Consider the following 57671-nt stretch of genomic DNA (forward strand, 5'->3'; position numbering starts at 1 on the left):
ATAGTTATAAACTTCGTTAATGAAACTGCGTTTGTTGATATCATGATATCTGATTTTTGTTTAACAGAATTATTATCAATTATTAGCAATTAAACGCCTCGATGCCCTAACTGTAAGCCTTCAATCCCAACCAATGGATTGGAGCAACTCAAGAGTTAAGGGCATCTTCTATATTTAGAATGAGACGTTAACGCTTCATCTTTTTAACAAATATGACCAAATCCGGTCGCTCTTCTGATTCCACCGGTGGAATTCCCAGTGAACATGACCTTGGCCATTCCCCCTCCACAACAGGTCTCCCCTAACGACCGGAGACTTTAATATTTGGTACAACCGAAAATACTCTTTCCGGCTCTCTTGAATATGTTTGTGGTACTTCAAGCCCGGCCTCATCAGCGATACATCCTACTCTATTCCACTACTTCAATTAAAGCAACGTACGCCTCGTTGCCAGGTGTTTTTAAGGTGATTGTACCACGGTGCCCCCAGTTTGACCGGTCGCCTTCCCATTGTACCTCTACAATTTCCGGTTCCGACCAGGATAGCTCTTCAATATGCAACCAGCGCACCCTGGCTTTTTCGACATACTCCCACGGGTCAAGATCGATCATGAAACGTCCACGTGGGAAATAGACGGCATACTCATTGCCAATATCGGCCGTAACATAGGCTTCAACCGCGCTCCGGGCCGCTGCCACTCTGTGCCTCAGAAGATCGTTATGAGGTGAGGCTGAAAAAATGTCAAATTCCTCCAGCAGCATATCCATCGCCTTCAGGTTGGTCTGAACGCGCTCTTTCAGACCAGAACCCCACACGCGCGGCAGGGCGGGACGGTGAAAGCGGCTTGATGCAGTGCCGGCAAAAATATTACGCCAAAACCGGTTGATCGCTTCTGTTTCGCTTCCCGCTGAATAATTGGATCCCTCCCCACCGCCATATACTTTCACGTTGTTCATCGGCATGGGGTTGGAGAGCAGTTTCTGTCTCCAATTCATAATATTATCCCAGTGCCCCTGTCCTCGTGCCCCTCGTGAGTCCTGGTTGTTCTGGGAGATCTCCACATAACTGTAGATATCGCGGTATGTCATGGCAGCCCGTACAGAGTTGGTGGGGTCAAACTGCATGGTCGTCACATAGGCTTCGCGGTTCCTATCTGCGGCTGCCTGGTTGATATGCCGGGCCCAATAGTTTTCCCACATCGACCCCTCACTGCTTTCGTTATTGATGTTGTATAACACATGATCATACCTCAGGGCGATGGAAAGCAGCTTGTCAATGTACTTTTTTTGATAGTTGAGTCCCTCAGTATTATCTGTCTCGACCGTGTTATGAAAATCATCATCACCGCTTATTAAATCATTGGAATAATTCACATTATTTTCCCCAGTCCATGGATCGTTTGGGCCTCCCAGATCAAACACATCCCATAAGGTCAGTTGTACAATAATCCCGCGCTTGGCCGTCTCATCCAGGAAAAACCTCAGCCGGTCCCAGTACTCCGGGTTCCACTGATTCAAATCATAGAGATCATCACTATTTCGCTGGAAGGCAGAAACATTACCCTCATCGCGGTTGGACATGGTATTGCGAACATAATTGCCACCTACAGAGACCAGGAGATCGAGATGGTTGGTCAGCTTATCGCCCGTCCACTGGAACAGGTTATCGTCATCGCTGCCACCGCGCAGAAGGATCGGCTCCCCATGATATTCCCAGTACCAAGGGTTTTCACTATATGGCTGTATGGGCGTTGCAGACTGAATTGCATTTTCTGTTTTGTTACCAGGAGGAGAGGCTGAGTCAGAAGAAGAATCAATTCCGACAGGAAATAAAATAATGAGTACAACCAGCCATTTCGTAATCAAAATATTCAAATACATAGTTTATTTGTTAGTTATTTAGCTTCTATAATTCCTATGAAAGCGTCTCCATTGCCGTAACCATCTTCAGGGCCTCCAACCCCACTACCCGGGGAAATAACCAGAACCCTGTCAGGCCCTACCCACGGCACCTCTTTCCAGTCTAACGCAATAGTCTCTTCTTTTTCCCATTCACCACTTGTCAGATTTAGCCATTTAACAGTTACCTCCTCCATATAGACCCACGGATCTACCGCAACCGTAGATCTCCCATCGGGAAAGTACACGGCATATTCTTTACCCACATTAGCCAGGCAATAATCGGCCCTAATGGAATTACCAATCGTCTCGCAGCCTTCATATGGTTTTGCGTTGAACACATCGAATTCATCCAAAAACATCGAAGCGGCCGTTATGGTACGTTGCGCTTTTTCAGTGAGACCCAGCCCCCACCGTCCACCTCCCGGCCTGTGAAATCTTGCAGAAGCCGAACCGGCAAATATATTTCTCCAAAACCGTTCTATCGCCTCCTGTTCTGTACCGGCGGCCGTATTTTCCCCTACACCCACCCCATATACTTTTACATTATTCATCGGCATAGGCCCTTCTTGCTGAGCGTTGATCATATTCCGCCAATGCAGCAGGTTCTCATAATGTTTGTACCCAACGGTGCCGGCGGCATTCTGATTATTTTGAGAGACTTCAACAAAGGAATACAGATCCCTGTTCGTCATCACATGCCGGACCGAATTGCCAGGTAGTAACTGCATGCTGGTAATATGAATATTCCGGTCCTGTGAGCTGGCAGCATCGTTCAGGTATTTAGCCCAATAATTTTCCCATTCAGCCCCGATGGTGCTTTCATTATTGATGTTATACAGGATATGATCGTAATCCAGCGTGATCGACAGTAGCTTATCGATAAACCGGCGCTGATACTCCAGCACGGCTTTTTTGTTCTCATAGATGGAGCCGCCATAAAAATCCTCACGGTCCTCGATCGTGCCCTCCGGCCAGTTGATGTTGTTTTCGGGGTTGTACGGGTGATCTGATAAGCCTGAAAGGTCAAACCAGTCCCACAGCGTCAGCTGCACAATGATTCCCCGCTTCTGCGTTTCTTCCAGGAAGAATTCCAGCCTGTCCCAATACTCCTCATTCCACTGGTTCAGGTCATACATACCGTCTTCAATCTCTTTGGGAGCATAGACGCTGCCCTCATCCCGGTCCGACATGGTATTTCGTACGTAGTTACCACCAACCGACTCCAGGGAATCCAGGTGGTTGATCAGGCGATCGCCCGTCCACTGAAACAGGTTATCGTCATCGCTGCCACCGCGCAGAAGGATCGGCTCCCCATGATATTCCCAGTACCAAGGGTTTTCGTGATATGGCTGGATAGCGTCACTATTACTTAAATTAGAATCTTGAGCAGATATCTGCTCAGTCCTGAACGGGATAAGTCCAACCAAGACTACTATAAAAACAAGTATTTTTTCGTTATTCATAATTAACCTTTACATATTTCGGATGTATGGATTGTGCACAAAAGCGATAAATTTTCCATTTATACAAAACCTTTCGTGCCACGCAACCGGTCAACGGCATGATGTTCTTGCAGAGGATTTAAACAGGATTATCCAGCATCTTTATCCAGAAACCCGAAGTCGGTACCGGTGAGGGCGTGCTCATCCTCATCACGGCCATAGCTAAAGATTACCATGTTATCCGGCTGTGCCCAGCCTTCATCGCCACCTTCGGTGTGCCCTTTGGCACCCACGTACAGTATCTGGCCAGCTTCCTCATCGGTAAAATAGAAGAAGGGGGAAGGGAAATCATTGCCAAATTCCGGGTTCAGATATCCCAGGCCCCGGGCGTCCTCCAATCCATACTTCACCCCGTCTTCCAGCACATAATGCTGCTGGTCGATATTCATCTGGCCGGCAATCGGCCCTTCAAACAGGAAGGCGTATGGTTGGTTGGCCTCCAGCACTTCTATGGCACCGTACTCGGGGAAAAAGTGATAGCGTACCCGGTAATGGTCGTTCCATGATTCGAGAATCAGGTGATCCCCCACCAGGCGATCATCAAACTCAATCGGATTGCCATTGTCATCAACCCACTGGGAGGTTCCGCCCCCGCCCCGGCAGGGATGGCCAAAGCCATCGGGGCCAAAGTTGGGCCAGCCGCGCCACTCGCGGTTATCCACGCAGTTGTTGGAAATCCAGTCGTTGCCTTCGCTGTCGATCGCCGAGTTGAACCCGGTGGATGTTCCTCCGGTATCGGCGTGTTCGATCTCGAAATGCCACGTGCCATTAGCCGCTTCAATCTTCCATGTTAAAAAGTCGAAACGTTGTTCCTTGGTAACCACCACGGAATCGGCTTCAGCGTCAGATTGCTCCTCACCGGCACAGGCTGACATAAACAGTAGTATCACAAATACAGAAAGAGCTGGATTCTTCATGTTATTGGTCATCTATTGTTGGATTTATTATTTCAAGGGGACTTTGCCCTCCCGTCCGGTCGCTGGTTTTGCGATCGGACGGGTTGAAATGCTCTCAACAGATCCGTCGGACGGCAAAACCAGCCGCCCGACGGGCACTTCAAGGCCCTTCAATTATTTCGGCAGCATCCAGTCGGCACGGCGTGCAAAATCTTCCTGGTAGTCCTCCCGCCATTTGGAGACGCTCTCCGGACCAGGCCCGTCAAACCAGTGGTTTGTGGAGGTATCGCGCTGGGCGTACTGCCCGCCCCAGCTTTCCTGGCTTGGATCCTCGGGGTTATTTATTCCATATACCGCGCTGACCAAGTACAGGAAGGAAGGGGTATCGCCCTCCTGCACGCCGGGGCTGTCCGGGTGGAACCCGGTCTCCGGATAGATATTACCCAGTAGCCCATGGCCGTTCCGAATATGGGTATTAATCCATTGCAGGTTGCCCAGCTCCGTATCGAGGGCGAACATGCCGCCGTAGGTGTCTTGGGAGGAGATCACAAACAGGTTTGGGAAGTTGTCGAGCATCCACTGCCCGGAGCCGTCCTGCCCCGGATCATCGCCCAGCCCGATCTGGAAGATCCGCAGCTTGCTGATAAACTCCTGGACTTCCTCCGGGCTGCGGTTGTTCTGTACTTTCCAGATCGCCTGCGCTACCTCACGCGGGCCGCCCCACACGCAGACCCATACCGGGCGGGGATCCGGATGATCAACAGCTTCAATAATTGCCTCGGAGGCTTCACTGTCCATGCCTTCGCCCAGTATTTCGTCAGCGGGCTCGCCCCAGGTTCCATCACGGCCCTCGAAGGTCACCGACCGCAGGTAATCGGCTTTGGGGAACTGCGGATCGTGGGCGCGCAGGTTCTCATCCACCTTATCATAGTGCCACAGGGCGTCCAGAATGGGTTGCTTATCGGCTATGTTCGCAAAAGAGGCTGCCGAGGCGATCAGCCCCTCCACATCGAACTCGTTGGTGTACAACAGAAACCGAACCATTGACTGGATATCATCAGGGTCGCTGCACTTATAGTTGGGGCCGTGGCAGTCGCCACCCGGGATCACATCCAGCGGGGGGAAATCCGTGGAAATGATGACACGAGGTTTATATTGATCTTCCTTGGCATTGGTGTTTTGGCAATATCCATCGACAGTTATTGCCAGTATTATGATTGGTATGAGCAGGGAGAGACGTTTCATAAGATTATTCAGTAAAAAATTTAGGTTGCGTATTTTGATTCATTCCTGAGTTCATTCTTCTGCCGTAATAATAATTCGCCGGTAACTGGTGAGAGCAGGATCCCCATCATCAGTCACTTCCAGAACCACATGAATATTCTTGCCTGAAGCATCCGACGGTACAGCCACTTCAGTGGAAGCGGAGCTGCTGTTCTGAACAGACAACGATCCGTCATAGGTGCTTGGCTCTTCATAGAAAAACCAGTTGTAGCTCAGGGCGTCCCCATCCGGATCATTGGAACCTTTCGCATTGAGTTTCACGGCTGAACCTGCATCGGCCGTCATATGCAGGATTTGTTTGGTCTCGTCGCCGTTTACAACTGCCACCGGGTGGTGGTTAGCTTCCGAATAAGTGCTCGTTACAGTCCAGTCCATCCGGGCCTCAAAATCGTTATCGTAAGCCGGTTTCCAGCGACTTATGGCCTTGGCGCCTGCATCGGTATTTCCATACATATAGTAGGGATCGTATTCGGCATCCTCGCCCTCCATGCATGACATGCCCCTGATTCCGGCTTTTTTGTCGCGCTCAAAACGGCCTCCCCAGCCCCCGTGCCATTGTTTGTTCGGGTTGTTTAGTCCATTGGGGAGTACGTGTAAGAACGCTGGAGTGTCGCCTTCAGTGGCATATTTTCTGTCCGGATATTCGTCACCTAACGGACCGTGGTTTTGTATGTGCGTAGCCAACCACTCATCGCTGGGCTGCCATCCATAGACGCCTGTTGCCCGTATGTAGGGTATTTCGGGGAAATTTTTGGCGATCCAGGTGCCGGCATTATCCTGACCGAGCACATCATAAACACGGATCTTGCTTATGAACTCCTGGAATTCAGCATCTGACCGGGTTTCCCGTACTTTCCATATTGCTTGAGCCAGGGTATTGCCCCCGCCCCAAAACGTGACCCATACCGGCCGGGGATCGTCCTCATCAACGGCTGATATGATCAGTTCGGAGCCTTCGCTGTCTTTTCCGTCACCTACTGCTGCCATCCCGTACCCGGTTTGACCCAAGACGGACACCGAACGCAGGTATTCAAGGGAAGGAAATTCCGAGCTGTGTACTCGCAGGTTGGGCAGTACTTCTCCATAGGCATCGACTATTTCGTCAAGCATGGCCGTGTTCGACTGGCTCTTCTTCCAGCACCCGGTTTGTACAACCAGCCCTTCGACATCGAATTCGTTGCTCTGCACAAGGAAGCGAACCATCGATTGCCTGTCATCAGGGTCAGCCCCGAGGTCCGTCAAATGGATTATTCGCGGCTTCTCACTAGAATTTATGGTATCTGTATCTTGTGCAGAAAGAGGTAGATAAAGGAGTACAAAAACCAAAAGGATTGAAATAGAACTTATTCTCATAATCATATTAGGATTGAGTATTGAAGATGTACAGATTTTAAATTTAACGTTCAGTGAGACAATCTTGACAATCATCTTTTAGCTCATTCCGAAGAGGGATTATGTTTGACACTCCATTGGGGATACTCCTCTTCCAGAAGTTCCTCGGCCCAGTCGCCGTACCAGTCATAACCGCCTCGGCGTTCCTGTGGTACCTTTGAGTACTCATAGAAAATATCTGAATCCCGGTTCATGAAAATAGGTCGATTGGTCCCTATCTCGTAAAAACGGGCCCACAATGGTCCCGTGTCGGGATCCTCCACGAGCCGCTTGTCTTCCCGTCCTTCTTCATCGATAAACTCCTCGTATCGATAGCCGTGGATCGCTGTGTCCCTGTACCATTCAAGGGCATCTTCAACAGCGGCGATGATCTCCGGGGTGGGCTCTTCAACTGCCATCAGGAAACGTACGATACCAACACTTGCAGCACCCGCAAAGGACGGCGGCTCGTAGGAACGCGCCCAGGCCGGCTCAAGCGTTTCCGGATCGTGCTGCGCGCACCAGGCGGTGCGTTGCCCATCCTGCATGATCTGCATATCCAGGATAGCTTCTATCCCCTTCTCAATCGCTACGGAAGCACGCTGCCGCCGGTCCGAATCAACAAACGAATAGAGATCCTCCCCTTCCGCTACATCGCGCAGCATGCGCATCGCCCCGATCATCGCTCCATCGTTAAAGGTGACCATTTCATAATATCCCTCCCTGATGGGATAGTACTGCGGCCAGCCACCGGTATCGTACTGGGCCTCCACCAGGTAGTCCACCCCACGCTCAAAGCTCTCCCTGAAGCGGTCGTGGCCGGTGGCATTGTACACGCGAGCCAGGTAGCGCATCTGTGTGTAGGTGGCACCGTTGTCGATGGTGATGTTGCTGAGCGTTGTTCCTCCTTCGGCCTGTTCTTTACGAATGCTGTCTTTGTCCGCCTCGCTGAGCACCTGGGCCATATCGAGGTTTTTCGGCCAGCCACCGCTCTCGTGCTGGTAAAGCAATACATTGTCTGCTATGCGAACAGCTTCTGAACCCTGGTACCATTCCGCTTCCTGCTCAAGTGCGTCATCCCAGTCAATTGGATCTACTGCAACTGCTCCCCCTGATTGCCCCTTTTCATCACACGAGATAAAAGATATAATCAAAAGCAGATGTATGCACAGTAGTTTTAATACGCTACCCAGATCCATTTTCACCTTCCACAGCTTGGGATTTGGATTTATACCATCATATTGAAATGCGAAATTCGATCTTTCGGGTTGCTCGTTATTCATATTACTCCATTTCCCATATAGTCTTACTATTCTATTAAAGCTATAAGCAACTGAGGATTGAAGACCTATCAAAAAATATTCGACCAACAGTCGATAAGGCACTACGAACTGCTCTTTAAGTCAAATGTTATGTTTGTATTTATTTTTTGGGCTTTCAACTGCGAAAGTTACTGCTCATACCCTACTAACTTATCTTGGGTTACTACAAACTGAATTTTTAATATTACTACATACATAGAGGCCTTTGCAAAACCGGGCAGTCATCCTGAACGTAGTGAAGGATCTCTATTTAACGGCATCAATCGGATTCAGGAAATTCTTCGACGGGCTCAGAATGACGAAGTCGTAGGTTTTTGCAAATTCTCTACATACATAGTTATAGAAGAGTCCTCCCCAAAACAGCAATCGGTATCACTTCAAATAAACCCAGTTGTTTTTAAAAAAACTTCCAACCCAATCAAGGGTTGGGAGTTAATAAGGTATATGGGAATTGTATATTCGACTTAAGTGGACAAATTGTATCAGGCGGTGAGAAGATGCTATAGAATCCATTTACCGCACTTCCTCTGCTTACTGCACCTTTTCCAAAATCAAGCTGTTCCATCGCCCCCGGGCGTAGGCAAATCCGCCATTCTCGGGTATCAATCCATTTGAATGGGTGCTGGATGCCACTCGAACCGTATCTCCTGTATTTATTTGAATTTGATTCCATGTATGGCGAGAATTTCCAAATGCCTGATCGGTCTCCGGATTTACATAGCTGCCTTTGAGATCCCCGTTAACAAATAGCTGGTAGGTTGATTCGCCATCCTCTTCCGGCATTGTTTCGATGGTCACATTATACTGCCCGGACATCCCCTGCCATATTGTTTCAGCAGCCCCAAATTGGTCTGGATATGTTACTGAATTCACAGCAATTGCATTCCTGGAACTATCTTTATAGGCCGGGACATAGCCATCAATGTTCAAACGGTCAAAGTCACTGATGGCTGAAAGTGTGTCAGTTTTAGGGGCCTCAATGGTGGCTTCTCCTTTTCCATCCTGCTGTTGACCACAACCCACTACAAAACAACCAATTAAAAATATTAAGTAGAGACAGATATTATTATTCATCATTGCATTCATAAGATTGGGTCAGATTGATAATGAAGCCTCACTTACTCACTGGTTTAAGTGTGGCTTGAAGAATCCCCAGCGGGCATTCAAGCACCGCTGAGGCAGGGAAATAAGAAGTTAAGAGGATTAAAGCCCGGCTTATTTCTTGCGAACAAGTATTACCCAGTCCTGTCTCTCTTCTGATTCTACTGGTGGAATACCAAGTGAAACATGACCAGGGCCATTCACCTCAACCACGCGTCCATCTCTTACAACAGGGGTCTTAATATTTGGTACGGCTGAAAGCACACTTTCCGGTTCTCGCGAATACGTTTGTGGAACTTCCAAAACTCTACCCTGCTGTAATTCTCCACCTTCACGTGGGTTAAACCACTCTACCGAGTAAGTTCCGGAATTATTTTCAAGATCAAGGGTAGAAGCGCCGCCGTCCGGAAGATAGATCACATATACCTCTCCGGGATCTGAAAAGACAAAATCTTTTTCACTTCTTGTTAGATCGTTTGCGTTCTCCATTTCCCAAAAAGGAATGTCGTTATCCCTATAGAATTCCATGGCATAGCGGGTGTAATCCCATAAAGCGTCTCGGCTTCGCCAGTCTTCAGCAACAAGATCGTTGTGTTCCTCGCTGTAGCCAAAGTACCATTCGATCCCAGCTCCGCCTGCCGCTATGGTTCCCCAGTAAATAGCTCGCGCATCATCCTGATTATAATTGTCGTCCCAGTCATCGGTTGTTACACCCAGACCTCCACTGCCTGGTTCATCAAGAGAAACGACCCATTGCCTGCCGGATTCACTTGCATTCTCAACCAAATCGTGGATTCTTTCGAAATTCTCCCAAGGCCGCATATTATCAGATTGCACTGAAGCACCCTCCATATATTCAAATCCCACCAATGGACCATAAATTTCACTATAAAGTCCGGGATAAGTATGGATGACTACTGGATGATCATACGGGTCCACCGCATGCAGGTACTTAGCGTCTGATTTAGCCAGCTCCATCTCCGCATCGCCCAACTCATTGACCAGGTCATGCTCTTCCCCGAGGTTCCAGTTCAGAGCGTGATGATGTCCAAAACGTGCCACCAGTTCACGATAATACAACTTACGGGCGGACCCAAGGAAACCGCCATTCAACAACTGGTCATTTTCTGTTTCATGGGTTTTGAAATGGATGAAGAGGCCTTTACGGTCGGCATGTGAAAAAACCATCTCCCACTGCGCCAGCTTGGACACATCATAACGGGTATGTTCTTTATGATTGATCCAAGGCCATACGTTTTTTCCATCTCCCCCTGCAGTCAACGCCAGGAACGAGAATGCATTCATCCCCTCTTCTGCCAAGTAGTTTAACCCACCGATTAGCCCCTTACCCTTGTCGCCCTGCCATACCGGATCTCCGGAGTTCCAGTCCTGAATATGAGCTTCATATGATTTGAGCTCGAAAGAACCGCGGCTATCCCGATGCTGCGTGCTTCCCCACAAAAGTTCATCGTCATAGGAGTGAGATGTGGCACCGGTTTGCAGATAGGTTCCATCAAAGTCTTCGTAGGCAAAGAGCGTTTCTGGCGCGTCTGCCCCTCCCTTCATAAACCATTCCCCGTTATCGAACCGAAGGAAATTTTCACCGACGTATCGGAGCATCCCCTTCCCTCGGTGATCCGGCCCTTCTTTGTCGGTTTCCGCGATATTGATTGAGCCACTCACACCGTCGAATGCTACGGATTCACCTGCGGTTGAACTCAGGTTCACAGCAATATCTTCACCCCTGCGGAAGGAAACCGTGTAGGTCCACTGCCCGGTTCTGTCCGGAGTGAAATGTACACGCCACTTATTGCCTGAAGTTGCGCTTGTTTCAGCTGCATTTCCATCCGCTGCATAGTAGCCAGGTACTACATATGCCGATTCTCCACTTTCATGACGGAAAGTGACATTAAGCCTGTAACCAAGAAAAGGATTATAGGCATCGGTTTCACTCACTTCGGGTCCGTCATACGTAATGGTAACAGGGTGCCACTTTTTTAATTCTCCATCAATCGAACCATTAGACTGAGCTAATAAAATATCTGTTCTTGTTAGAAGTGCTAATATCAAAATTATTAAAAATGTTAATTTCTTCATGGTTTTAATCTATTGAATTGCAATGGTTTATGTTTACTTTAAGCTTTTACTTTATTGCCTCACCTATTTTTTGAAGGAATTGGCTATTAATTTTATCGGTGATTTCTTTATCACTTTGATCCATACCTAATCTAACTAAAACCATATTCCATTCAGGTATAATAAAGAGATTGTTATTGTTGTGGCCCCAAGCTGAAAATGTCTCATTTGGTGCATGGGGCCATTTTCTCTCTCCATTTGGCTTGATCCCATTTACCCACCAGTTAAATCCGTAAACACCACTACCTTCTAATCCACTTTCGGAATGTCCCAATGGGAGTGAGGATGGAACTTGTACGGCACTGGCTTTCTGTACCCAATCCTCTGGAATAAGCTGTTTACCGTCCCAGTTACCATGGTTTAAGAATAAATGGCCGACACGGGCAATTTCTCTTGCTGAAATAAAAATATGATTACCGTGATTACCTGCACCTCCATTAATTTTATACCCTCCGAATTTCCCAAAATCACCCCATCGCCACTGATCAGGATTCACACCGATAGGATCGAATACTCGACGTTTCAGAAAATCTTCTAGTGGCTCTCCTGCAATTCTGGTTAAAATATTTGCAAATTGATTCATAGCTGAATCCCAATATGCATACTTTGAACCAGGAGGTATAAACAAGGGATTGCCAGGAATAAACGGTGTCGCACTTGGTCCATGTGTATAATCACCACGTGGCTCATCTCCTTGAGCCCTGTACCCGGATGTCATGGTTGTGAAGTGTCTAAGTTCCAGATTGGGATAATTATCATTCATTTCAGGTATGATATCCTTTGCATGGGTATTAAGATTGGCCTTACCGTCACCTATCAACAAGCCTAAAACAGTACTGGTAAATGATTTGGTCACTGACCAAACACCATGCACTTTGTCCACTTCTTCACCTTCCCAAATCAAATAGCCATTCCGCACAACCATTAATTCTTTTACCCCGTCAAATCCAGAATTTTCTTCTAAAAAGCGAATTGCCTCTTTTAACTTTGTAGAATCAATTCCCTGTAATTCCGGTGCAGATTTTACCCATTTATCTCCCGGGAATATTATTTCTTCTTTTTGTCTTAATGTATCTGGAGCTATGACATTATTACTCTTATTGAAATATAAATTGATATTTTCGTAAAAATTAAGACTACTAATAAGAAAAAAAACACATACAAATAGACACTTAATAATCGAAGTTAAAATCGAAGTAATATTTACTACACTACATTTCATCATGCCATAATCACAAGTGGATATTCTACATAAAAACTAAATCAAATTTTTATTCAACAGATTTAAATGGGTTTTCGAGACGAGCATTGATAAAATCACTAATTTGTTCGTGTCCCATTTCCTTATCCAGGAAACCAAATACCGCCACTCCATCAGTACCCGTCAGGGCATGCTCATCCTCATCCCGGCCATAGCTAAAGATGACCATGTTATCCGGCTGCGCCCAGCCTTCATCGCCGCCCTCGGTGTGGCCTTTGGCGCCCACATAAAGAATTTGGCTGGCTTCTTCATCGGTAAAGTAGAAGAACGGCGAGGGGAAATCATTTCCAAATTCCGGGTTCAGGTAGCCAAGGCCCCTAGCATTTTCCAATCCATAATTCACCCCATCTTCCAGCACATAATGCTGCTGGTCAATATCCATCTGGCCGGCAATCGGACCTTCAAACAGGAAGGCGTAAGGCTGCCTTGCCTCCAAAACTTCAATAGCAGCATGGCTGGGGAAAAAATGGTAGAGCACCCTGTAATTGTCATTCCAGGATTCCAGTATCAGATGTTCACCTTCAAGACGGTCTTCAAATTCAACGGGATTACCGTTTTCATCAACCCACTGAGAAGTCCCCCCGCCTCCACGGCATGGATGACCAAACCCGTCAGGGCCAAAGTTGGGCCATCCTCTCCACTCACGATTATCAACACAGTTATTTCCTATCCAGTCATTTCCCTCTCTATCGATAGCAGAAGAAAACCCCGTACTTGTATATCCTGAATCAGCATGCTCAATTTCAAAATGCCATGCCCCGTTTGCTGTTTCAATCTTCCACGTTAAATAGTCAAAATTTTGTTCCTTTGTCACTACTACGGTATCATCCTCATTAGCAGACTCTCTTGCCTTTTGGTCTTCTTGGCAGCCATACATTAATAATAAAAGTGGCAAACTGAGATAGGCCATTAATGACTTCATATGATATATTTTTGTGATCATAGCTCTATATTCGATTCTATTTTAATAGTCTCTATAATCGAGGCTATTCCTCAAATCCTTCGGCTGGAACTCTATGGATTGTTTTATGAATCATGTGACTTAAATCCATCCCATCAGCGGTAGTTATCTGGTAATTTATTGACATTACCAAGCCTAATGAGGCCTCAATCATATCTGGCAATTCCTCCAGGGTGCCAAGTGAGGTGCGCACCATACCGGGTTTTAGGGTCGGAATTTCCAGGAATACCGCCTTCCCATCATTGGACAACCGAACTGATTTAACCTGTACAGGATCAGGTTGAGTCTCTCCGGGATTTTCTACGGAATACTGCTTTCCGCGGGTACCGTACTGGCTGGTCCATGGATACGTCCACTTTTGCAGTTCATAATTTTCCAGATCGGTAGCTACCTCGGGATCCAGCTTTTGGCTAAATCGTAGTTCAAGTCCCCCGACCTTCGTATTGAGGGATACCGGCATGTTCAGGGGCTGCCCGGTATATCGTACCCGGTGGAATGAACCCCAGTCCTGGCCTATCGATTGCCAGCTCGTCATCCCTGCAATATACAGGTGGCCGTCCTCATGAAACCGACCACGTTCAAGACCCGATTTGAACATGAGTGGCAGCGTCATATGAGCACCCTGCCAAACTCCGTCGACCTCTTCCTTTAAGATCAGGGAAAGATTAGCCCTGCCATAAGAAGCCAGCAACAGATCGTCGTGAAGTTCCTCCGGCCATTGGTCGCTTGTGATAAACATCGGCTTAGCGGGAGAATTGTCCATATAATGGGGAGCCCAGATAAGCGGCGGCACAAAGGATTCGGGTTTCTCAGGCTGATGTGCAGAAGGGATAAAGCCGTGAAACTTCCCCTTCTTTATTCTATGGACTTTACTTGTGGGCACCCAGTTACCCTCATTATCAGCATATACCATCTCCCCGTCTGGACCGATTGACAATCCATTGGGATTTCGCAGACCTCTGGCAATTATTTCAAGCTTTTCGCCATTTGGTGATAACTTGAAAAGCACTCCGTGATGCGGGGTTACCTCTGCATCTCTGGGCGGACCCTCTCCCCTGACATAGGGCGGCCAGGGAGTCGATTTTGCAAAGTAGAAATTTCCCAGTGAGTCCGTTTCCAGGTTCATCGTAAATGCGTGAAAATTGGTGGAGGCCATCAGATCGTTATTAAAATTTTCATAAAAATCTGCATAACCGTCATTGTTTAAATCATGCAACCGTGTAATCTGATCGCGCCCCGTAATGTAGATTTTGTCATCAACTACCTTGACACCATTGGGTTGAAACAGACCGGTTGCATATCGATGCCATCGGAGTGTTCCCAGATCTTCTTTGATACCTTCAACCAACCATACATCTCCACTCAGAGAGGCAACTACAGCACGACCATCAGACAAAAAATCTACATCTGTTAATCGAATGAAAGAATCCCATGGATTTGGTTCAGGCACTGTGAGCTCATCCACCGTATACGGTCCCTCTTCTTTCCCCATTACCGCTTCTGTTTCCAGGGTTTGCCACTGGTCCGGTCCCGGTTTCTTCAATTCAGAAAGATCGGATACCCTTGCAGCTTGGTCCAGGTAGCTTTCCATATAGCCTGCTTCTTCGCCGAGTAAAATCGGGCCGACAGCTATTTTGAATTGAATCGGCTGCATGAGGCTGGGAAGATCAAGTATGAGATGGCGGTTATGAATTCTCCATTCCGCTTTATCAGGGATATCCTGTGCTCCAACAATACGGGTGTTGTTTCCGACCTGTATTTTTATATACTCCTTTGAATCAGAAACAGACTGTATTTCTGTTTCTGCACTATCCGGTACTTGCAGCACGCGTAAAGACAGCGTCTCCTCCGTGGAGCTTACATTAAACGTTCGCGTAAAAATGGGATTGGAATCGACATGCTCAAAACCGGGCGACTCAAGCACCTCACTGTCACCAACGGTATATGAAAACAGGACCTTTTCTCCATGGACATACAGGCCCTTGTAATGAGCTTGTTCTTTTGGTATTGGTCCATAGGGCCATCTTCTGGGATCATCAAATTCTCCATCGAGCGACCACCCGGGCGTTTGACTCGTTTCAAAATGGGTAATACCACCGGGGGTGGGCCAATCCTCTAGCCCGTCCCGTTCCAGGTACCACTGGAGAAATCCATCGGTCCAGGCACCGGCAATGCGTAAAAGATCCGTATCAAAAGTTATTACGGCCTGTGGATCCTCTCCCACCTTAACAGCAATCCCTTTATGCACGAATATACTGCTGGTACTAACCGGATCATGGGTAATAGTAGAGGTAACAAATGGCCCATGCTCCATTGGATTCATATTGTCAGAAGGCTGAAACTGAGCCTGAACCGGCAAGATTAAACCAAAAGCAAAGACTAATACAAGTAATAATCGTTTAAATATCTTCATCCTATAAACTGACGTAATGTTCATTGTTCAACTGCTTTGAATAATCTTAACTGAGAATACCTTTTACTTCTTACTTTACAGCCAGAGGCCTAAAACCTTTGCTGTCATCGAGTGGCTGGTTATGCCACCCGATGTATCCAGCGCGCGCTGTTATCTAGTAAATGTATTCTGCCTGCAGATTAATCCAGTATAGATTTGTTTTCCAGGAATATCACAAAGGCTTTCCCACCCAACGCATTATTGTCTGAAGGGCTCCAGGGCTTTCCAACTATATCAAGCTTACCATCGCCTGTGACGTCTCCAAATACAATCTCATGCCCTCCAAGATTTTCATCAGAAATTATATGCTCTTTCCACTCAACGGTTGGGTTGTTGGACCAGGAAGGACCGACTCCAAGGTTTTCCCATAAATAATACCGCGGATTTAACTCACCGTTCTTTCCGGGACGAGCTCGCTGCCAGTCCTGTTCAGCCGTAATAACATCAAGTTTGCCATCTCCGGTAAAATCTGCTACGCCCAGTGAATGCAAACCTCCCATTACACGAGCCCATCCTGAAATTTCATGCCGGTGCCACTGAACAGTGCCATCAGAATCAGCACCAAGATTCTCCATCCACCAGATTCTTCCTCCTCTCATCTCTTCAACGGTCTGGACTACATCGGGTCGTCCGTCTTCATTTATATCGGCCACCCATGATCTTGCGGCGTTGGCCGCCCAGCTTGGTTCACCTTCTGGCAGCGGCATAAAAGGGCCCAGATCATGTTCTTCCCATTCGGTTCCTTCTCCATCTACATTTTCAAACCAGACATTTGTACGAACTACATCGGTGTCGCCGTCGCCATCGAGATCTCCGTATCCTTTGGGAGCAACACCGCCATGGACAGCCTCTCCAATGTCGTGGCGTATCCACGAATCTGTGGGATCACTGGGAATATCATACCACCGGAAATTATTGTTATCCGACATTGTGATCATATCCATGTTGCCATCGCCATTAATATCAGCTACCACCTGGTCGTGAATAGAGCCATCCATGATGTCTTCATCGAATACTATTTGCTCGTAAGGCTCATTGAGGTCTCCTGAATTCCGATACCAGGCCCCACCTGCCAGGTAGTCTGGCAGTCCATCTCCGTCAACGTCAAGTACCGTACCCCCGGCATCGGTGGGTGGATTTTCGCCTACGATATATTTGGACCAATGCCCCGGTTCATGATACTTGTATACATATATTTTATCCGTATCTCGTGAGCTCATAACGAACTCAAGCGTTCCGTCTCCATCCATATCGGCCATGGCGGTATTGGAAAACGCACCCCCGATCAGAGAATCGTCAATGATATGCGTACGGAATTTAATTTTGGGATCACTATCAGAACTTTGGGCCATCGTGTTCACGGCTATCCCCCAAGTGAACATCAGTAGAAAGGCCAATGAAAGCGTTTGCAACTTTGGGCTGGTATATATCCGTTTATTCCTAATCATGATTAAGCAATTGAATTTATTGTTGAATTGTAAATTTATTATCTCGTGAATTTCATCAGATATAGTCTCAAGGCATTATTCTGTTGAAATTAACCGTCCCTGCATCTGTGTCCAGTGAGCAGAGTATGTACAGATGTATGGATATGTACCCGGTGGCGGCACCTCAAAAACGAGTTCAACTGTATCGCCTGAATAAGCCAATTCACTATATGCAAGAATACGGTCCATTTCATTTTCCGGAATCCAATCATTACCTACAGCCTGGAGAGCGGCTACTCCCACCGGTCGTATATCATCTTCACCTTTTACTAATACAATGTTGTGAGTCATATCACTATCATTGCTATATACAACCTTTAAAATACTACCAGCTTTGGCACGTATCTCCGTCACAGAATAACTCAGCTCAATCCCTTCTGACCTGATCTCTACAACAGTTGTATCACCATACTCGGTATGACCTCCATTAGTTTTAAATGATCTGTTTTCTATGATAGCATCATCCAGGTTATTTATTTCTATCATATGGTTATGTGTTGTGATAAGAAAAAATGGTATGAGTAATAAGGCGATACACGATAAAAAAAGATTTTGCATGAAAATATATCTGCTATGTATTCAAATAATTATTAATAACTAATAGTTACTGTCGCTGATCAATTTTGTTGGCAATTTCATTTCCCGTTTGTAACCGATCCTTTTGTACATCTTCCCACATGTTTAGGAGCTCCTGTCTCATTTCTTTATACAAATCAGGTTTAAAAGAAGACATTTCCACCTTTTCCAAAGGGTCCTTCTCTACGTTATATAATTGAAAAACTGTCGGCTTTTTGAACCGTTCCTCTTTTCCCTCGGTATACCCTCTCATCACATACGCCCCCCTTGATATGACCACCTTCGGAACCGGCAAATCAATTGGGTTTGGCCCAACATACCTTTGATCATAGCCAGTGCCTGCTATTTCCCACTCCTGGCCGGTAAGTTCATTCTGCCAGTATAAAGGCTTCTCTCTTTCTATTTTTTCATTACGTAATAACAAAGGTACAAGACTTTCACCATCCAAATCCAGATTCTCCGGTGTTTCTGCTCCTGTTAAATCAACCAGGGTAGGCAGTACGTCTATATGGGAGTTGGGCTCGTTAGTAATTCCGGGTGTTATTTTGCCCGGCCATCGAACTATTCCGGGGACTCGAATACCTCCTTCATATATTTGTCGCTTTTGTCCGAACAACGGATAGGAAGTCCCATAGGAACGATGAGCACCCCAATATACATCGCGAACTTCCGGCCCATTGTCACTTGAAAAAAAGATTACGGTATTTTCGAGTATTGTATCTTCAACTTCCCACTGCTGATCAAGAAAATCCAGAACCCTACCTATGTAATGATCCAGATAGGTTACATTTGCATAGTACTTATTTTTCGGAACGTTTCCCGTATTGTACAAAGCATTAAAAGCCGGCGGATTTTGTACTTTTTCATGAACGGCATCGTATGAGAGGTATAAGAAAAAAGGTTCATCAGGATTCCTTTTATGTTGAAGCCACTCAATTGCTTTGTCTGTTATAATTTGAGTTGAATAGCCCTCGATTACACCCAGGTATTTACCAGTCACCTCATCATTAGCCAAATAAAAATCGCCTGGGTTGCGCATCGCATTCGTCTGTAATCTGGCAGTTCTATGTGGATTTTCCTTGGAGACAAACGCGTAATCAAATCCCTGTTGATTAGGAAAAGAACCTGTCCACCCTGTCCAGTTTTCGGGTTCTGTCCAGTCCGCGCCGTTTAAATGCCACTTACCAAAAATGGCCGTTTGATAACCATTTTGTTTTAATAATTCCGCAATAGTTACCTCTTTTCCGCTTAAAAAATATTGGTCATCTTCCTCCAAATCGTTTATCCACCGATTGATGTTATGTCTTGTCGGAGTCCTTCCCGTCAATAAACCAGCCCGGGAGGGCGAACAGGTTGGGTCCGCGGCATAATGCCTGGTAAATACCAAAGATTCTTTGGCAAATCTCGATAGATTTGGAGTTTTTATATATGGATTACTGAATTGGTCAACTCCCTCCAAGTCAAGGTTAACATCCCCATATCCAAAATCATCAACCAAAATATAGATTACATTCACCCCCGCCCCCACTTCTGAGTCTTCTATAGCAATAGCTTCTATTGCGAAAAAGAAGAGAACCAGAAGCAGATTACAAGAGCATACAATTTTTCTCATAAAGCGGTATTGATGTTGGATATTATTTTTATGACGTATCGGCTTTAATCTGAACGCTAATATTCCATTCGGCAAGTTCCCCGAGCTCTTGCTACTATCAAATTTCCGCACCCCAATTGACTGGTAGTTATGTGTCAAAAGACTTGAGGGGTCGGAGGGCATCATTCTTAATGGAATGCACTATATATAGAGAGAAAAAAAACTTTTACAGTTTTGTTCTCTCTATATAATTGGAAAATTAGGGGGCCTCGACAACAATTGGGACGCTATAATTCCAGTCAGATGTCTGGTCAGATCGGGCCGCAACACGAACATGTAAATTCCCTCCGCCCCGCTCTTCCGCCATACTCAACAGGTCATCATCAAGCGTAATGGTTGCTGTTCCTGAATTGCTGGAGACCGTCTCTGCCCGGGTTTGCCATCTGGCACCACTACCGGTATTCACACCTACTTTGGCGACCGTACTGACCAGCACTATTCTTTCTTCTGCTGCATGCCCTTGACTGGGATTTATGTCATACGTGACTTGAAGATCGCCACCGGAAATGGAAGCTGAGGGCTCAGAAATTGCCAGAAAGGGAGTAACCGTAATGTTGTGTTCAACACGATCACCGGTGAGATCTACAGTCTGTCTGCCGGGAGCATCTACAGGCCCATCAATCCAAACTTCATAAGATTGTGGATACAATTGCAGATTGGCATACGAACCATCCCCATTAACTCTCAATTCCAGAGGTACCCGGTCCTCTTCGCCCAACACGAATACAGTTAATGCCGCATTAGAAACATCTCCGGATACCGGATTTCCATTTTGATCCAGGATCATGCCACTGATCTGACCATCATACCCAAAGTCGGTAACCGTCTCACTGCAGCCTGCCAACACGGTTACACAGATTGCCATAAATACTAGAATCGGAACTTTAGTTGTTTTAGCATTCATCGTCTTCATATTTAAATTTCAAATTGTTTTTTTGGATGACACTTGAGAATAATCCATTACTTTAATAGCCGGGATTCTCAACCAAGTCACCATTTTCTTCTATTCTGCCATTCGTGATCGGATTGTAGTAATGCTCAGGCCTAAACTGACGCTGTGTCGGTTCAGCATAATTATGTGGAATGAAGTAAAATTGTCCTGTCTCATGGTGTAAAATAGTCCGAACCCCCTGTACTATCTGGCCATTCAATCTATCCTGGGCAATTCTCCATCTTCGCAGATCATCCCATCGATGACCTTCAAATACCAACTCACTCGTTCTTTCTCTTCTCACAAGTTCACGAGTTATTGTTGAAGCATCGAGTGGAATTAAACCTACCCTTTCGCGCGTGTAGTTGAGAAATTCAGCCGCATCAGCCAGGTTATCCAATTCAAATTCACTCTCTGCTGCAATTAAATACATCTCGGCCAATCGTAACTCTTTCCAATTGTTATCTTCTCTATCATCCGGTATCAGTATATCTTCATCGGGTATATATTTATAGAGCAAGAATCCCGTTGATGGACGGAAATGATTTGCCTGATTTGAACTGGCACTTCCGACGGTAGGCGTTCCTTCATGACTTACACCAACTTCTGAAATTATATTGTCCGGATTGGTCTCCCCCTGTGTTGGATCCAGACCTTCATATGACTGTACAACGTTACCTGCATATAAATCACCCTGAAACAGGACTTGGGCATGAACTCTGGGATCTTTATTGGCCCAGGGCGCAGCACCATCTTCATATAAATTGTCAGGCCCCAAATCCGGATTGGTGAACGTACCATCCAAATTTTCAAAACTCATTACGTGTCCCAATGTGGGATTCAATTCCGATCCCTGCCCTTCTGAAAATGGAGTCGGTTGATTTTGATGAGAGAAGGGATGGTTAATTTCAACACCGTTATATATTCTCTCAAATATAATTTCCGGATTTGAGTCTTCAATGAACACATTCCAATAGGCTTGGGCCGGATCGCCACCCTGAAGCAATGAATAAGCACCAGAATTGATGACTTGCTGGGCTGCATTACTTGCTTTTTGGTAAAATTCGTCAGCCCTGGATGATGGAATGCCTGTTAGCCCGTTATCAGCCAACGTTCCAAAATTTGCGATTGAAGCAGACCAAAGATTCGCACGTGCTTTATAGGCATAGGCAGTCCATTGATTAACGCGGCCTTTTTCTTCGGGATTTCCCAATCCCGCTAACATACCGGCCGCTGTCTCCAATTCAGTGTCGATAAAGTCGGCAATCGCTTCTTCCGTACTTCTTACTCGATATTCCTCCGCGACCTCCTCAAACGGATCGAGTACAACATCCACCAGGGGCACGCCCCCGTACCGTGTTTGCATTTTGAAATAGACGGCCGCCCTCAACACCCTGGCTTCACCTTCAAGCCGTGACTTGAAGTCTTCAGATAATTCAGATTCCCGGATATCTTGTATAAAGGAATTCAGATCCCTTATATACTCATAATCCCATAATCCATCGCAATCTGAGTCAGCATCCATGCCGCCATGGGTTTTGCAACCCTCAAATTCAAAGCTTCTCTCGGTGCCAAAATCATGATGTCCAAGCATCCCGTCAAAACGCAAACCGGGACTATTAAAACCGTTAAAAGGGAATCCTGCATACAAGTCCGCTGCTAATGCCTCTGCAAAAGCCTCATCCTGAAATACCTGCTCAGCACTTACCCGGTCCCTCGGGTCCTCATTGAGGTCCAAAACGCCCTCGCAGGAAACCAAAACCAGAAGTAGAATGATGAGCGGTGCTATCGGTTTATACAATTGTTTTGTGTTTTTCATAATTCTATTGGTTTTCATAATGAAATTATTTTCACTACTTATTTAAATTTCGTTTCAGAAATCAATTTCAACCCCAAAATTGTACACACGGGTCTGTGGATGGTAATTTCCAAAAAACTGGGCGGGATTTTCATCAATCTCAGGATCTAAAAAATCAAGGTCTGAAAACGTCAATAAATTGGTTCCTCCCGTATACAATTTCACTCTTCTTAATCCGAGTCCGCTAACAAGTTCTGTGGGAACGGTATAGCTTAATTGTACCTGTTTGAGTCGCAAGTAGGATCCATCAATCAAAAACAGATCAGCCTCATCATCGAATCTTCCCGATGCTCGCGGCCATCTTGCATCTGCTGCACTTACCGTGGGGAGACCAAACTCATTTTCCGGTATATATGCGTCCTTTATGTCTTTCTGCAGAGCAACTCCATTAGATGGGAACGGTTCCTCAAACTCACTCCAGTCAAGATTCCAGCCGAAAAGAGCAGCTCCCTGCCAGAAAGTGACAAGTTCAAACCCTTTCCAACCGACACGTGTATCAAACCCAAATGTGAATCTTGGCTGTGTACCAGAGCTTGCGATATACTTGTCAGCATCAGTGATCCTTCCATCGCCGTTTCTATCCACGATTCTTGCATCACCCACCTGAATGGAGCGATTTCCATCACCGTCAATATCCGCCCAGTTATCTATCTCTTCCTGAGATGCGAAAAGGCCGTCGGTTTCATAGTACCATATCTGCCCAAACGGGCCTGAGACAGCTCGGCGGCCAATTTGTTTTTCGCGTCGCTCAACTTCTTTGTTGATGAAATCAGGCTCATCTGTGTGCCTTACTATTTCCTCGTGGATCCCAAAATTACCACCTATGGTATAATTCCAATCATTATTGATTCGATTGTTGTGACGCAGGCTGAATTCCAGTCCCCTGTTTTCAAATTCCTGGAAATTTTGTTGAGGCAACTCTGCTCCCACAACAGGTGGAACTTCTAATATGCGTTGACCCAGCACATCGAAACGATCCCGTTTAAAGATATCAAAGGTCGCTTCTAACTGCCCTTCCCAGAAGGTAGCGTCTATACCGACGTTTAAAATGTCCATTTTTTCCCATGTAATACTGGGATTGGGAAGCCCATCACTACTAATCGTGCGTCGAAGGGTATTATCCTGGAAGATCACAAAATCGTCAAAAGAGTATGTTGACAGGAACTGGAAGTCTCCGGCTGCATCATATCCAAGTCGCCCCCAGGAACCTCGAAGTTTTAAATTCGACAGGAAATCAAACGCTTCATTGTCCTGCAGAAATGGTTCTTCAGTAACAGTCCATGCCCCAGAAAAGGATGGGAAAAACCCCCATCGATCACTTTCCGGGAACCGTATAGAGCCATCATACCTTGCACTTACCTCCAGAGAATATTTATCGGCATAATTATAATTAAGTCTGCCTATATGACCCATTCTTTTATTTCTACTTATCACATCATCATTAAACATTTGGCTGGGCGGCCCTGCGTTCAATTGTGCAATCGGGAACTGGTAGGCGATACGACTTGCATTAAACCTTTCAAAATCCTCCTGGATAAATTCAAACACGTACATACCCGTTAACTCGTGATTCTCCCCGAATGAATGATTCCCATTTAAAAAGTATTGGAAATTTATATTTTCGGTTTGACTATTTCTTCGTACGACCCTTGTATCGGCATTTAGAGCACGAACACGCTCATGCTGTTCCGCTTCTGCATTATAGCGATATTCCGGGCCTTCCTTTTGAAACATCTTGTCCTGCAGATTTGTCGTCTGGTAATTTATAATAGCCCGTGTACTTAATCCCGGAAGAAGTTGATACTCACCACTCAGCTTCACATCAATCAACTGTCTCTGAAACTCCTGGGAACCCCCAATATGAACGCTCGCTAAATTCAGAGGGTTTACGGTTTGTCCGCCAGGTGCGCCCCTTGGAAACTCACGATGCCCGCCAGGTAGTTCTACAATGGAATGAAATGGTCGCCACCGTCCACTACGGGCAAAGATCCCCTGGCCTTGCGACCAGTCTGTACCCTCAAACTGGTTTCTCGGACCGTAAAAATCTTGCAGGTTATAACTCATATCAAGGCCAAAGTTAAACTGCTCACTAATATCTACATCCAAATTTCCACGAACCGTGTACCTGTTAAATTCAGTATCTGTGTTACCCAAAACATTGGTTTCCAGTCCTTCTTGATTAAACAAGCTACCGGACACAAAATAACGCACACTTTCACTTCCTCCCGAAACAGATAAATTATGGGTCATCATCGGGGCCGCTTTACGAGGGATCAATTCAAACATATCCACACTTGGATAGTTTTCGGGATCAGACCCATCATTATGCTGCCTGAATTCCTGGACGGTCTCCGGTGACCATCGATAAGATTGTCCCTCATCCCGGTTTTCAATGTTATACAAGGCCATGTATTCCCAGGAATCAATTGCGTCTGGGACCATTGTTAAACCCTGAAGTCCCATGTCTCCTTTGTATGAAAACTGAATATCACCAGCAGTTCCTCGTTTGGTTTCAACCAAGACGACACCATTTCCGGCTCTTGCTCCATAAACAGCCGCGGATGCGGCGTCTTTCAATACATTAATTTCTGCTATGTCATTGGGATTCAAGTCCTGAAAAACTTCCTTGTCAACGGGCATACCATCCACAATAAACAGGGGATCGCCAAATCCACGTATATTGATAGAAGTCTTATTATCACCAGGTTGGCCATTCTGATTTTTGATAAAAACGCCCGGGACCCGACCTTGCAAGGCCTGACCAACTGTTGTAGTTGTAACCCTGTTCATATCCTCGGGATCAGCTCTTCCAATACTTCCCGTTACCTGGGCTTCTCTTTGCGTGCCGTAACCTACTACGAGCAACTCTTCACCGGCAACCGTCTCAATTTGTAGATCTACATTAATTTCTGTCCTCCCATTTATCGGGACTTCCTGTCTTTGGTACCCTACAAATGAAAATACTAACGTGTCCTGCAGTGATGGTACGTTTAACTGGTATTCTCCTTCACTATCAGTAGAGGTACCGGTGGTCGTACCCATTACAACAACATTAACCCCTGGAAGCGGATCACCGGATTCAGCATCAGTTACAGAACCTGTTACCTGCTCAATTACAGCCCTAGAACGGTTAAAATGATCTAAAAAAGCCTGCTTTTTCCCTCTTAGCATAATATTTCGGCCAGCTGTAAAAGCCTCTAGTCCAGTATCTTTTAGAACCTTCTCTAATGCCTCGTTAAGAGGTGTTTTATTGAGCTCGACGCTCACTTTCTTTGCTGGTAAAAGCTTGGAATTAAAATACAAACCGGCACCAGATTTCTTGGCAATGGCCTCCAAAGCCTCGTACAATGAAACGTTGTGTAACTCCAGGTCTATTGAAGGGTTTGATGCACTCATTACATCATTACTTTCTGAATATGAAAGCTGTGTCCCCTCTTGCACATTTGACTGTGCAAATGATGTCCCGACAAAAAGAAACGCCGCTGCCATAAACAGCAATGGTCTTAGATTTAGTATTGATTTTCTCATAATCCCATGTTTTGGTTAATTATTCCCGTTTTTATTTATCCTTTTTCAAAAATCACATCCCTTTCTGTTACTGCTTTAGGGACACAGTAACAGTTTTTGCAATTCCAAAAGATGGCGACGCTAACAGAATCTTTATCCCAGATCTGCCAGCTAACATTCTTAATTATTACTCCAAACTATTTTATTCCCTGATCTTTCATATTCGATGTCAAGAGAAATTGCTATTGTATTTAGCACGTCATTTAAGTGAAGATTCTCAGTGTAAACAGTTAACTGAAATTCGTGTAGAGATTTATCCTGAAGTTGGCAGCTTATCTCATATATCCTTTCCAACTGAGAGCAAACTTGATTGAAAGGCATCTCTTGAAATGCGAGCTTACCATCCATCCAACTAAAATAATTCTGTATACTAGTTTTCTCATCTTCCACTCTTATCGTACTATTTCTTACATCTAACAAACCCATTTGTCCTGCCGAGAGCTTAACCTCTTTTCGTTGCTGAACGCTTTTATTAGAAAATGAAACCAGGCCTTCTCTTACTGCCACCATAGTTTTTCTATTGTTTTCCATCTCTTTAATACTGAAAGCGGTACCCAAAACCTCTACAACCCCATTTTCTAAATATATTTTGAAAGGCCTTTTTTTATCCTCCTCAACTTTAAAAAATGCCTCTCCATGCAATGTTATATCCCGGGACTCATTGGAAAAACCCTCTGGAAACTCGATTTCTGAATTCTTATTAAGACGAACTGTTGAACCATCCGGCAGATTTATTATTCGTTGCTCCATGCCTGACGTGGAATAACTTACTTTTGGAGATTCCCAGAATTGAATTGTTACAAAAACAGCCAAGGAGACAACCAGCAAAAGAACGGAAGCCGCTACTTTCCAGGCATTACTCTTCGATTTATTTTTCAGTGGTATAGCAAATTGATTAATCTCTGATTTTTCACTTTCTGAAATTTTAGCTCTTAATTTTCTCAGACCTCTCTCAAAATCGAATAAGTGTGAATTATCACGGAACTCTTCATCGTAAACCTCTTTGAGCTTATGATAAAATGAGCGGTTCTCCGAATCTTTGGCAAGCCATTCCTCAAACATCTGCTGCTCCTGCCTTGTGGCTTCCTTACTGAGGATCCGTGTTAATAGGATCCAAATTTCTTCTTTGTATTGTTTCATTTCTGTTTTTCACTTCCGTTACCAAATTCACTTGTTACACAGTAAAACCCGAGGGTATCTACTACTCATTTTTGATTAGAAATACTTAATGTTTGTAAAATATATTAAATACCTGCCCCCTTGTGGTTCTGGAATTAAAGGATAGGTGTACATGTCTTAAAGAAAGGTGTTAATTAAACTCTCTATTATTTTATGCAGCTGGCAATTTTTTTAATTGCCTCTACCATCTGGTTTTGTACCGTGCGGACTGATATGGACATCACATCTGCAATTTCTTTATAAGAAAACCCTTCAAGACGACTTAATTTAAAAATTAGCTTTCTACGGGGTGGCAGAGTGCTAATTAAAAATTCTAATCGGTTTTCCAATTCTTTGTAGATAAAATTCTCATCTGGTTGGTACTTTTTAGAAACTAATCCCTCTGCATTATCATCCAATGATTCATTGTCACTCTTTTCCTTTTCTATATAGTTTAATGCCTGGTTTCTGGTTGCCGTATAAAGATACTTCTTAAAGTTGGGATCCAGACTCAATTTATGACGGCGCTGCCACACCTTTAAAAATACATCTGAGACGACTTCTTCTGATAGATCCACACTTCCAACATATTGGAACGCAAAATCACAGAGTTGAGAATAATACTTTTTATACAGCTCTTCCAATCCTGTTTGGTTATCAGCTTTGATAAGCGTTAATAATTCTCTGTCTGATCTCACATTCATCCGTACTTCCTGGTTTCATTATGCATTCAACTATGCATACACTTAATTCTTCCTCTCACAACTCCCTGTTTTAAAACCAATTATTGATCACCAGATTACTTTATCTTAACAATTAATAAATAATATTCATTTATGAATATTTATTCATCTAGTAAAAGAACTACCCTAAGTATGAAATTACTCAACAGTATTGCGTATTCTACATTCTGATAACTGAATTTTTTTCAGCGGATTTATAAATAGCTTCCTGTACCTTTAAACTGCGCAGATAATTAGAGCCATTTGTTTCAAAAGGTTCATTTTTCATTAATCCATTCAGGAAGTGCTGTTGAGTATAAAAGACACTATCTCCGGCAAATCCTCTTTTCTCATGATTATAATCGACTCTTTGAATAGATTTCCCCAGTTTCTGAATTGACAAGTTACCATCACCGTCTAGTCTCATAGTGCCACCGCTCCCCTCCACTGTGAATTCTCCGAAGGTATATCTATCATCTTCATAGCGACTCTCATTGTACCTGTTGCCGTCATATAGTCCCATCGCTCCTGAAGTAAAGTTTAGATGCACGATACCCGCGTCTTCACCTTTAATCTCTTTGTTGAACTTTTTCAACCGGGCGTACACCGAACTGACCTCACCGGCTAAATACCTGTAAGTGTCGATAAAATGAATTCCCGTCTCGTAAATCAGCAACCGGGGCATATTCCTGAAATAAGGTTGCCGGTCCATGTAGGCATCCGCTGTCCATCCATCACCAGTACGCATCCTGAAGTTCAGAAAATGAAGCTGATCACCGATCTCACCCAGATCAACCATAGCTTTAATTTTCCTGTACCATGGCTGAAATCTCCAATTTTCGTGAACCATAAACCGAACTTCTCGTTTGCGAGTATATTCAACTATTGATAAAGCCTCCTCATAAGTGGGGGCCAATGGTTTTTGACAAATAATGGCACTATCCAGATCGGCAGCTAGCTTGATCAATTCGAAATGGTTGGATGGAGGTGTGATGATATCAACAAAATCAGGTTTTTCCTTTTCCAGCATCTCCCTCGCATCTTCATACACGTTAGGGATATCCCATTCCTCTGCTACACATTCGGCTTTATCCTTATCCAAATCACAGATTGCTTCTATCTTCACATTGTCGATTCGATCCCACGCCTCGTAATGGTACTGGCTAAAATACCCTGCCCCTATACCTACACCTTTCAGATCAGACATAATTCATATCACCTATACAGTTTTAATTGGTTTATCTGGCTTCATAAATGACCAAGCTATAATTGATAAAAGGGCAAAGAAGGCTGCGAGATAGAAAAAGGTATCTGTTGTGCCGGTCATCGATGTCAGGTAGGGAAATGCCAGGGAAGCAAGGAATGAGCCGAAGAAATTCCCGGCCATATTCATTGTTCCTGATACCGTACCTGAAAACTTTTTGCCGATATCCACGCAGAATGACCATGAAGGACTGAGTGTCATATCAGCACCAAAGATTGCAATCGAAAGAAATAGTACGGCTCCGCCTGGGGTATCCATCTGCATACTTGCCAATACACCCACCGCCACAAGTATAAATCCCATTATCGCCGGAAGGCGACGGGAAAGTTTCCACTTCCCCTTTCGGTAAATGTAGTCCACCAAAAAGCCTGAAAAGAAGTTACCCGCGGCCCCTGCCAAAAACGGAGCAGAAGCGTAGAAACCCGTTTCCACCATGGTCAGATCATACGTCTGTTTGAGGTAGGGAAATAACCACGAAAGACAAAAAAAGAATATAAAATTACTGCCAAAGTATTGGAACATCGCTAGTATTACGTTCCCGGATTTCAGAACATTCCAGTACGAAAGCTTCCCCTTGGCCTCCTTTTCGGTAAGCTTCTGTCTCGTATCGAGGATATATTCCTTTTCCTCATCGCTGATGCCAGGATGATCCTCCGGCTCATCTCTAAACCACCAATACCAAAACAGCGCCCAAAAGAAGCCAATAATGCCAAAAATGTAAAAACTCATACGCCAGCCTACTGTGCTTATCAGCCAAGCTACGGCGGGCAAAGCTACTGCAGCTCCTATTCGAGAGCCCGAAAAATTTATTCCCGTTACGATACCCCTTTCCTTTAATGGAATCCATGAATACACTGCTCGCGACATACCGGGAAACGCGCCAGCTTCTCCAGCTCCAAACAGGAAACGGGCTATCAACATGGATATAAAATTAAACGCGGCACCAGTAGCTATTGTAAACGTTGACCAAGCCGTGACAATCCCCGTCAACAATTTTCTCGGTCCATACTTATCTGCCACATAACCGGTTGGTACCTGAGCAAGTGAATATCCAAGAGCAAAAATGGCGAAAACCCAACCCATTTGAGTATCAGTGAATCCTAATGTTAGGGAAATCGATTCTTCTGCAGCTGAAATCATAGCCCTGTCGATATAAAGCAACAATGAGAGGGAGAAGGTGCCTATGACGAAAAGGAATCTTTTTTTCATGACATTGTAATTATCAGATTAGATTATTTCAGTTTCATCTACTTAGTTAATTTCCCTTTTATGCGTCTAATTGCCGTTAATAATGCCTCATCTCCACCCACATTTCCCGGGAATATTATATAAGGCATACCGGGATATTTGCTCTCTTTTCCCAACTTCCACACAGGTATTCCGGGTATTATTTGGCCCATCACCTGGGCCTTTTTTACATTTAATGACTTTGTAGCGATATCACTGGATGTTATTCCACCTTTAGCAATTAAGAAGGAAGGGGTCACAGTGAGTGTACCTACTAAATCCGAAATAAACGTTGAAATTTTGTTTCCTATGTCCAGGTTCTCTTTAGCATTATCTGCTATTATCACTTCTCTACTGGTGTAAACCAGCAGATCCTGATTGTTTTGAATCTCTGTTTGAATGGAATCAACCCACTCTATCAAAAATGTTTGCGGATCATGATGTTGTAGTAAACGCTTAACATCAATGACCATCGGTTTGACATCTCCTTGTTCAATTACCTTGTTGATTTGTCGTGTGGTTTTATCCACATACGATCCTGCAATAATCAATCCTCCGTTCCCTGATTTGTACGCAAGCTCCGCATGTGTTAAAAGACTTCTTTGTTCAATACCACCTATCGATGCCACAAAAGAGGCTGCAGTTCTGGCTACAAACGATCGGTTACTTTTAAGCAAGGCCAGGGCAAATTTGTCGATATCGTGATAGCTCACGGCGTCTGCAATCAAGTAATTTCCCTTATCTGCATCTATAATCTTCAGAACCAGGTCCTGAATACTGTTATTACGAATCACATTTATAGGAAAACAGGTAACCCGAGTATCAGTTACATCTCCCCCTGTTTTTTCATTAAGCCATTCTACCAAGTGTGAAGATTTATAACCAAATGTGGCATCTTGAGCATATTCAGTCTCGCTACATGGAATAAATTGTCCATCTTCTTTGGCATAGTGTGTTGAATTGAATGTGAGCCTGCCCCCTTCAATAAAAGCAGGGTGCAAAACCTTTAGGTCGGGTACTTTTTCGATCACATCCAAAATGGCATCCATTTCTTCAGGATGATGCCCACGAAGGGTTGAATCGCTACGTAGTACTACGTTATAGTCTCTACCAGTCTCAACGGAAGCGGTCCTCAAATTGTGAGCTATTGTAGTTATAAGCTTAGCAGCATCTTCTCCGTCCAAACTTCTTGAGTTTGTCAATACGTAAAATAGAGGGTACTTTTCACGGAAAAGCTCGGTTAGCTGTTCAACGTCCCCAGAGGTGATGACAGGCAAATCATGGACCGTTTGGGTACCTGTAGGATCGTCGTCAAGGACTACCAAAGAGCGGTTAAGTTTTTTATTTGCCTCCCTAATATCACTTGACAAGCGATACCCAGGGCTCTCGTTAATCCAATTTTCAATTTCCTGTTGTATACTCATATTTCCTTCCCTTCTAGCGCAATTACGCGTGCTGGGGAACCATCTCCACCTTTAATTTTTAATGGAAAAGCGAATACTGTACATATGTCCTTCTGCAGTTGATCAATATTTGTCAGCCCCTCAATAATTGTCACGTCTCCCGCCATCAAAATCCGGTGAATACGGGTTACCTCATCTAGATTATTAACATCAGCAATGGAAGGAGGTTCAACACCTAACATCTTAATTTTGTGATTCACTAAACACTGGGCCACTTCTTCTGAAATTCTTGGCAATCCATCGCGGTATCTTTGTTTATAAAGGTGTTCAGACCAACCACTCCCGATCAACAGGCTATCTCCGGGCTTGAATTTATTGATGACAGGGTCCAGGTCAGATACTGAAATCAGATATGAATCCCTCTTTATTGATAATCTCAGAATATGAGCCTTCCCAATGAAATCAGAAGGTTGATACTCATTTATTGTTTTATCACTTACACCAAAATGGTGAGGAGCGTCCATGTGGGTACCAGAATGGGCATATATTTTTATCGTCTTTGCATTCCAACCATCACGATTCAGTATTTTTGTGTCTTCGAACGACACCCCTTCCATGCGATCGTCATAGGTTATGGTTAAGTCTACAAAACGACCTTCTGGTATCATGAGTCTATATTTTTTATGATTTGATCGGTAACCTGGTCTGTCTTGGCATCTCCACCCAGATCTTTTGTTTTAAGACCTGAGGCTGTTGTTTTTTTAATTCCATCTACAATAGCATTTGCTGCTTCAACTTCTCCAAGATGCTCCAGCATTAGGGCCCCCGACCATATAGTACCGATTGGATTCGCAAGATTTTTGCCTGCAATATCTGGAGCTGAACCATGGATTGGTTCAAACATTGAGGGATAATCTTTTTCAGGATTTATATTCCCACTGGGACCCAGACCGAGACTGCCCATAATGGAACCTCCCAGATCACTCAGAATGTCTCCTATCATATTTGTAGTTAATACCACATCAAACACTTCAGGCCTCAATACAAAACTTGCTGAAGCGTTATCTACGTACATTTGGTTGTACTCAACATCACTGTATTGCTCAGCCACCTCTCCGATCACTTTATCCCAATACGCCAAAGTATTTATGAGCGTGTTGGACTTAGTAACATTGGTTACACGTTTCTTTCTTTTTCTTGCAAGCTTAAATGCATAGTGGGCTACTTGCTCTATCCCCTTCCGTGTAAAAACGCTGGTATCCGTAGCTAGACCATGGGGTTCATCTGGATGGATAATCTTGCCATTCTGAACAAACTCTCCCTCATTATTCTCCCGGATGATCACGAAATCAATATCATCCATACCCTTGTTGCACAACGGACTATCAATACCGGGAAGCAGTTTTACAGGGCGCAAATTGATGTACTGTTTGAAATGGACTCTTACCTTAAATGTATACATCATCGCCGGTAGCGTATCATCCACATCAGGCAAGCCGACTGCTCCAAAGTATATGGCATCATATCTACTCAAAATATCCAGCCCATCTTCTGGCATGAAATCTCCATGCTTTTTGTAATAGCCCGCCCCCCAATCAAACTCTTTTACTTCTAGCCCAAAATTGAACTTCTTAGCTACCTGATTTAATACCCTGAGCCCAGGAGGGATAATTTCACTACCGATTCCGTCACCGTGAACTGCTGCAATCTTATATTCTTTCATTTATAGAATTTGTTTTTAGGACTAAACTGATTTAATAACTGTGATCCCACCGCCAGACCCCTCTTTTACCCATAGAGTACTGCTGGCAATCTATTAATGAATATAGTATATTGAATTTTGAATACAAAATTCAATATACTATTTGTTTTGGTTTGTTAAGTTGGGCTACAGAAATGATATCACATTAAATCTAATTCATTACACAGAACTCTGATCTTGAACTTACCCTTAAATAATTAACATAATGATATTTCCACCTGGAGTACTTACTGGAAACTCGGTAACTAACCTTTTTGAATATGCCAAGGAGCAGGGATTCGCTATTCCTGCGGTCAATGTAACTGGTACCAACAGCATAAACGCGACACTCGAAGCGGCAAATGCTGTTAAATCACCCGTAATCATCCAACTATCAAATGCTGGCGCCCACTTTTTTGCTGGGAAACATCTAAGTAATACAAACCAAGAGGCTTCTATTACAGGAGCGGTTTCAGCGGCTCAGCATGTCCATGAAGTGGCTGAACATTACGGCGTAAGTGTGTTACTGCATACTGACCACGCCAATCGGAAACTCCTTCCATGGGTGGATGGACTACTAAAGAAAAATCGCATCCATCTTGATAAAACGGGCAAACCACTCTTTAGCTCTCACATGATTGATCTGTCTACAGAATCTATCGAAAAAAACCTCGCAACTTGTCGTAAATACCTCAAGACAACGAGCAAGCTGGACATTACTCTGGAAATAGAACTTGGTGTAACTGGCGGTATAGAAGACGGGTTCGATCATTCCGATGTAGAACAAAGTAGTATGTACACCAAGCCCATGGAAATACTTCGTGCGTATGAAGAGCTCTCGAAAATTAGTAAAAAGTTTACTGTAGCAGCCTCTTTCGGCAATGTTCACGGTGTATATAATCCAGGTAATGTTGAACTGAAACCCGAAATACTTAAACATGCACAGGAGTTAATTAAAACAGAGTGTGGGACTACTGACAATCCGGCTACTTTCGTTTTCCATGGCGGATCGGGTTGCAGCAGAGGGCAGATCAGGGAGGCAATATCTTACGGTACCGTAAAAATGAATATCAATACTGATCTGCAATGGGCCTTCTGGCAAAGAATACGAGACTACTATCAACAGAACGAAGCGTACCTGCAGTCGCAAACCGGAAATCCTGAAGGCGCAGACAAACCTAATAAACCATATTACAATCCCCAGGTGTGGCTCCGGGAAGGAGAAATAGGAATTGTTAATCGGTTGCTTAAAACCTTTGAAGACCTTAATTGTATAAACCAGAACAGTTGAAATTCAGCAATTAATTTCTGAATAAATATTTTCATAATGGACATGCTGAATCCCTGAAAATCGTTAGCTAATTTTCATTTATAATCGTTACTCTGGTGCTAAATTAAGAATCGTAGTATAATTACTATTAATATTTTTATGTAGGAAGATTCAAAATTCAGTGTCAGGGTAGTATAACATCATAAATATGGCTAGAGCACCAGAGCATATAGATTTAACCTCCTGGATACATGAGGAATTGAAATCACAGATCTTGGAACACAAACTAAAACCAGGACAAAAAATAATACAGGAAGAAGTAGCGGAAGATCTTGGAGTAAGCCGCACACCTTTGCTCAAAGTATTACAAATCTTAGAGGCTGAATTCCTCGTGGAAAGCAAACCGCGCAGAGGATATTATGTCAGAGAAATCAGCAATAAAGAGATGATTGATGTATTTGATTGTCGAGAAGTACTCGAAGGACTGGCAGCTCGTCTCGTTGCAGAAAGAGCTAACGACTCTGAGATAGAAACTATTAAAAACTGCTTTTCCCAATTTATAGAATCCGACGGACCTATCAATGAAGAGGAATATGAAAAAGCAGACCAACGATTTCATAGCCTAATCAGTAAAGTATGTAATAATAAAATGTTAGCCCGACTGGAAATGATTGGGAATGTACACATATTAGCCTATCAAAAAGGCTTACTAAGACCACCGGAAGAAACATTATCAGAGCATAAAAAAATTATAACAGCACTACTCAATAGAAATGGAGAAGAGGCTGAAAGAGCTATGAGAATTCATATAAAACGTAGCCGAGAGTCCTTGAAAGAAAAAATAGATTAACTAGAAAGGTACTTATTGTAATTAATTAGACCCTAACCCCATTCAAGGAAAGGGCTTATAAGAGAGTAGTTGGATAATATTAGAACTCACGACTTCCTGATCCCTAATCAATGTAACATTCTAACAATCTATTTTTGAATTTTCTTTCTCAATCCTCCTCTGCTTTTGAAGTAAATTATTGTCCCTTCAAATGCGTATAACCTTCCACCAAACCCGGAACTGTTTAAAGTAAAAATGTCGGGTAGCCGGCTTTATACCAGGCTTAAAGATGACGTTTTCAAAATGCTGTTGCCTAACCATTAATGGAGAGAGGTCAGCTATACCGTTTAGATCTATAAAATGCTCAATTGCCTGCTCATAAGCTCCACAGCTGTCCATTGTCCGATTTTTCGCATTCTTCACGGTAGAATTAGAAAGGTGAGACTTTTTCATATAAAAATAATCGGCGGCCTCTCTTACGGTGTAAAGATTAATCGAATGATCTTTACCGTCCAGGGAATCCAGAATAACGACCGGATCAAAATTTTTAGCAAAAGGATCTATTGCTCCGCTTTCTTCAAGCTCTTCTAATTTCTCTAATGCTTCTTCGGCCTGATCTTTATATCGGAGCTTTAAGCTTTTGGTGATCCTATCTCTTTTACCATTGATTGTCCTGGAAAATCTGATATAGTAGTATCTTCCTCTTTTCTTTAATGAAGCCATAATTTAGGGTATTTCAAATTGTACCCCATTGTACCCCAAATTGTACCCCTTTGTGGGGAAAGTAGAGGAAGAAACCGTTCCTTTTTGTTCCTTTCTGTTCCCTTTATTTCCTTCGATGTGCGCGAAAAAGGAACAAAAAAAGGCCTTTAAAACGTTTAAAAGTACGTTTTAAAGGCCTTGAGAGGTTTAAGTAATAACTGTCGGGAAGACAGGATTTGAACCTGCGACCCCACGACCCCCAGTCGTGTGCGCTACCGGACTGCGCCACTTCCCGAAATAAAAGCTAATGTACAACAGAAGTTCTTCTGTAACAGCGATGTCAAAGGTAAGAGTGTCCCAATCAAAACTCAACTTTTGCTTTGACAAAGTTCAACCAGTACGCCATGGTTATCTTTGGGGTGGACAAAAGCCACAAGTTTATTGTCGGCCCCTTCAGAAGGCTCTTCACCGAGTAGCCGGAAGCCTTTTTCTTTAAGCCGTTCAAGCTCTCGGTGAATATCCTCCACCTCAAACGCCACGTGGTGTATCCCTTCGCCGTGCTTAGATATATACTTTTGTATGACCGACTCGTGATCGGTAGCTCCCAAAAGCTCTACTTTCGATTCGCCCGTGTTAAAAAAAGCAGTCTCTACTTTTTGCCCCTCAATCACTTCCCGCTTATAGCATTCGGAATCCAGCAACGATTCGTAGGTTTTGATCGCAGCTTCTAGATCACTGACCGCTATCCCGATATGATCAATATGCATGAAAGTGAAATTAATAAAACGCTGTACCAGTTATGATACCGATACAGCGTCCAAATGAATTTATTTATGACAGGCTGATATATCGCAGACCGCCAACACCGTCGAGGCCAACGATAGGCTTCAGCTCATCATCCGTCAACTGCTTGTCGACAGCTACAGCAGTGATCGCTTGTGAGCCTTTTTGTGTGCGTCCCAGGCTCAGTGAAGCGATATTGATATCCTGCTTCGCAAGCGCGCCGCTAACTGCTGCCAGCATACCGGGCTTGTCGATGTTGGTGTACATCAGGATGTCGCCTTCCAGGCGCAGCTCAATACCAAACCCATCGATTTTGACGATACGATAATCTCCGTCACCAAATACAGTGGCCGAAATTTCCTTGTACTCAGCATCGCCGTCAAACTTAACGGTAATCAGCTCAGTAAAAGTCTTTGTCTCAGCACCGGTGGTTTCCTTGATCTTGAAGCCGCGTTCTTCGGCGTAATGACGGGCGTTAATCAGGTTGATCGCCTCACTGACATGCTCCGCAAGCATTCCTTTGAGCATAGAATCAGTGAGTACATCGGCATACTTGGCACATTCGCCGGAATATTCAAACGAGAAGCTACTGGTGTGCTCCGGGGCCACCTGGATCGCCATTTTGCCCAGCTTTTCTGCCAGTTCAAGATATGGCTGCACCTCTCTGTTGGTGATCAGCGAAATCGATTTACCGTTCAGGCTGCCCTTGAAACTTTTCTCCTCAAGTGCATCCGCCATCTGGTAAGCGATCTGCTCGGCCACTTTTTCCTGGGCTTCTTCAGTAGAAGCACCGAGGTGCGGCGTGCTGATAATTTTTGGATGCTTCAAAATTTCATAGAGGTCATCTGATGGCGGCTCCTGGGAGTAAACATCAAGTGCCACACCGGCCAGAACTCCACTGTCCAGCAACTCGGGCAAATCCTCTTCCTTGTAGATACCGCCGCGTGCACAGTTCACCAGGAACATGCCTTTCTTCATGATGTCGGCTTTCCCCTTGGAAACAAGGCCTTTGGTTTTTTCAGTCAGCGGCGTGTGAACCGTCAGGAAGTCTGCTTCACCCAGCAGTTCATCAAGCTCCAGCAGTTCAACGCCAATACTCTGTGCTTTTTCATGTGAAGCGAATGGATCGTAAGCCTTGACCGTCATACCGAACTCCTGCATCCGTTTGGCTACTTCGCCACCAATTTTTCCGAGCCCTACAATACCCAGCACTTTGCTGTGGACCTCGGTACCCATGTATTTTTTTCGGTCCCAGCCGCCGTTTTTCACCTTATCAACCGATTGCGGGATATTTCGTGCAATTGCCAAAATCATACCGCATGTGTGCTCAGCGGTAGAGATGGTATTCCCGTCAGGGGTATTCATTACCAACACGCCACGTTTCGTTGCCGCAGGGATATCAATATTATCTACCCCAACGCCGGCACGACCGATGACCTTCAGGTTATTGGCATGTTTCAACAATTCAGGGGTGATTTTCGTCGAGCTTCGAACTACAATACCGTGGTAGTCGCCAATCTCTTCATAAAGCTCTTCATCAGTCAAACTCGTCTTCCGGACGGCTTCTATACCACGATCGGAAAACACTTTTTCACAACGTTCATCTACGTTATCAGCTAGTAATATTTTATAAGACATGGTTTTTATTGTTGTTGATTTATGCTTCTGAAAATTCTGAAATCAGGTTCCCTATTTCTTTAATCCCGGTATTATCTTTGGATGAGCTAATAATCATTGGGACTTCGATATTCATCTCATCCAGTATTCCCTTTAGCCGGAACTTCGACTGGTTTTGCTGATTGCGAGACAATTTATCGCTCTTTGTCAGCACCACACAAAACGGCAGCTGGTTGGAACCCAGCCAGTAGAAAAAATCTTCATCTAATTTTGAGGGTTTGTGCCGTATATCGACCAGGTGAATCACCAAGCGCAGCGTGGGCCGCTTCAAAAGATAATCACGGATATCGCGCCCCCAGCGTTCACGCTCCTTTTTCGGCACCTTAGCATAGCCAAAACCCGGCAAATCTACAAAATAAGTGCTATCATTTACCAGGTAGTAATTCATCTGCTGCGTTTTTCCGGGGGTATTGCTGGTCCTGGCCAGCCCTTTGTGGTCGAGCAATGAATTTATAAGTGATGATTTCCCCACATTTGACCGCCCGGCAAAACAGACTTCCGGGTGTCTTGGATCTGGGCATTCACTCAGAGAAGGAGCGCTGGTTACAAAGCTGGCTTTCTTAAAATTCATTAAACGATTTCGTTTTCCTCTTTCTCCACGCCAAAGTTTACCGGAACCGGGTAGTTTTCGGTAAAGCAGGCGGTGCAGTATCCCTTCTCTGAATCATTAGCTTCTTTTACAGCATTGACCAGCCCCTCCGGGGAAAGATAGCGCAGGCTGTCCACGCCGATCTCTTTGGCCATCCTGTCGATATCACGATCAAAACGGTTCGCAATCAGCTCATCCGGACTCGGAAAATCCATGCCGTAATAGCATGGGCTGATGATCGGCGGCGAACTTACCAAGAAGTGAATTTCACGGGGATTGGCCTCGCGAATCATATCTACCAGGTAGCGGGATGTAGTGCCCCGAACAATTGAGTCGTCCACGATGATGACAGAACGTCCTTCAATGACGCCTCTCACCTTATTAAACTTGGTTCGAACTTTTTGATCGCGTGATTTCTGGCCGGGAGAGATAAATGTCCGCCCCACGTAGTGATTACGAATCAGGCCGATCTCAAACTTACACTCATGGCCAATTTTTTGATTCTCATGCACATAGCCCAGCGCCGCGGTATTGCTCGAGTCGGGCACCGAAATAACCACCGGCTTCTTGTCGGGTGGCACCTTTTTACAGACCTCCGTAATGGGATGCTCCTTGGCAAGATATTTCCCCAGGTTTCGGCGAACCTTATCAACATTTTCTTCAAAAATCCTGCTGTCCGGACGAGAGAAATAAACGTATTCAAAAATGCACTGGCTGGTTTCCGTGCCATATTCCGGCTCCAAATAGTAAGATGTCGGCTTATCGGTCTCCAGCGTATTCCGATCAATAACCAACACTTCTCCCGGCTCCACATCCCGGATGTACTCGGCACCGATAATATCAAAAGCGCACGTCTCACTGGCCACACAATACGATCCATCGACTTTGCCAAGGGCCAGGGGGCGAAATCCATTGGGATCGCGTACCGCAATCAATCGATTATCGGTGAGCATCATCAGGCTGTATGCACCTTCAATCTGATCGAGGGCATCCAGGATCTGATCGATCTGCTTCTCTTTTTTGCTGTGTGAAATCAGGTGAAGAATCAACTCCGTGTCAGACGTACTTTGGAAGATGACGCCTTTATCCCTGAGTCGTTGCCGAATCTGCTTGGCGTTGGCAAGGTTGCCGTTATGTCCAACAGCTACATTACCATCGCGGTAGTGCACACGAAACGGCTGAATATTTGCAGGGTTTCTGGCAGAACCTGTCGTGGAGTAGCGATTGTGGCCGATCGCCGCTTTTCCTTTGAGCTCCTTCTTTAAAATCTTGTGATCGTCAAAGACATTGAGCACCAGGCCAAAGTCTTTGTGCATCGGCATAACCCAGCGCTCTTTTGCACTGTCATAGTGGGAGGTAACAATTCCGGCCGATTCCTGCCCCCTGTGCTGTAGGGCATGCAGTCCGTAGTAGGTGAGCAAGGCGGCTTCGGGATGGTTGTAGATCCCAAAAATACCGCAATAATCGCGTGGTTTATCGGTCATGAAACTGATTCACATTGCTATTATTTTTAAGGCACGTAAGTTAAGAAAATCACAAGCTAATTGATAGAGTATATTATATAGAAAAATCTACTCTTCCTGATATGGGCTAATTGCATTCCATTGGCATACCTTGAGCCTGCAGGATAGCGTTCCACACTTTAGCGGCATCCTTTAGTTACTCTCTTCCTCGGAATTTGATTGCTGCCGTAGATTAACATTGAGCTCCCGCATTTCAAGAGAGCTGGTAACCTCAGAACTAAATTTATAACCATGCTCAATCAAGGTAGTCCTACAAATCTCCATCAGCCGCGATTTAATCATTGACAGGTAGATCTCCTGCTTACTTGTGGCAACTTCAATCCAGAAATAGACTGCCAGTTCCACAAACTGCGGATTAAAACCATCGATTCTCACTGTTGGTTCAGGATCTGGAATGACCTTCGGATCCTCTTTAATAGCCTCAAGGAGGAGTCTGCAGGCTTGTTCTGCGTCATTGCTATAATCAATTCCAATTACAAAAGAACCGCGGCGGAGACCATCCCGGGTATAGTTATAAAGAGGCTTGGATATGAGTTGGGCGCTTGGAATAAAGACATCGCAGCCATTGCCTGTGCGAATGTGAGTGTGCCGAAGTTCAATATTTTGCACGCGCCCGGTCAATCCTTCCGACTCTATTAAATCACCAGTTTGGAACGGGCGGCTGAAGGCCATAATAAAACCAGCCAGGAAATTTTCTCCAATATCTTTAAAAGCGAACCCTAGAATTACAGCCGTAATTCCGCCACTCGCCAAAATACTGGTAGCGAGTCCATAGAAACCTAAAATATTCAGAGATAGTAAAATCCCAAGAAATATTACGATCCCATATAACAGCTTTCCAAAAAAATTAAGATGTGCTGCAGAAATATCACCTTTGTGTAACACCCTGTTATAAATTTTCCGCACTACCCTGCCGATGAAATGTGCAGCCACCAACACTAAAAATGCCAGTATTATTTCGGGTGCCATTTCAAGCACCTGGGTAAAGAAAAACTCAAAGCTATCCGTTAATGTATCCACCTGCCTGAGAATTAGGTTTCGGTTAATCCTTTAAAGTTTTTGACTATTTTCAGGAGCACTGTTACCGGCGACCGCTTTTTTCTTCAACAGCTGAAGCGAAAAATACAGTTTATTATCGGTCCAAACCTGTTCTACAGTGAACCAAGTGGCAACCAGGTCCTCAAACTCCTCAAGAGAATACTTATAAGAATTTTCGGTGTGAATCGACTCTCCCTCCTCGAACCTATATTGTTGGCCATCAACGCTTACTACCTGGTCTATTTCTGATACCAGGTGCATTTCAATGCGTCCCTCCTCCTCATTATAAAATGCGCTGTGGTGAAAATTATCCACGTTGAAATTTGTGCCAAGTTTTCGATTCAGATGCTTAAGCATATTTTTATTAAACTCGGCCGTCACACCTTGTTCATCATTGTAGGCAGCCTCCAAAACCGAACGTTCTTTCTTCAGATCGACCCCGATCAGCAACAACGCATTATCATCGGTTACATGTGCCAAATTTTCCAGAAACTCTCCTGCCTGCGCTGGCCTAAAATTCCCAATAGTAGACCCCGGGAAAAAGATCACCTGCTTGCCATAGGATTGTTCAATATCAGGAAGTTCAAAGAAAGAAGTGTAGTCGGCACATAACGGTGTTATCATGAGGTCCGGGTAATCCTGTTTAAGCTGTGTGGTGACCTTCTGCAGGTACTCCTCTGAAATATCGACCGGCAGGTAACAGGCCAGCGAATTCAGCCGATCCAGCAGCAGGCGAACCTTTCGACTGCTTCCACTTCCCAGCTCCACAAGCATCGCCTCCGGCCCGATTTGCTCTGCTATGTCGTCAATATTCTGCTCAATGATCGATATTTCAGTGCGGGTGGGATAATATTCCTCCAACTGTGTAATCTCTTCAAAAAGTTTGGAACCCCGTTCATCATAAAAAAACTTGCTCGGAAGACTTTTTTTCGGCTTTTGCAGCCCTGCTTTTACTTCTTCCAGCATGGTCTGCTGTTTAACTGCTATTTGATTTTCCATATCTCCCAATTTTTAAAGCAATTATGAACGGTTCAAGATTGAATAGTAACGCCTATCTGTGTTCCGGGTTGGGATGATCAAACCGGCAACCGGCCTCCCAGGTCGACCGCTGATTTCCGTGCGCCGGAATACCTTCCGCCTCTTTCAACATCCGAGCCATATGTAACAGGTTCCATGTCATAAACGTTGTGTTTCGCTGCGTAAAATCGTTTTCCGGACCGCCGGAGTTTTCATCCCGATACGATGGACCAGGTCCCGCCTCTCCTATCCAACCGCAGTCAGCTTGTGGCGGAATAACATATCCCAGGTGCTGCAACCCATAAAGAATGCTCATTGAGCAGTGTTTGATTCCATCCTCATTGCCTGTAATAATACATCCTCCCGTGCGACCATAGTAAGCATACTGGCCGTGCTCATTCAGGTTCCCCGAGTAGCCGTAAAGCCGTTCAATAACCAGTGAACAGACCGATGATTTTTCTCCCAGCCATATCGGGGAGCCTATCACCAGGATGTCCGCATCCATCACCTTTTGCTGAATTTTCGGCCATTCGTCCGTTTTAAATTCATGCTCTGTCATATCCGGGTAAACGCCGGGGGCAATGTCGTAATCTACCGGGCGAAGCAGCTCTGTTTTCACCCCGTTTGCTTCCATGATCAATTTGGAAACCTCAATAAGTCCTTCTGTATGGGACATTTTGGGTGCAGGTTTCAGTGTACAGTTCAAGTAGAGGGCCCTAAGGTTTGAAAAATCCCACCTGCTGTCAGTGCAAAGTTGTTTTTGCTTTTCGGATAGTGCCATGGCATCCTTTTTTAAAAAAATTATTAATCTTTCACTGCTACTATTTCTTATCCTGAGACGTTTTAAATGAAACTATTATAATCTTTAAAAATTAGTAGATCCAAAATCTACTGATGATAAGAGAATCTTATTTCTTACAAGCGTACATTATGAATGTAAGAACAACTATCATCAAGGCATCAAGAGGAGGCAGTGTTGATAATTGAGCCTGGCGGTAGTTTCTGTCTTAGAACTATAACAGTTACAACTATGGAAATACAAGTAATACATGAATGGGTCATGAGTTTATCTGCCAATTACAACGTCAATCCCTACATTTTTGCCGCAATCTATCTGGGGGCAATTCCATTCTTTACCGCCTCAGTCGCCTGGCTTATTCGCAATAAGCGGAAAAATCGCCCGCTGACTCTGCCTATCCTTTCAACGGGATTCTGGCTCACTTCGGCTTACCTTTACCTTATTATAGCAGGTGACAATGTGCCATTTTGGGTATATATGGTAATTTTTGGCTTATTGGGATTGGGAACCTATTCAACAATGAAAAAAATAAATGGCAAACGAAAAGACATTACTTTATGAGGTATGATTATGATCTGGTGGTCATCGGCGGGGGTGCAGCAGGACTCACGGCTTCCGGCATAGGGGCAAATTTCGGGGCCAAAACCATGATGATAGAAGCTGAGAAGCTGGGAGGAGACTGCACGTGGTATGGCTGTATCCCCAGCAAGACCCTGCTCCATGCCTCCAAAATGGCACACACCATCAGCGAAGCCGAGAAGTTCGGGCATGAGACAGGAAAACATATGAATTTCAGTTCTGTGATGGAGAACCTCCGGGAAAAGCGGCAGGAGGTCTATGAGGAAGCCGATGATCCAGATATTTACCGTGAGATGGGCATCGATATTGAATTTGGCAAGGCCTGCTTCCTGGACGATCACACGATTTCTATTGAAGGGGGAAATGGGGTGAAAAAGGTTTCTTCTCGCTACTTCATCATTGCCACCGGCAGTAAGGCAGTAGTCCCACCTATCCCGGGACTAAAGGATACCTCCTACTACACCAATGAAACACTATTCGAAATCAGCGAACAACCGCAAAGCCTGGCAATTATCGGGGCCGGACCAATAGGTATTGAGATGGCGCAGGCGTTTCAGCGGTTGGGCACGCAGGTGACCGTATTTGACCAGCTTCCGCGTCTTCTTTCAAATGACGACGAAGAATTGGCCGATATGCTGCAAAAAAGGTTGCAGGATGAAGGGGTCACATTCAAGCTTTCCTCTTCGATTGAGCAGGTTTCAGAAAATGAGGAGGGAGAGATCATGATATCGGGAAAACGTGAAGGGGCAAAACTGACATGGAAAAGCGATGCTCTCCTTGTCGCCACCGGGAGAGCGGCTAATCATAACGCACTCAACCTGGATACCGCAGGGGTCAACTACACAAAAAAGGGAATCACCGTCAGTGATCGGTGCCGAACCAATGTAAAACATATCTATGCTGCCGGGGATGTAACGGGGCGGTACCAGTTCACCCACATGTCGGAACATATGGCCAAAGTGGCGGCCACCAATGCACTGCTCAAAGTACCGATTAAGATCGACAAAAAGCATGTCCCGTGGAGTACCTACACCGATCCGGAACTTGCCCATGTCGGGGCTACTAAGAAGCAGTTGAAAGAAGAGGGAACTTCGTATGAAGTGTATCGCTTCCCTTATGAAAAAGTGGACCGAGCCCTGACGGATGATGCTACGGACGGGCTGATAAAAATATTCGCCAAAAAGTGGAATGGAAAAATACTGGGTGCTACCATTTACGGGCATCAGGCGGGCGACCTGATCAGTGAATACGCCCTTGCAATGCGGCACGGTGTTACCCTGCGAAATATCGCCGATACCATTCATCCCTATCCTAGCTATGGACTCGGCGTCCGACGCGCTGCGGACCAGTGGTATGTTAAAAATCAATCAGAATGGCTGACGAAACTTATTAAATGGGTCTTTAGGTATCGAGGAGAGATTCCTGACTTAAGTGATAAGGACAGGATTGTATAGAGAATCTGGTTTCGTCGCTAAATCCCTTGCAATGACAGTTATTATCGACCTGACGCTATTTATCAAATTGCAGCAAATTTAATTAAGGTTTTTCATTGCTTCCAAGAGGGCTTCATATTCCTCCCGGCAGGTTCCACACCGGTCCAGGTGGTCTTTGACCAGTGGCATGGCATCTTCGGCTGATTTTCCCGCCAGCTCCAGTTCAGCGAATGCGTGCAGATCATCAAAACACTCATCACAGCCGATCTCATCCGGCCGGGTCATTTTGATCATCTGGATCAGCTTTTTCAGTAATTCAGGGCTTAGTTTCATAGTTGGAGTCAAAAATTCTTAATTAATCAAATAGTTTGATGAGTTTAGATTACGTTTTCTTACAACTGGTTTAACATATCATCAGGATCGATGCCATCTATCTCAAACCGATTTTTTATTTTGAGGCGGGCATCATGCAGCAGTTTATACAAGGCATTACGGTTGGTGCCCATCTGATCGGCTACAATCTGAACCGGTAATCCCTGGATCATCAGGGCCTGGATCGCACGCTTCTGTTTATCAGTGAGCTCTTCGTTAATAATCCTCATAAGCTTTTCCATGAGCTGAGCCTCATGCGCCGAACGGTCAGGCCCCACCTCACCGTCGGCCATGGTTAATGAGAAAATCTCATCACTGTCGTCCGGCTTCAGATCTTCAATCGAAATGTCATCGTACCTTTTCCTTCTCAACTCTGTGAGCCCTTCGCGAACGGCAATCTTCATCGCCCAGGTCGTAAATTTACTCTCCCCGCGAAAGGTATGAATATTATCCAGAATCTTTAGGAGGCTGTCTTGGGCTATATCCTCAACAAACTGATCCAATTCACGATCAACATATTTGGATAATGCAGGCTTAAGTCCCCGTACCAGGACATCCCGCAGTTCCTGAACTGCCTTCTCATCGGGCGGATTTTCGAGGCCTGAAATCCAATCGTCATTCGATCGGTAAGATCTGTCCTTCCTTTTGCGTCTTTTAAGCCAGTCAAACATATTTCCCTAATTTTGTTTTATGATCATAAATACTGAACCCAATGGTTTCGTTCAAGTACTTGGCAATTATAATATTTAGTCTGTCATTTTTTGCATCATGCGGAAGGGTAACAGCCCAAAATTTACAGCAGTGGAATACGAATACGGAGAAGACATTAATCGATCTCAGTGAACTGCAGTATGGGGGACCTGGCAAAGATGGAATACCGTCAATTGACAACCCAGAATTTGTTTCAAACTCCCAGGCCGGGAAATGGCTGTCAGATAAAGAACCGGTTATATCTTTAGTTTCCGGCGGTGAGGCACGTGCTTATCCCCTGCAGATTTTAATTTGGCATGAAATCGTCAATGACCGCATCAGCGGTGAACCTGTGCTTGTCACTTTTTGTCCACTTTGTTATTCAGCGATTGTCTTTGAGCGGACGGTAGATGGTGAAGTCCTGGAATTTGGCGTGTCTGGACTGCTTAGAAATGCTGATCTCGTAATGTATGACCGAAAAACTGAAACATTCTGGCAACAGTTTACCGGCCGGGCCATCGTTGGTGATTACGTGCCTAGTCGACTTAAACAAATTCCCAGCCAAATCATCTCGTTTAAGCAGTTTCGGGATAGCTACCCCGATGGCAAGGTCCTTTACCGTGAAACCGGATTCGATAAAAATTATGGTTCAAATCCCTATGCCGGGTATGATGATGTAGACAACCCACCCGCTTTTTTGGAAGGAGTTGAAACCGGAAAGCTACCGCCCATGGAAAAAGTGATCGGGGTCAAAATGGGAAAGAAAACCAAAGGATATCCGTATTCTATTACCAAAGAGGAGAAAGTTATCAATGACAACTTTGGGAATACACAAATTGTTGTCTTTCATATGGATGGAGCACTATCGGCATTGGATGAGACTGCTATTGCTGAATCCCGGGAAGATGGGTCAACCGGAGTTTTCAAACGGAAGATAGAAGGGCAAACGCTCACATTTGAACTGCGCTCCAATAATATTTACGATATACAAACGCAATCCCAGTGGAATATTACCGGCAAAGCGGTGGATGGCCCACTCAAGGGAACTCAGTTGAAAACGGTTACCTATGGCGACTATTTTGCTTTTGCCTGGTTGGTTTTCTGGCCAAAAACGGAAATTTATAAACATAAATAAAACAGTTCGGATGGAAAGCAAGAAAATTAGCTTTAAAGGCAGCCAGGGTGAACAGCTGGCTGCACGAATAGACAAACCGGGAAAAGGCCTCGAAAAGGGTGCTGCCCTGTTTGCCCACTGCTTCACCTGCAGTAAAAACCTGCGAGCAGTGGGACACATCAGCCAATCGTTAACCGAACACGGGGTCGGCATCATGCGTTTTGATTTCACCGGGCTGGGAGAAAGTGAGGGGGATTTTGCTGATACCAACTTTTCATCCAACGTCGATGACCTGGTTGCCGCCGCAGGCTATATGAAAAGTGAAGGTATGGCTCCCCGGATGTTAATAGGTCACTCCCTTGGCGGGGCCGCCGTGTTACAGGCCGCTGCCCGCATTGCATCGATTGAAGCAGTCGTGACAATTGGTGCTCCCTGCAATCCTAAGCACGTACAGCATCTGCTCCTGGATAAAAAAGAGGATATCGAAAAAAATGGTGAGGCAAATGTGCAGCTTGCCGGCCGACAGTTCACTATTAAGAAACAATTCCTGGATGACCTCGCTGCCCAAAAGATGGATGAAGTGATCCAAAACCTTGGCAAAGCTTTGTTAATATTTCATTCCCCGGTAGACAACACCGTGGGCATCGACAATGCGGCTCATATCTACAAGCTGGCCAAGCACCCAAAGAGTTTTATCTCACTTGACGACTCCGACCATCTGCTATCAAATGAACAAGATGCCAAATATGTTGGATCGGTAACGGCGGTCTGGGTAGACCGTTATTTTTAGAATTTGGACAACAATCAAAACAGTAAACACAACCTAAAATTTGTAGAACAACAATGGACTTATCAGAAAAGAAAATTCTCATTTCCGGCGGATCGGCTGGCATCGGCAAGGCTTTGGTAGATGAACTTATCGAAAAAGGAGCCCGTGACATTGCCGTTATGGGTAGAACCAAACGAAAAATGGATAAGTTGGAAGAACGTTACCCCTCTGCCAATTTTCTCAAAATCCAGGGCGACGTCTCTCAACTTGTTGATATTAAGAATGCAATTTCTGCCATCGATGAGGAATGGGGTGCACTGGACATCCTGGTAAATAATGCCGGGGTGGTGAGTGCCAGCTTGCTGGAAAATTTATCGGATGAAGATATCATCAGCCAAATCAATATTAACCTGACCGGGCTGATCTTATTAACTAAACATGCCCTGCCTCTGCTCAAGGAAAGTTCCGAAGGGACCATCATGAACCTTTCCTCCGGTCTCGGCTACATTGCGATGCCGTTTTACAGCGTTTATGCCGCAACAAAATCCGGCGTAAAACATTTTTCAGAGGCGATGCGGCGGGAGTTGGCAGAATATCCCATTCATGTCATGACCGTCTTTCCCACGGCCACAGATACCCCGATGATGGAGACGGCTAAGGTTGATCGGGCGATGGACAGTCCTGAAGAAGTAGCCCGTGTTTCTGTAAAAGGTCTGCTCGAAAAAGAGATCAATGTAATATTGGGCGGCCAGCAGCGCATTGATGACATCAAAGAAAATTTTGAGGAGCCGCTCAAATTTGACCAAAAGGTGGCTAAGCTATTTGATTCATTGCAAGTACGAGCTAAAGAACACCGTTCCATGTAAACCAGATGGTTCTGATGCAAAAATAGATTATTGCAATAGATATACTCTATACAGCATATCGATAATAACTGGGCATAATACAGGTAATAAACAGCGTAGTATTCCCATCAGTCAAACCGATGATCCGAAAGGAAACAAATAAAACCAATTAACAAAGAAGGAATACTACTTTTATGGATTTAACAATCTATAATCCCGACAATGCACCAGAAGAATCGCAACCACTACTAACATCAGTAAAAGAAAACTACGGATTTGTGCCCAACCTGTACGGAGAACTCGCTGAATCTCCGGCAGCTTTGGAGGGCTATATCAAACTCAATGAAATACTCGGAAAAACCTCTTTTAATCCGGTAGAACAGCAGCTAGCCGTTTTGGCCGTGAGTATCGAAAATGAGTGCCACTATTGTGCTGCCGCCCACTCGACTGTCCTGAAAAAGAAGCTGAATGTGGACGAAGCCATCGTGGATGCGGTCCGTAATGACAACGAAGTACCGGACGAAAAACTGGACGCCCTGGTCACTTACATCCAGAAAACGGTACAAACTCGCGGGTTTGTGGAAGACCATGACCTGAAGTCCTTCCTGGACGCCGGATACACAAAGCAGCACGTCCTGGAGGTGAACCTGGTAATATCCCTGAAAACCATCAGTAACTACACCAACCACCTGGCTGAAACACCGGTGGACGAAGCGTTTGAAAGTGAAAAGTTGGAGTTCACCACTGTGTAATCGTTGTATCTCTTCATTTAAAAGGACTTGGCTCTACCCTATGGGCCAGGTCCTTTTTTATTTTAGACCAGCGATACTTCGGATTATATTTTCGTTAATAAGACTTAATTCAAAATCGAAATTAATCTTCAGGTAGTCGTAAAGGCTATACGTAGTAGTCGTAAAGGCTTTACGAAGCAATCGTAAAGACTATGCGAGGTAATCGCGAACGTCATGCGAAGTAGTCGCAACGGCTTTACGAGGTCCTGCCTGGTTATTAATGGTACTGAAACCTTTTAAATCTGGTCCCGTACTTCGAGTCACAATGTTATTGAGGGGTCCAACAGAATGATTTAGGTTGTATATTCTTATGATTCTCAATTTACACTCAGATCTATTATCGAAACATTTCTCCGGCATATAAGAAAAATTGTTGACCTGCCCGAAGATCAGGAAAACCAGCTTTTGGAAATATCCTCTGTCAAGACGCTCAATAAAGGAGAGTTATTTATTCGTGAAGGGGAAGTACCCAGGGAATTTGGGTTCGTATCTATAGGCCTGTTCCGTTACTATTACGTTGATGAGAAAGGCAACCACTTCACTAAGGGCTTTTTCCCGGAGAACTCGGTGTTGAGTTCATACACAGCGATGGCCCAAAAAGAATCTTCCCCCATTTCAGTAGAGGCTCTTGAAGATTCAGAAATTGTTGTTGTCGACTACCAGAAATGGAAGGAACTGCAGAGCCAACACCGCTGCTGGGATAAATTCCTGATTATACTTCTCGAAAAAGGATACGCCACAAAGGTGAGGCGAGAGCGTGAACTCCTCCTGTTTGATGCAGAAACACAATATAGGCTATTCAGGGAGCGGTATCCTAATCTCGAAGACCGTATTCCCCAGCACTTGATCTCCTCTTTTTTGGGAATCACGCCCGTGGCACTGAGCAGAATCCGTAAAAAAATGGGTCTCATTAACACAGGTTAATGCATTTCTCTTCTCCGACTCCTTAATTGCCCGAGAACAATAATCACTAAAGGAGTCTCAAATGCACCTTACCGGCAACACTATTTTAATTACGGGCGGCAGTTCTGGTATTGGGCTTGCCCTTTCTGAGGAACTGCTTAAAAAGAATAACGATGTCATCATTTGTGGGCGCTCCCAGGAAAAACTAACGCGTGCAAAAGAACGACTGCAAAATATTACCACCTATCAATGTGACATCTCTGATCATCATCAACGCCTGAAGCTCGTAGGCTCGATCAGAGAACATCATCCCTCCTGCAATGTACTTTTCAATAACGCAGCCATTGTTCATAAAACAAACTTTGTGTCAGATCCCGATATGATCGCAAAAGCAGCCCTGGAAATAGCCACAAACTTTTCTGCCCCGGTCACACTCTGCAAGCTTTTCTACCCCATTATCCGGGAGAAAGAAAATCCGGCACTCATCAATATTACAACGGGACTCATTTATGCACCCCGTGCTACATATCCAATTTACAACGCCACCAAGACCGCCCTGCACTCATTCACGCAAGTTTTGAGAGCCCAGGCCGAACAAGACGCTGTTGAAATCGTGGAAGTGATGTTCCCTGCAGTAGATACGCCTTGGCATAAAGGAACCCCCCCGGATATCGCAATTTCTACCCAGGAAGCTATTGAAGGGATGCTCAAAGGACTTCAAAAGGGGAAAAAAGAGATTCGGGTGGGAAAAGTTAACATGCTTTACCTGTTAAGTCGAATTGCCCCGAACTTCGCCTTCCGTATGATCAACAGTCTGAATTGCTAATCGATCTTTTTAGATCAAATATTCAAGTAGAGATATACCCATGAACCAACAAAGCAATAATACCACTGATTCGAACAGTCTTACGCGTAGTGCATTTTGGACCAGCGCTGTCTTTTATGGACTAATTGCATTTGAGTTTTTCTACATGTTTAGCCCGTTTGCGGCCTATATCTACAGCGTGTACGGTCCTAGCCTGCAGATACTGAACTTATCAGAGTCTACCAGCTGGCTGATCGCCTTTTTCATGCCTCACATCGCACGGGAGACGCAATCACTGTTCATCACCTGGCACGAGATGATTGGCATGGTGATATTCTCGACAGGTCTACTTGCCTTCGCTCTCGGCGCCGGACAGATATACTGCAGCAAACTAACGCGGGGTGGAGCTGTTTCGGGCGGCATCTATCGCTGGATTCGACATCCTCAATACGTGGCCCTGATGGTCGCAAGTTTTGGGATGGTGCTGGTCTGGCCCCGGTATCTTGTTTTATTTGGGTTCGTTACCGTCTGCTTGCCTATTACTTCCTCGCAAAAACAGAGGAGTGGGCTTGTAGCCAACAATTTTCAGATTATGACGAATACTGCTCTAGGACAGGTATGTTCCTGCCCACCTGTATCGAACGCAAGGCTGGTAAAATCCCCTGGCCAAAAACTACGTTCCTGAAATCAACTTGCACTCTGGGATTATACGCCCTTGTCTTAGTGATATCGTTTACCCTGGCTCGCACAATTCACAATCAGTCAGCCGATAGCTTGTATGCTTATGCAAATAAAACCGAGGTCTATCTTTCACTGGGTGAACTCGAGCAGGATACCATAGCTGAGCTTGCCGATATCGCCCGGTCCCATCCACAAATTGCCAAGCGTTTGACTTCTTTTGAGGATTCCACCCGCTTCATCAACTATGTAATGCCCACCGAACTCTTTGTTTCCGAGGTTCCGATGTATATCCCTGAAGGAAAAGCGCCAACCCACGAAGCCCCCGGCAGCAAAGATCAAAGCCGGTATAAAATTATCTTCACAGAAGCACGTTTTGGTCCAGATGGACTGGCAAATGGTCCCGATATTATCCGACGGGCGATTAATAAAAAACCTATAGTTGAAGTTTGGATTGACCGAGAGACTCAAAAAGTCGAAAATATTCTGTCCACTACATCCGATAAATTCTATGAGGGAATGCCGGTACCCGTTTTTTAACAGACATTGCTCTCAACATACTATCCAAATTTGCTTAGTTTTGAGATGATTTTGTTTTTCTTTCATTAGCTTGAATTGCGGATTAAAACCACATTAAATGCAGCAACAACTCCTTTCCAATTCCCAAATCCTCGAACTAAAACCGTGGCTCGATCAGTGGGTCGAACGCATGGAAAAGCCGGCATACATTGACGATGACCCGGTGCTCTTTATGCATGCGTTTGATGATAAGCTGGACCAGGAGCTGGCGGGCTTTTTTGCCGCACTGATGGCATGGGGACGCCGGGATATCGTGATCGCAAAAGTTCGGGATTTCCTGGATCGCATGGATAATCGGCCGGCGGAATTTATCGGCAATTTCTCCAAGCGGGACCGCAAGCGTTTTGAGGGATTCAAACACCGCACCTTCAAGCCGGTAGACATGTACTGGCTTACGAGCATTCTCCACCATATCCTCCAGGATTACGGGGGATTTGAACCGTTCTGGGCCAGTTGCCAACAGGAGGCACAGCTAAATGACCGAAACCTGATGGCGGTTTTCCCGGAGCGCTTTTTTGGAGTGTGCCCCGATGCCGCCCAACGCACACGCAAGCATATCTCCAACGCTGCCAAAAACAGCTCCTGCAAACGCCTGTATCTTTACCTGCGGTGGACCATTCGCGAGCATAGCGTAGTAGATCCCGGCACCATGAATTTTATAGATCCTTCGGAGCTGATGGTGCCGCTCGATGTTCATGTAGCACGGCAGGCACGGGTGCTGGGCATCCTGGAGCGCACATACAACGACTGGAAGGCAACAAAAGAGCTGACCGAAAAGATGCGCCTACTCGATCCGGAAGATCCCGCCAAATACGATTATGCCCTGTTTGGAATTGGGGTCACGGAGTCGACACTACAGGATAGATTAGTTCTAAATCCCCAATTTCTTTGAGTTTGGCTCCGATGTGGTCCACCTCTAAGATGGGCTATATCTTGATTAAGTTGCAGCCCTGTGGGAAGGTGGACCGTAACTACAAGATAGCGGATATTTATTCTGTTTGATGAGTTATGATACCCAATCCGTATCAAACTGCCCCATATAAGAATTAACAGATAACCAATAACAAAATGTTACACTTTGGCCAGATATTCCTTATATTTCCGATTCATTCAAAGAAAGAAAAATTATTTAAGGTAGGTGAATTAACAAATGGTTGGAGTAAATGTAAAAGACAACGAAAGCATTGACCGCGCAATTAACCGGTTCAAGAAACTGGTTACCCGTTCCCGGATTTTAAATGAGTACAAAGAGAATCAGCAGTATACCAAACCTTCCGAGGAACGTCGTGAAGCGCTGAAAAGAAGCATTCGTGAACAGAAGCGACGTGAAAGAAACAACTACTAGGTTTCTGTTACTACCAACTTATTTAAGTCCTGTGGCTCTGCTACAGGGCTTTTTTTATGGCCTCATTAAAGTTATCGACCTGTTGAAACGAGAGGGCGCTCTCTTTTTTCAGTTTGTTTGCCTTGGGGATGATTGCTCCATCAAAACCCATCTTCTCGATCTCACCGAGCCGCTGTTCCAGCTTGGGAACCGCCCGTATTTCGGCACCCAGGCCCACTTCTCCCAAAAATACCAGGCTGTTTGATATCGGCTTATCCAGGAAGCTGGACACCAGCGCACATATGACGCCCAGATCACCGGCGGTGTCGCTCAGTTTGATTCCCCCGGCCACATTCAAGTAGACATCCTGCCCGGAAAACTGGTACCCGCCCCGTTTCTCCAGCACGGCCAGCAACAGTGACAGGCGACGATGATCAAATCCACTGGCAGTTCGTTGTGGGGTGCCGTAATTACTTGGGGTTACCAGTGCCTGCACCTCAATCAAAAGTGGTCTTGAGCCCTCGATGGTGCAGACCACCGCGTTGCCGCTCACATTGCGATCATAATCCGAAAGAAACAGCTGGGAGGGGTTCAGAATGTCGGTGAGGCCATGCTCGTTCATTTCAAAAACGCCGACTTCCTGGGCAGGACCAAACCGGTTTTTGAGACTTCGGAGCAACCGGTAAGTATAGTTTTGATCGCCTTCGAACTGCAGAACGGTATCCACCATGTGCTCCAGGACCCGTGGGCCCGCCAGGTCCCCCTGTTTGGTAACATGCCCGATCAGCAGGGTCGTAATCTCTTGTTTCTTGGCCAGCTGCTGGAACAGGGCGGCACACTCCTTCACCTGCTGGATACTCCCGGCCATACTGGTCAACTCGGTGCGGTAGACTGTCTGGATAGAGTCCACAATTAGCAGGTCCGGCTCCATCTTACGGGCCTCTTTCAGGATATGGCTGATATCGGTTTCGTTATAGATATACAGGTTCTCTGAATCTACACCCAGTCGACGGGCCCGCTGCTTGATCTGTCCCCCCGACTCTTCTCCCGCACAGTAGAGTATCTGCAGCTCCGGGTTAGACTTTGCAATCTGTAAGGCTAACGTACTTTTCCCAATACCGGGATCCCCGCCAATCAACACGAAGGACCCGGGCACAAATCCACCGCCCAGCACCCGATCCAATTCAGAGATATTACTAGCGAACCGGGCTTCTTCATTAAGGGTAATGTCATCGAGCGATTTAGGCGAGCCACCCTCTTCGAGTCCTTCTACCTTTCCTTTGTGAGATTTGTCAGCCTTCTTCTCCCGCTCAACGGTGAATTCCTTAAATGTGTGCCATTTTCCGCATGAGGGACAGTTCCCCAGCCATTTGGTAGAGGTGTGACCGCATTCCCCACAAACGTATTCAATCCTGTTTTTTGGCAAATTCTATCCTATTTCTTTATCTCTCCAACGATATCGGAATCACTGCCCGGTTCTACCTTGTTCTCCATCTTTTCCAGCACCGACTGGTTGATGTACCAGGTTGTCGCCATCATTCCCAGTCCAATACTGATATAATAACTGATGATCCGCCAGGCAAAGACTGCCAACCCGATAAAGGCTTTACGATCAATCAGCGGTCCCTGGAAAATAGCAAACAGCCCTTCCACGCCACCACTGCCGCCAGGCGTCGGCATAATCAAAAATGCGAGGTTCATCGCCAGGCTCCTGAGCACGGATAAAATTTCATTGGCTGGAAGCAGGCTCAAAATAACAATCGTGGGCAACGCAATGCGGCAGAACCACGACATGGTAGACAGAAAAAAGGCTTTCAGCAGGAAAGAAGCGGGCTTTTTACGCAGTTCATGGGAATATTCCTCAAGATGTTCCGCCTCCTCCTTCACCTTGTCTTTCCATTTGCGCAGGAATGGCATCCGGAACACGGCATTTACAACTTTTTTTAGAACCGCGGGATTTTTCAATACCCCATACGCAAGAAGGCTGGCATACGAGAGCAAACCGGCATAGAGCAGCAACATCGAGATGTCACCCACCATACCGATGTTTTCGGGCACGACCTCATAAAATAACCCGGATATGAGCAAAATGGGCACAGCCAGGGCGAACCAGAGCTGATCCAGCAGAACACCATAAAGGATGATCGCAGTAGATTGCCCGGCTTTTAATCCCTCCTTGGTCATGGCATAGGTGGCCATCGGGGCACCGCCAATTGTTGACGGAGTTACAGAAGAGGTAAAGTCCCAGCTCAAAATGACCCGGAATGATTGCATCCAGTTCAATTGTCCTTCGGCCAAAAAACGTATTTTGGCAGCTGAAAACCATACTCTCAACAATGATACAATCAGTGCAATGACCAACCCGGGCATCCGTTTGGGTTTGAGATGCTCCAGCACCCCCGGCGTATAGGTGAGATAGATCACCACCGCCATCCCAAGGACACTCAAGCCTATGGAAATAAAAAGATACCGCTTGGAAAAGAAACTTTGCGGGTCTTCCTGGATATGTTTGGGTTCTTCAGTCAAAAAGTTTTGTTGTTAAATCCCTGTAAGAACGGCACCAATGCAGGTAAAGTAGCAGGCTATCATCATTAAACCTAGCCATACCACACTGCAAGATGAAAGTAAATTGTATGCCATATAAATAAAAAAGCCTTATGAAGCATAACTCCATAAGGCTTAAAATGGTATAAGCAAATTAGGCTACGGTGATGTTATCGTCAAGATAAACATCCTGGATAAAGTTAAGGATTTTCACCCCTTCATCCATCGGCCGCTGGAACGCTTTCC

The 57671-nt window shown here is 45.1% G+C and carries 52 protein-coding genes and 1 tRNA gene (2 of these 53 running past the window's edge); 14 read left to right on the forward strand and 39 right to left on the reverse strand.

Annotation, left to right across the window (positions count from 1 at the left end; translation table 11 throughout):
• The 25 genes from NC796_RS00935 to NC796_RS01055 form a co-directional block, all read right to left on the reverse strand.
• Positions 1–44, reverse strand: the 5' portion of a protein-coding gene (locus NC796_RS00935; RefSeq protein WP_310681275.1) for a hypothetical protein. The gene continues 1351 nt to the left of window position 1, outside the view; the window shows 44 of its 1395 coding nt (coding positions 1–44); its start codon is at positions 42–44; the stop codon falls past the left edge of the window.
• A gap of 366 nt (positions 45–410) precedes the next feature.
• Positions 411–1880 carry a hypothetical protein gene (locus NC796_RS00940; protein ID WP_310681277.1) on the reverse strand — a complete coding sequence of 490 codons (1470 nt, stop codon included), beginning with the start codon at positions 1878–1880 and terminating at the stop codon, positions 411–413.
• 14 nt (positions 1881–1894) lie between these two features.
• Complete coding sequence (locus NC796_RS00945; protein WP_310681279.1) at positions 1895–3364, reverse strand: hypothetical protein; 1470 nt, start codon at positions 3362–3364, stop codon at positions 1895–1897.
• A 128-nt stretch (positions 3365–3492) separates the two neighbouring features.
• On the reverse strand, positions 3493–4320 hold the full coding sequence (locus tag NC796_RS00950; RefSeq protein WP_310681281.1) for a hypothetical protein: 828 nt from the start codon (positions 4318–4320) through the stop codon (positions 3493–3495).
• A gap of 153 nt (positions 4321–4473) precedes the next feature.
• On the reverse strand, positions 4474–5544 hold the full coding sequence (locus NC796_RS00955; RefSeq protein WP_310681283.1) for a DUF1593 domain-containing protein: 1071 nt from the start codon (positions 5542–5544) through the stop codon (positions 4474–4476).
• A gap of 51 nt (positions 5545–5595) precedes the next feature.
• On the reverse strand, positions 5596–6942 hold the full coding sequence (locus NC796_RS00960; RefSeq protein ID WP_310681285.1) for a nucleoside hydrolase-like domain-containing protein: 1347 nt from the start codon (positions 6940–6942) through the stop codon (positions 5596–5598).
• Positions 6943–7019: 77 nt separating this feature from the next.
• Positions 7020–8237: a pectate lyase gene (gene pelA / locus NC796_RS00965; protein WP_310681287.1), complete on the reverse strand. Its 1218-nt coding sequence runs from the start codon at positions 8235–8237 to the stop codon at positions 7020–7022.
• Between the two features lie 570 nt (positions 8238–8807).
• Positions 8808–9353 (reverse strand): hypothetical protein, encoded by a 546-nt coding sequence (locus NC796_RS00970; protein ID WP_310681289.1) that lies wholly within the window; start codon positions 9351–9353, stop codon positions 8808–8810.
• A 138-nt stretch (positions 9354–9491) separates the two neighbouring features.
• A complete protein-coding gene (locus NC796_RS00975) occupies positions 9492–11474 on the reverse strand; it encodes a DUF5060 domain-containing protein (protein ID WP_310681291.1) in 1983 nt (660 codons plus the stop codon).
• Between the two features lie 46 nt (positions 11475–11520).
• A complete protein-coding gene (locus NC796_RS00980) occupies positions 11521–12738 on the reverse strand; it encodes a serine hydrolase (protein ID WP_310681293.1) in 1218 nt (405 codons plus the stop codon).
• Between the two features lie 46 nt (positions 12739–12784).
• On the reverse strand, positions 12785–13696 hold the full coding sequence (locus NC796_RS00985; protein ID WP_310681295.1) for a hypothetical protein: 912 nt from the start codon (positions 13694–13696) through the stop codon (positions 12785–12787).
• A 64-nt stretch (positions 13697–13760) separates the two neighbouring features.
• A complete protein-coding gene (locus NC796_RS00990; protein WP_310681297.1) occupies positions 13761–16148 on the reverse strand; it encodes a DUF6797 domain-containing protein in 2388 nt (795 codons plus the stop codon).
• 179 nt (positions 16149–16327) lie between these two features.
• Positions 16328–17635 (reverse strand): VCBS repeat-containing protein, encoded by a 1308-nt coding sequence (locus NC796_RS00995; RefSeq protein WP_310681299.1) that lies wholly within the window; start codon positions 17633–17635, stop codon positions 16328–16330.
• Between the two features lie 75 nt (positions 17636–17710).
• Positions 17711–18160 carry a plastocyanin/azurin family copper-binding protein gene (locus tag NC796_RS01000; RefSeq protein WP_310681301.1) on the reverse strand — a complete coding sequence of 150 codons (450 nt, stop codon included), beginning with the start codon at positions 18158–18160 and terminating at the stop codon, positions 17711–17713.
• 118 nt (positions 18161–18278) lie between these two features.
• Positions 18279–19862, reverse strand: coding sequence for a sulfatase-like hydrolase/transferase (locus tag NC796_RS01005; protein WP_310681303.1), 1584 nt, complete (start codon positions 19860–19862; stop codon positions 18279–18281).
• A 238-nt stretch (positions 19863–20100) separates the two neighbouring features.
• Complete coding sequence (locus NC796_RS01010) at positions 20101–20805, reverse strand: hypothetical protein (protein WP_310681305.1); 705 nt, start codon at positions 20803–20805, stop codon at positions 20101–20103.
• A gap of 61 nt (positions 20806–20866) precedes the next feature.
• Positions 20867–22651: a RagB/SusD family nutrient uptake outer membrane protein gene (locus NC796_RS01015; protein ID WP_310681307.1), complete on the reverse strand. Its 1785-nt coding sequence runs from the start codon at positions 22649–22651 to the stop codon at positions 20867–20869.
• A 54-nt stretch (positions 22652–22705) separates the two neighbouring features.
• Positions 22706–26218, reverse strand: coding sequence for a SusC/RagA family TonB-linked outer membrane protein (locus NC796_RS01020; protein WP_310681308.1), 3513 nt, complete (start codon positions 26216–26218; stop codon positions 22706–22708).
• 159 nt (positions 26219–26377) lie between these two features.
• On the reverse strand, positions 26378–27397 hold the full coding sequence (locus tag NC796_RS01025; protein WP_310681309.1) for a FecR domain-containing protein: 1020 nt from the start codon (positions 27395–27397) through the stop codon (positions 26378–26380).
• 185 nt (positions 27398–27582) lie between these two features.
• A complete protein-coding gene (locus NC796_RS01030; RefSeq protein WP_310681310.1) occupies positions 27583–28113 on the reverse strand; it encodes an RNA polymerase sigma-70 factor in 531 nt (176 codons plus the stop codon).
• Between the two features lie 205 nt (positions 28114–28318).
• Positions 28319–29344: a Gfo/Idh/MocA family oxidoreductase gene (locus NC796_RS01035; RefSeq protein WP_310681311.1), complete on the reverse strand. Its 1026-nt coding sequence runs from the start codon at positions 29342–29344 to the stop codon at positions 28319–28321.
• A 12-nt stretch (positions 29345–29356) separates the two neighbouring features.
• The gene (locus NC796_RS01040; RefSeq protein WP_310681312.1) at positions 29357–30610 is read right to left on the reverse strand and encodes an MFS transporter; all 1254 of its coding nucleotides are present in this window, start codon (positions 30608–30610) and stop codon (positions 29357–29359) included.
• Positions 30611–30648: 38 nt separating this feature from the next.
• Complete coding sequence (locus NC796_RS01045; protein ID WP_310681313.1) at positions 30649–32052, reverse strand: four-carbon acid sugar kinase family protein; 1404 nt, start codon at positions 32050–32052, stop codon at positions 30649–30651.
• A complete protein-coding gene (locus NC796_RS01050) occupies positions 32049–32699 on the reverse strand; it encodes a cyclase family protein (RefSeq protein ID WP_310681314.1) in 651 nt (216 codons plus the stop codon). The genes NC796_RS01045 and NC796_RS01050 overlap by 4 nt, the downstream gene beginning before the upstream one ends.
• On the reverse strand, positions 32696–33754 hold the full coding sequence (locus NC796_RS01055) for a tartrate dehydrogenase (RefSeq protein WP_310681317.1): 1059 nt from the start codon (positions 33752–33754) through the stop codon (positions 32696–32698). The genes NC796_RS01050 and NC796_RS01055 overlap by 4 nt, the downstream gene beginning before the upstream one ends.
• A 244-nt stretch (positions 33755–33998) precedes the next feature.
• On the opposite strand from NC796_RS01055, the gene fbaA reads away from it, so the two are divergent.
• Both fbaA and NC796_RS01065 read left to right on the forward strand, forming a co-directional pair.
• Positions 33999–35063, forward strand: a complete 1065-nt coding sequence (gene fbaA / locus NC796_RS01060; protein ID WP_310681319.1) for a class II fructose-bisphosphate aldolase — start codon at positions 33999–34001, stop codon at positions 35061–35063.
• A gap of 187 nt (positions 35064–35250) precedes the next feature.
• Positions 35251–35892 (forward strand): GntR family transcriptional regulator, encoded by a 642-nt coding sequence (locus NC796_RS01065; RefSeq protein WP_310681320.1) that lies wholly within the window; start codon positions 35251–35253, stop codon positions 35890–35892.
• A 186-nt stretch (positions 35893–36078) separates the two neighbouring features.
• On the opposite strand, the gene NC796_RS01070 is transcribed toward NC796_RS01065, so the two are convergent.
• From NC796_RS01070 to NC796_RS01110, 9 genes are all read right to left on the reverse strand, one after another.
• The gene (locus NC796_RS01070) at positions 36079–36594 is read right to left on the reverse strand and encodes a hypothetical protein (RefSeq protein ID WP_310681321.1); all 516 of its coding nucleotides are present in this window, start codon (positions 36592–36594) and stop codon (positions 36079–36081) included.
• A 200-nt stretch (positions 36595–36794) separates the two neighbouring features.
• Positions 36795–36868: transfer RNA gene (locus tag NC796_RS01075), tRNA-Pro, on the reverse strand.
• 73 nt (positions 36869–36941) lie between these two features.
• Positions 36942–37340, reverse strand: a complete 399-nt coding sequence (mce, locus tag NC796_RS01080; protein ID WP_310681322.1) for a methylmalonyl-CoA epimerase — start codon at positions 37338–37340, stop codon at positions 36942–36944.
• 64 nt (positions 37341–37404) lie between these two features.
• Positions 37405–38994 (reverse strand): phosphoglycerate dehydrogenase, encoded by a 1590-nt coding sequence (serA, locus tag NC796_RS01085; protein ID WP_310681323.1) that lies wholly within the window; start codon positions 38992–38994, stop codon positions 37405–37407.
• Positions 38995–39013: 19 nt separating this feature from the next.
• Positions 39014–39604, reverse strand: a complete 591-nt coding sequence (gene yihA, locus NC796_RS01090) for a ribosome biogenesis GTP-binding protein YihA/YsxC (RefSeq protein ID WP_310681324.1) — start codon at positions 39602–39604, stop codon at positions 39014–39016.
• A complete protein-coding gene (purF, locus tag NC796_RS01095; RefSeq protein WP_310681325.1) occupies positions 39604–41106 on the reverse strand; it encodes an amidophosphoribosyltransferase in 1503 nt (500 codons plus the stop codon). Before purF ends, yihA begins: the two co-directional genes overlap by 1 nt.
• A 171-nt stretch (positions 41107–41277) precedes the next feature.
• The gene (locus tag NC796_RS01100; protein ID WP_310681326.1) at positions 41278–42165 is read right to left on the reverse strand and encodes a mechanosensitive ion channel family protein; all 888 of its coding nucleotides are present in this window, start codon (positions 42163–42165) and stop codon (positions 41278–41280) included.
• 30 nt (positions 42166–42195) lie between these two features.
• Positions 42196–43182: an L-histidine N(alpha)-methyltransferase gene (egtD, locus tag NC796_RS01105; RefSeq protein ID WP_310681327.1), complete on the reverse strand. Its 987-nt coding sequence runs from the start codon at positions 43180–43182 to the stop codon at positions 42196–42198.
• 52 nt (positions 43183–43234) lie between these two features.
• Positions 43235–43981, reverse strand: a complete 747-nt coding sequence (locus NC796_RS01110; RefSeq protein WP_310681328.1) for a flavodoxin family protein — start codon at positions 43979–43981, stop codon at positions 43235–43237.
• A gap of 249 nt (positions 43982–44230) precedes the next feature.
• Between NC796_RS01110 and NC796_RS01115 the strand changes: the two genes are divergently transcribed.
• A complete protein-coding gene (locus NC796_RS01115; protein ID WP_310681330.1) occupies positions 44231–44560 on the forward strand; it encodes a hypothetical protein in 330 nt (109 codons plus the stop codon).
• Positions 44557–46032 carry an NAD(P)/FAD-dependent oxidoreductase gene (locus NC796_RS01120; RefSeq protein WP_310681332.1) on the forward strand — a complete coding sequence of 492 codons (1476 nt, stop codon included), beginning with the start codon at positions 44557–44559 and terminating at the stop codon, positions 46030–46032. Before NC796_RS01115 ends, NC796_RS01120 begins: the two co-directional genes overlap by 4 nt.
• A 78-nt stretch (positions 46033–46110) precedes the next feature.
• Here NC796_RS01120 and NC796_RS01125 read toward each other — a convergent pair whose 3' ends face one another.
• Positions 46111–46344: a hypothetical protein gene (locus tag NC796_RS01125; RefSeq protein WP_310681334.1), complete on the reverse strand. Its 234-nt coding sequence runs from the start codon at positions 46342–46344 to the stop codon at positions 46111–46113.
• Positions 46345–46403: 59 nt separating this feature from the next.
• The gene (locus NC796_RS01130) at positions 46404–47054 is read right to left on the reverse strand and encodes a sigma-70 family RNA polymerase sigma factor (RefSeq protein ID WP_310681336.1); all 651 of its coding nucleotides are present in this window, start codon (positions 47052–47054) and stop codon (positions 46404–46406) included.
• A gap of 41 nt (positions 47055–47095) precedes the next feature.
• Here NC796_RS01130 and NC796_RS01135 point away from each other — a divergent pair, with 41 nt between their 5' ends.
• The 10 genes from NC796_RS01135 (at position 47096) to rpsU (ending at position 54902) form a co-directional block, all read left to right on the forward strand.
• A complete protein-coding gene (locus tag NC796_RS01135) occupies positions 47096–48208 on the forward strand; it encodes a DUF3179 domain-containing protein (protein WP_310681338.1) in 1113 nt (370 codons plus the stop codon).
• A gap of 10 nt (positions 48209–48218) precedes the next feature.
• Positions 48219–48977 carry an alpha/beta fold hydrolase gene (locus NC796_RS01140; protein ID WP_310681340.1) on the forward strand — a complete coding sequence of 253 codons (759 nt, stop codon included), beginning with the start codon at positions 48219–48221 and terminating at the stop codon, positions 48975–48977.
• A 53-nt stretch (positions 48978–49030) separates the two neighbouring features.
• Positions 49031–49822: an SDR family oxidoreductase gene (locus NC796_RS01145; protein ID WP_310681342.1), complete on the forward strand. Its 792-nt coding sequence runs from the start codon at positions 49031–49033 to the stop codon at positions 49820–49822.
• A 173-nt stretch (positions 49823–49995) separates the two neighbouring features.
• Complete coding sequence (locus NC796_RS01150; protein ID WP_310681344.1) at positions 49996–50553, forward strand: carboxymuconolactone decarboxylase family protein; 558 nt, start codon at positions 49996–49998, stop codon at positions 50551–50553.
• A gap of 444 nt (positions 50554–50997) precedes the next feature.
• Positions 50998–51516 (forward strand): Crp/Fnr family transcriptional regulator, encoded by a 519-nt coding sequence (locus NC796_RS01155; protein ID WP_310681346.1) that lies wholly within the window; start codon positions 50998–51000, stop codon positions 51514–51516.
• Positions 51517–51577: 61 nt separating this feature from the next.
• On the forward strand, positions 51578–52321 hold the full coding sequence (locus tag NC796_RS01160) for an SDR family NAD(P)-dependent oxidoreductase (protein ID WP_310681348.1): 744 nt from the start codon (positions 51578–51580) through the stop codon (positions 52319–52321).
• A 40-nt stretch (positions 52322–52361) separates the two neighbouring features.
• Entirely contained in the window at positions 52362–52985 is a 624-nt protein-coding gene (locus NC796_RS01165) for a methyltransferase (protein ID WP_310681350.1), read from the forward strand.
• Positions 52986–53074: 89 nt separating this feature from the next.
• A complete protein-coding gene (locus tag NC796_RS01170) occupies positions 53075–53518 on the forward strand; it encodes a hypothetical protein (protein ID WP_310681352.1) in 444 nt (147 codons plus the stop codon).
• A gap of 97 nt (positions 53519–53615) precedes the next feature.
• Positions 53616–54449, forward strand: coding sequence for a TIGR02757 family protein (locus NC796_RS01175; protein ID WP_310681354.1), 834 nt, complete (start codon positions 53616–53618; stop codon positions 54447–54449).
• 258 nt (positions 54450–54707) lie between these two features.
• Entirely contained in the window at positions 54708–54902 is a 195-nt protein-coding gene (gene rpsU, locus NC796_RS01180) for a 30S ribosomal protein S21 (RefSeq protein ID WP_310681356.1), read from the forward strand.
• Between the two features lie 40 nt (positions 54903–54942).
• On the opposite strand, the gene radA is transcribed toward rpsU, so the two are convergent.
• The 3 genes from radA to NC796_RS01195 form a co-directional block, all read right to left on the reverse strand.
• Complete coding sequence (radA, locus tag NC796_RS01185) at positions 54943–56307, reverse strand: DNA repair protein RadA (protein ID WP_310681358.1); 1365 nt, start codon at positions 56305–56307, stop codon at positions 54943–54945.
• 8 nt (positions 56308–56315) lie between these two features.
• Positions 56316–57407 (reverse strand): lysylphosphatidylglycerol synthase transmembrane domain-containing protein, encoded by a 1092-nt coding sequence (locus NC796_RS01190; RefSeq protein WP_310681360.1) that lies wholly within the window; start codon positions 57405–57407, stop codon positions 56316–56318.
• Positions 57408–57579: 172 nt separating this feature from the next.
• Positions 57580–57671, reverse strand: partial view of a class I fructose-bisphosphate aldolase gene (locus tag NC796_RS01195; RefSeq protein WP_310681362.1) — the 3' portion only. 985 nt of this gene lie beyond the right edge of the window; 92 of the gene's 1077 nt are visible here — the last part of the coding sequence; the start codon falls outside the window, past its right edge; the stop codon is at positions 57580–57582.

It is taken from the genome of Aliifodinibius sp. S!AR15-10, assembly GCF_031569985.1.
Classification (GTDB): Bacteria; Bacteroidota; Rhodothermia; order Balneolales; family Balneolaceae; genus JAMQKA01.

Bases quoted from the DNA above. Each gene is read 5' to 3' on its own strand.
- NC796_RS01130 (WP_310681336.1), bottom strand. From the start codon at position 47,054: ATGTTTGACTGGCTTAAAAGACGCAAAAGGAAGGACAGATCTTACCGA.
- NC796_RS00990 (WP_310681297.1), bottom strand. From the start codon at position 16,148: ATGAAGATATTTAAACGATTATTACTTGTATTAGTCTTTGCTTTTGGT.
- NC796_RS01135 (WP_310681338.1), top strand. From the start codon at position 47,096: ATGGTTTCGTTCAAGTACTTGGCAATTATAATATTTAGTCTGTCATTT.
- NC796_RS00980 (WP_310681293.1), bottom strand. From the start codon at position 12,738: ATGATGAAATGTAGTGTAGTAAATATTACTTCGATTTTAACTTCGATT.
- NC796_RS01000 (WP_310681301.1), bottom strand. From the start codon at position 18,160: ATGATAGAAATAAATAACCTGGATGATGCTATCATAGAAAACAGATCA.
- serA (WP_310681323.1), bottom strand. From the start codon at position 38,994: ATGTCTTATAAAATATTACTAGCTGATAACGTAGATGAACGTTGTGAA.
- NC796_RS01160 (WP_310681348.1), top strand. From the start codon at position 51,578: ATGCACCTTACCGGCAACACTATTTTAATTACGGGCGGCAGTTCTGGT.
- NC796_RS01145 (WP_310681342.1), top strand. From the start codon at position 49,031: ATGGACTTATCAGAAAAGAAAATTCTCATTTCCGGCGGATCGGCTGGC.
- NC796_RS01045 (WP_310681313.1), bottom strand. From the start codon at position 32,052: ATGAGTATACAACAGGAAATTGAAAATTGGATTAACGAGAGCCCTGGG.
- purF (WP_310681325.1), bottom strand. From the start codon at position 41,106: ATGACCGATAAACCACGCGATTATTGCGGTATTTTTGGGATCTACAAC.
- NC796_RS00955 (WP_310681283.1), bottom strand. From the start codon at position 5,544: ATGAAACGTCTCTCCCTGCTCATACCAATCATAATACTGGCAATAACT.
- NC796_RS01050 (WP_310681314.1), bottom strand. From the start codon at position 32,699: ATGATACCAGAAGGTCGTTTTGTAGACTTAACCATAACCTATGACGAT.
- NC796_RS01040 (WP_310681312.1), bottom strand. From the start codon at position 30,610: ATGAAAAAAAGATTCCTTTTCGTCATAGGCACCTTCTCCCTCTCATTG.
- egtD (WP_310681327.1), bottom strand. From the start codon at position 43,182: ATGGAAAATCAAATAGCAGTTAAACAGCAGACCATGCTGGAAGAAGTA.
- NC796_RS01035 (WP_310681311.1), bottom strand. From the start codon at position 29,344: ATGTCTGATCTGAAAGGTGTAGGTATAGGGGCAGGGTATTTTAGCCAG.
- NC796_RS01125 (WP_310681334.1), bottom strand. From the start codon at position 46,344: ATGAAACTAAGCCCTGAATTACTGAAAAAGCTGATCCAGATGATCAAA.
- NC796_RS00950 (WP_310681281.1), bottom strand. From the start codon at position 4,320: ATGAAGAATCCAGCTCTTTCTGTATTTGTGATACTACTGTTTATGTCA.
- NC796_RS01005 (WP_310681303.1), bottom strand. From the start codon at position 19,862: ATGAGAAAAATTGTATGCTCTTGTAATCTGCTTCTGGTTCTCTTCTTT.
- NC796_RS01140 (WP_310681340.1), top strand. From the start codon at position 48,219: ATGGAAAGCAAGAAAATTAGCTTTAAAGGCAGCCAGGGTGAACAGCTG.
- NC796_RS01025 (WP_310681309.1), bottom strand. From the start codon at position 27,397: ATGAAACAATACAAAGAAGAAATTTGGATCCTATTAACACGGATCCTC.
- NC796_RS01175 (WP_310681354.1), top strand. From the start codon at position 53,616: ATGCAGCAACAACTCCTTTCCAATTCCCAAATCCTCGAACTAAAACCG.
- NC796_RS01070 (WP_310681321.1), bottom strand. From the start codon at position 36,594: ATGGCTTCATTAAAGAAAAGAGGAAGATACTACTATATCAGATTTTCC.
- NC796_RS00960 (WP_310681285.1), bottom strand. From the start codon at position 6,942: ATGATTATGAGAATAAGTTCTATTTCAATCCTTTTGGTTTTTGTACTC.
- NC796_RS00975 (WP_310681291.1), bottom strand. From the start codon at position 11,474: ATGAAGAAATTAACATTTTTAATAATTTTGATATTAGCACTTCTAACA.
- NC796_RS01115 (WP_310681330.1), top strand. From the start codon at position 44,231: ATGGAAATACAAGTAATACATGAATGGGTCATGAGTTTATCTGCCAAT.
- NC796_RS00985 (WP_310681295.1), bottom strand. From the start codon at position 13,696: ATGAAGTCATTAATGGCCTATCTCAGTTTGCCACTTTTATTATTAATG.
- fbaA (WP_310681319.1), top strand. From the start codon at position 33,999: ATGATATTTCCACCTGGAGTACTTACTGGAAACTCGGTAACTAACCTT.
- NC796_RS00995 (WP_310681299.1), bottom strand. From the start codon at position 17,635: ATGATTAGGAATAAACGGATATATACCAGCCCAAAGTTGCAAACGCTT.
- NC796_RS01010 (WP_310681305.1), bottom strand. From the start codon at position 20,805: ATGAATGCTAAAACAACTAAAGTTCCGATTCTAGTATTTATGGCAATC.
- NC796_RS00970 (WP_310681289.1), bottom strand. From the start codon at position 9,353: ATGATGAATAATAATATCTGTCTCTACTTAATATTTTTAATTGGTTGT.
- mce (WP_310681322.1), bottom strand. From the start codon at position 37,340: ATGCATATTGATCATATCGGGATAGCGGTCAGTGATCTAGAAGCTGCG.
- rpsU (WP_310681356.1), top strand. From the start codon at position 54,708: ATGGTTGGAGTAAATGTAAAAGACAACGAAAGCATTGACCGCGCAATT.
- NC796_RS01065 (WP_310681320.1), top strand. From the start codon at position 35,251: ATGGCTAGAGCACCAGAGCATATAGATTTAACCTCCTGGATACATGAG.
- NC796_RS01120 (WP_310681332.1), top strand. From the start codon at position 44,557: ATGAGGTATGATTATGATCTGGTGGTCATCGGCGGGGGTGCAGCAGGA.
- pelA (WP_310681287.1), bottom strand. From the start codon at position 8,237: ATGAATAACGAGCAACCCGAAAGATCGAATTTCGCATTTCAATATGAT.
- yihA (WP_310681324.1), bottom strand. From the start codon at position 39,604: ATGAATTTTAAGAAAGCCAGCTTTGTAACCAGCGCTCCTTCTCTGAGT.
- NC796_RS01055 (WP_310681317.1), bottom strand. From the start codon at position 33,754: ATGAAAGAATATAAGATTGCAGCAGTTCACGGTGACGGAATCGGTAGT.
- NC796_RS01110 (WP_310681328.1), bottom strand. From the start codon at position 43,981: ATGGCACTATCCGAAAAGCAAAAACAACTTTGCACTGACAGCAGGTGG.
- NC796_RS01165 (WP_310681350.1), top strand. From the start codon at position 52,362: ATGAACCAACAAAGCAATAATACCACTGATTCGAACAGTCTTACGCGT.
- NC796_RS01015 (WP_310681307.1), bottom strand. From the start codon at position 22,651: ATGAAAAACACAAAACAATTGTATAAACCGATAGCACCGCTCATCATT.
- NC796_RS00945 (WP_310681279.1), bottom strand. From the start codon at position 3,364: ATGAATAACGAAAAAATACTTGTTTTTATAGTAGTCTTGGTTGGACTT.
- NC796_RS01150 (WP_310681344.1), top strand. From the start codon at position 49,996: ATGGATTTAACAATCTATAATCCCGACAATGCACCAGAAGAATCGCAA.
- NC796_RS00940 (WP_310681277.1), bottom strand. From the start codon at position 1,880: ATGTATTTGAATATTTTGATTACGAAATGGCTGGTTGTACTCATTATT.
- NC796_RS01020 (WP_310681308.1), bottom strand. From the start codon at position 26,218: ATGAGAAAATCAATACTAAATCTAAGACCATTGCTGTTTATGGCAGCG.